Consider the following 57671-nt stretch of genomic DNA (forward strand, 5'->3'; position numbering starts at 1 on the left):
CAAACGCTTCAAACGCGTTTATGCGTCTTTCGATTACATCGTGACAGGCTCAGATCACATGCGTGAGATTTTCAAGACCTCGTTTGGGGTCAAAGATGAACGCTTTTTACCAACTGGTGTACCAATGACGGATGTGTACTATGAACAGCACCAGCCTTCCTTGAAGCTGAATGATGTTCCAAAAGGGAAAAAGATCCTACTCTATGCACCGACCTATCGAGACTTTGCAATGGACGGTCTTGTGCTGCCTTTTTCAAAAGAGCAGCTGCAAACTGAGCTGAATGGCGATTACATTCTGCTCATCAAGCTTCATCCTGCGGTCAAACATTTAGCGAAAGCAGAAACAGACGGTGAATGGATATTTGATGTGTCCGATCAGCCGCTCTATCCATTGCTTTGTGCTTGTGATGTCTTGGTGACAGATTATTCGTCCATTGTGTTTGAGTATGCACTGCTCGAAAAGCCTGTCTTGTTCTTCACTTATGACTTAGACACTTATCGGGAGAAACGCGGCTTAGTCGACCGGTATGAAGACATCATTCCTGGTAAGGCTTGCGTCACTCAAGACATGCTCTTGCAGGAGCTTTTGCACCTAAACGCATTAAACAATAAAGAACGAATCAAAACCTTTGCTGAGGAATGGAACCAATATTCAAAGGGACAATCAAGTCAGCAGCTCCTCTCATTTATTGAACAGCAGCTGCTCCTACACAAAAAACGTCCGGCTTCTCATTAGGAAGCACGGACGTTTTTTTATTTGTTATACACCGGGATATCGTAATACAGCGTATAGTCATCAAGCAGGTTATACAAACTATACATGCGAGTGACTTGCTTAGAAGCCCAGCCAATATCTGTTGCATATTGATGAGTCGCTGCAGCCGACCAGCGCATTTTATAAATTGTATCTTGCTTGTATGTGGCATTATTGATATAGCTGTTGCCAATGAATTTTGCTCCGCCAATAATGGCAGCCTCTGGCGTGAACCATTGCTGTTCATACGCATACTTTGCACCAAGATAATTCGGATTGCTGTCATATGCGCCAATGCCATACATGTTATAAACTTTCTTTCCATTATACATTGTGCCATTCGCTAAAATGGAACTTCCGTTACCCGTTTCAAGCAACGCATGAGAAATAAGATAAATTTCGTTGATATGATACGTTTTTGCTGCTGTAATAAAGGCCTGTCCTTTACCCGCAAGAATCCCTTTTCCTGCTAAAATCTTTGAATTGACCTCTGCTGGATTGAGATTCGCAGCTTCAGAGAGTTTCAGAAATTGAAAATAAGATTGCGTGCCTTCTGCAATATTAGCTGGATCTACATATTTTTGCACCTCTGCTGCACTTGCATTTCTCCAGCCGAGGTTGATCCTGATCCAGTTCCCTTCTTTCCCAAGCTGTTTCACTTTTGCTCCTTTATTGAGCTGTGCCACAATGTTGCTTGCAGAGCTCGAATCAGGTGTAGAACGGACATTTAAGCCATCCGTATTCACTGTCGATGTTGCTTGGTCTACATATGCTGCATAGACATAGGCCGCACCATCTGTCTGTGGCGACACCTTCATTTGTTTGTTGACCATCTCATTGACAGTAAGGTTGTAGTTCGTTTGCATAACCATTGGGCCATTTTTAATTTTTACGGCTGTGGCGGTCCAGCCATATTGGCTTTTCACAAAAGCAATGGCTTCATTTACAGTTGGTAATCCTGTAAATTGCTGCGTAATGTTGATTTTGTAAGCTGGTTTCGTTGTGGTTGTATACGCAGCGGTTTCATTCCGTTTTTTGAAAAATGCCATACCTTGATCACGCAGTGCAGCGGTTGAGATGGCACCTGTTTTGATCTGATATTGAGCATAATCGGCTGCGCCTGTTTTTTGAGCAGCGGCCTTCATTTTTTGTTTCGTCAAATAGCTGAGTGCTTGATTCAGTTTTGTCTGATTCACTGTCGGCTCTGTCGTGATACGGTATTGATTGACCGCTTCTGTCAGCGTTTTTGTACTGCTGGCAACGCCATTTTTCTTGATAATCTCTTGAGCCTGCTTCACTTTACTTTGTTCATATACAGGTGTTGTCTTGAGACTATACGTTTTGCTGACAGCCTGTCCCTTACTTGTGGTTATGCTGCTTGTCAGCTGCTGCGTTTTTAAGTAGGCGGCCCCTTTATTCACTTTCGCTTGGTCCACTGCTTGATTGACGACGAGTCGATACGTGCTGTCTGATACCTTGCCAGTTTTTTTCGTTGTCGCAGATACTTTTTTCTTTTGGAAGAAAGCCGCTGCTTTTTTGACTTGGTCATCTCCTAAAAGGTTTCCCGTCACGACTTGATATGGCTGTGTAGAAGAAATCTTTTTGGACGTGTAGCGCCATTTCTTTTTCTTGAAAAAGGCTACCGTTTTGGCGTAAGCTGTATCGTTCAGTTGATTGAGCTTCACGATATAATTTTTTGTTTTTCCCACGCGCTGCACAGTACCTGCAGCACCGGTTTGTTTCTTAATCTGAGCTGCAGCTGAAGCTGCTTGTTTGTTGTCTTTAAAATAGCCTGATTCCAAGCTGTAGACATTTTTTAAAGCACCTGTCTTTTGAATCTTCCCGCTGATCTTTGCTTCCTTTTGCAGTTGACTAAGAAGCGTCTGTGCTTTCGACTGGTTCGCTTGTGCAGCGGATGTGACGATGTAATACGGCTTACCTGCTGTCACCGTTTGAAGCACTGCTGTTAAGCCGGATGCCTTTTGAAAGCCTTGCAGAATGGTATTCGCCTTACTTTGTCCAACAATACCGCTTGAAATCAGCTGATACACAGTGCCAGCTTTCGTTTCGGTTTGGTATGTACTGGTGACGCCTGCCTGCTTTTGCAGCTCGGTTTGAATATTTTTCACTTTCGTTTCAGAATCAATGGCTCCTGATATGACCTGATAAGAAGGTTTGCTTTGATTGATGACTTCATAGGAGCTATTGAGCCCTGATGTTTTCGTTAGTTCGAGTGAAAGCTTTTTCGCCTGACTTTCATCATTAACTGGATCAGATACGACCTTTTGTAAAGGAAGGCGGTCACCTACTGGAGACACCGTACCGCTCATGCCTACTTCTTTTTTTAATGCAGCTGCACTTGCATTCGCTGCTGCTTGCGAATCATATCCTGAAGCAGTGAGCTGATAGGTCGACGTATTTCCTGAGGTTTGATAAGTGGCTGTCCACTTTTTGTCTTTCTTCAGTGTTTCCACTGCTTTTTTCACTTCTGCTTCTGTTGTAAATACTTTTGAGGTGTTCATCGTATAAATGGATTGATCGACATAGGAGGCTGCTTGCGCTTCTTTACCCGTGTGTAATGTCATACCAAAGGCAGCTGCGAGTAACATAATCTTGATGGTTTTTTTCACGTTCCCTGTCCCTCTCTTAACTTTGCATAATAGTCTACTAATCTCTTTATCGACAAAAACAAGTACTCTTTCAAGTCATTTATGCAATAGAAAAATAGAGGACCCCCTCGAAGTCCTCTTTTCCTTATATATGCGACACAATCAGTTCACAAGATCCTTCAATTGAGAAGCTTCCTGTTTCAGCCGGCAGAATAAAATGAGCGCCCTTTGGCAGTGGATATGTGTGTCCGTCATGCTCTAAAGACCCTTCTCCATGAATCACACTGCATAGCAAAAACGGATAATCCTGCGAAAGCTCTACTTTTTGATCAATTTCCCATTTATACACAGAGAAATATTCTGCTTCGACAAATGTACGAATGGTCACTCCCCGGCGTGTTTCAACTGATTCATCTGCATACCCGTCTACATGAGGAACCGTTGTGACATCAATCGCTTGCGCAAAATGAAGTTCACGTTCATTGCCATCCTGATCTTTTCGTTCATAATCATATACGCGATAAGTTGTATCTGAGCTTTGCTGCGTTTCAAGGACAAGCGTTCCTTCGCAAAGCGCATGAATGGTACCGCTTGGCACATAATAAAAATCACCAGGCTTAATCTTCACCCGCCGCAAAAGACCTTCCCAATCTCCACTATTCATCATGGTGACAAGCTCAGTTCTTGTTCTTGCATTGTGCCCATAGATCATTTCTGCTCCTTCTTTGCAGTCAATGATATACCAGCACTCTGTTTTTCCAAGCTCGCCATTTTCATGTCTTTCCGCATAATCATCATCTGGATGTACTTGCACGGACAAGTCTTGGTTTGCATCTAAAATTTTGGTTAACAGCGGGAAGCGGTCGCCTTCTATCCCCCCGAACAATTCTCTATGATTGTCCCAGAGTTCGATCAGCGTTTTCCCTTTATATGGACCGTCTTGCACGACACTTGGCCCGTTTGGATGAGCAGAAATTGCCCAGCATTCTCCCGTTTGATCAGAAGGAATATCATAGCCAAATTGATCCCTTAAGGCTGTACCTCCCCATATTCTCTCCTTCAATTCAGGCAGTAAAAAAATTGGTGACTGCTTCATTCAGGATGACTCCTCCCTTTGCTACCCTTTGATAATCCTTACCTAGCTTGATGAAAACTAGTAAGTCTCAACTTTTATTATGACGCTATCTAAAGAGAAGTCAATCCTTTCAGTACACCCAATGAAAACGATAACACAAAAAATATTTTACCCTTTGACAGAGCCTGCGAGAAGCCCTTTGATAAAGTATTTTCCAAGAAGTATATAGACGAGCAGGGTCGGCAGCGCAGCCAATATCGCCCCTGCCATTTGGACGTTCCATTGCACAATTTGACTGCCTGATAGATTTTGCAAGGCAACCATCACCGGCTGATGCTCCGCAGTGGTCATCGTGACTGCAAATAAGAATTCATTCCACACATTTGTGAACTGCCAAATGGCCACCACAACAAATCCTGTGATCGAAAGCGGCAGAATCATATGTCTGAAAATCCCGATAAACCCTGCGCCATCCATTTTCGCCGATTCAATCATTTCATCTGGGATGCTCACATAGAAATTTCGGAACATGAGTGTTGTGATCGGAAGCCCATATACGACATGGACAAGCACAAGCCCTGGAATTGAATTATACAATCCGACTTCACGCAAAAATTGAATGAGCGGGATCAGAATACTTTGATATGGAATAAACATCCCAAACAGCATCAGCGTAAAGACGACTTCTGATCCTTTGAAACGCCATTTTGATAATACATAGCCATTCATTGCACCTAATACAGCTGACAATAAAGTAGCAGGAATGACAAGATAAAGAGAATTCATTAAATTGGGCGCCAGCTTTTCAAACGCGATTTGATAGCTTGAAAAATCAAAAGTAGATGGCAGCGACCACATTCGCTCAAGGGTGACTTCACCTAATGGCTTCAAGCTTGTGACGAGCATGACATAAACAGGCATCAGAAAAAAGAGACTGCACAAAATCAATAAAGCATAAAGAACTGGACGGACAAACCATCTGGCTGTCATGATGAAGCCCCCTTCCGGCTCGACAGGAGATATGGCACGATAAAGACCGCAACAGAGATCAGCATGACAACCGCAATGGCGGCACCGCCTGCATAATGGTTTCCTCTAAAGGTCATTTCAAACATATACACGCCCGGAACATCCGTGACAAAGTTCGCACCCGGCCCTGTCATCGAGTAAATCAAATCGAAGATCTTTAAAGAAATGTGAGCCATGATGATGACAACACTTGCAGTAATCGGTTTTAAAAGAGGGAAAATGATTTTCCAGTAAATCTGCCACTCCGTTGCACCATCCATTCTAGCAGCCTCTCTTACTTCCTCTGGAATTCCTCGCAGACCCGCCAAATACATCGCCAGAGAGAAGCCTGTCATTTGCCAAACAGCTGCAATCACAACAGCAATCATGGCCGCAGGTACACCAAACTCAATTTTCCCCCAGACAAATCCGGCCAATATATTCGTATCCGTATACCACTTAGGCTGGATACCAAGCGTTTTCAAAAATAAATTTACCCCAGTTGACGGGTTTAAAATCCATTGCCAGACGACTCCTGTGACAACGAAGGAAAGGGCCATCGGAAAGAAGAATAAATTCCGAAAAAGAGATTCCCCCTTGATCTTCTGATCTAGTAAAATCGCAAGTGCAAGACCAGAGATAATGACAGCCCCAATAAAAAATAAAGTGAAAAAGACCGTGTTTCGAAGATCTGATTGAAAGCGGAAATCTTGAAACAGCATGACATAGTTGCGAAGACCTGCGAAAGAGAAATCAGGAACAAGCGTGGTCCAGTTTGATAATGACACATATCCTGTCCAGCCGATAAAACCGTAAACAAAGATGAATAATAAAACTGCTGACGGGGCTAAAAAGAGCAGCGCCAGCAGCTGGTCTCCATTCCATTTTTTCCGCATACGTTTAACTTTGGGCACAGGTGTTTTTGTCATCGGCGATGTGTCTATGCTCATGAAACTACACTCCTTTTTAAAAAAGAGGCGGTGCCTAGCCGCCGCCTCCTTCGTCTTTATTTCATTGCCTCTTTTAAAGATGAAACAAACTGACTGCTGTCTTTTTGTGTCACGAAGATATTGACGGCTTGATTCGCTTTTGTCACAAACCCTTCTTCAGCAGCTGAGCCATGAGCAAGAGACGGCGCCAGTTTTGACTCTTTAAATGCCTTCATCGCCGATTTTCCGTATTCATCATATTTTGATACATCTGCATCCACACGTGCTGGAATCGATCCTTTTAACGGATTAAACGCATCCTGTCCTTCCACAGATCCTAAAACGGATAAGAATTTCTTCACGTTTTCTGGCTGTTTCACACCCTTTGGCAGTCCAAATGTATCGGTGATCACCATAAAGCTTCCTTCCGTTCCAGGAGTCGCCGCGTATCCAAAGTCTTGATTCACCTTCAAATCAAGATCATTCACAAAGTACCCCTTCGCCCAGTCGCCCATGACATTCATTGCCGCTTCTCCTTTTGCCACGAGCTGTGAGGCATCCTGCCAGTTACGTGAACTGTGATCGTCATTGACGTATTCGAGCATACGTCCAAAGATGTCTGCCGCTTCCTTCACTTTTGCGTCATCCATTTTCATATCGCCAGCCCAAAGTTTTTGATAATCATCTGCACCTAATACACCCAGCAAAACACTTTCAAACAAATGAGTCGCTGCCCAAGGCTCCTTATCTCCAAGTGCAAGTGGTGTGATTCCTTTTTTCTTTAATGCATCTGCTGTTTTGAAAAATTCATCAAATGTCGTTGGCGGCTCTAAGCCTGCATCATCAAATACTTTCTTGTTATACCAAAGCACATTGCCCCTGTGAATGTTCACTGGCACGGAATAGATTTTCCCATCTTTGCTGACAAGATCAATCAGTGATTCTGGAAATTTGTCTTTCCAGCCTTCTTTTTCATATAAATCATCCAGCGGCTCCATTTTGCCTGCCGCGACCCAGCTCTCATTCAGCTCCGCCCCGCCATGCACTTGAAACGTAGCAGGCGGATCATTTCCCTGCATCCGGCTAGTCAGGACAGCCTTTGCATTTGTACCAGCACCACCTGCGACGGCTGCATTTTCAATTGGAATGTCTTTATTCTCCTCTTCAAACAATTGAATGAGTGCCTTCAGCCCGTCTTCCTCACCTGCTCCTGTCCACCAAGAGAAAATTTCGAGCTTTTCCGCTCCGCCTTCTTTTTTTGCCTCTGAATTCGTCGATGAGCTGCAGGCAGTGACGATAAGCATACAGAGTGCCAGCAGTGTAAAGCCTAATTTGAACTTCATAATTGATCCCCCTATCCCCATTTTGTAAGCGTTATCAAAATAAGTATAATGGCAGATCCTTGCTTTTTTTCAGGCAAACTTCTTCACTTTTTTATGAAATTCTTCATTTTTTTACGGCCTGTTTTCGATATTCCTTCGGTGAACAGCCGACCATCTTCTTAAACACACGGCTGACGTAATTAGGATCTGTATATCCTGCCTGAAAGGTAATTTCTTTTAAGCTAAGCGTACTGTCTTTGAGGAGCTTTTTGATTTTATCCAGCCGGCAGGCTGTCACATACTCTTTAAATGTCAGACCCGTCTCGTCTTTAAATCGTTTTGTGAAATAGGTTGGACTTAAATCAACATAAGCGGCCGTTTGCTCAAGTGTGATTTGTTCACAATAATGCGTTTTGATGTAACGTTTTGCCCGCTCGATGTCATTGATGGTCTGTGTTCTCGCTTCATACACGTCAAATAGGTGTTCACAGCACTGGCGGCATTCAGCTGCGGTGCTGATTGTCAATATCGATAGATCTGTACGGAGGCGTGATTTGAAGAGAATCAGCAGTTCTTTTACCTGCGAAATCGCCGCCCCCTCTAATTCAAAGGCATCAAATAAAGCTAGCGCATCCTCTCTTCTCCCTTCCTCGAGCGCCTGCATCATGCTGTCTGCAAGCTCCGGCAGATGAATCAATGGGCGGGGCTTCACTTCTGTTTGGTAAAAGCCATAACGAACAACGCCGCCACTCTTTTTTCGCTGATAATAGGAAAGCTTCGCCTCTGCTGCACTTTTCTGAAGATGAAGCGGGTTTGAGACTGGATGCCCTATGCCAACGACAGGTGAAGGCTGACCGTTTGTCATGGCAGCTCGAATGGCTTGCAGCACCTCTGCCTTTAGCTGACCTGGTCCCTGCTGACTATAAATGAGACATGTAAACAGTTCTCCCCCCATCTGAATCGGCACCGTATGAAATCGTGCAGATTTCTGTAAATCGATCAACAGCTGATCTCCTTCTGTCCGCTGTACAGCAATGATAAGACCTGCTTCATATTCGGAAAATAGTTGTTGAAACTCCATTTCGGTATAAGATTGACCGTTCATGACATGCGCTTCAAGCCACTTTGACTGCTGATCGGCCGCTGCCTCCTGCCGCAGAGACGCCTCCTGCTGAATCTCTGCTGCTACAAATCGAATGGCTGCGATGGTTTCATCCTTGTCAGCTGGTTTGACGAGGTATTGTTTCACCCCTTCCTGCATCGCTTGCTTGGCGTAATCGAATGTATCGTAGGCTGTCAGCATAATGAATTTTGTATGAGGACTGCTTGCTTTGATCTGTTTGATCGCTGTCAGTCCATCCATGCCAGGCATCTGAATATCCATGAGCACAAGATGAATGGGCTCAGACTGCACGAATTCAACCGCCTTCTTTCCATTTTCCGCTTCTCCTGCTATATGACACTCTGGAAGCCATTCGGTTAAGAACTTCCGCATCGCTAGCCGTTCTATTTTTTCATCATCGACAATCAGCACGTTCAGCATGCCGGTCCCTCCTTTATCGGAATAGCCAATTGTATGGTGGTGCCTTCGTTTGGCTTTGAATCAATTTGAAGGGCATCTTGCACCCCGTAAAACAAGCGCAGTCTTGACATTACATTTCGAAGACCGATTCCTGTCGAGTGGCCTTTACTCAGTATGTTCGGATCTTCCTCTTCTTTTTCTGACAGCAATCTTCTTTTCTCCTGTTCATTGATGCCCATCCCATTGTCCTGAATCTGAATCATCACATAGCCGCCTTCTTGATAGATCGAGAGCTCAACAAGTCCCTCTTCCTCCTTTGGTTCAACGCCATGAATGAAGGCATTTTCGACAAGCGGCTGTAAGGTAAGACTTGGGATATGTACAGATAAACACGATTCATCGATGGACGTTTTGCACTTAATACGATCGGCAAATCTCGTTTCTTGTATATGAAAATATTCTTTCACCACTTTCACTTCTTGTTCCAATGTAACGGATGTACTGAGAGCAGACAGCGAATACCGCATCAGCGTGGAAACAGATTGAATCAACCTCGATGTGGCTTCTGCTGATTCTAAGTAAGCCATCCGTGAAACGATGTTTAATGTGTTAAATAAAAAATGCGGGTTCATTTGGTTTTGCAGCGTTTTTAGCTTCATGTCTTTGATTTTTTGATCTAATGCTGCCTTTTGTTTGATCTCTTCAATCATCATTTTCATCTCTTGCCGCATTCGCTGAAAGGCTTCATTTAAAACAGAGATTTCATCCTTTGTGGTAACATGCAAATTCGCTCCATCAAAATTTCCTTCTGATACTTCTTTTACACTTCGGGACAGATGAACGATGGGTCTTGAGATCCCGCCAGCAATCATATACGCCATCCATAAGGCGACCCCGATTGATAACGTAAACAGGCATAAGGTAAAGAGCGCATAGGTTTGATGCCTTTTTTGAAGAGATTGATAGAGTATCTGATACTCAGATAATTCATCATCAAGCAGGGTCATCGTCTGCTCTTGTATATAGGAGGAGACGGTTCTCACTTCCTTCACACTTGCAGCATATTCTTCGATTTTCCCTGCTTTCACATGTGTCATGGTCGCATCACTTTCATTGATGAGCGTCCGCATCATATATTGATATTTTTCAATAGAAGGAATTGCCGCATGAAGACCGGCATCCTTTCGCAGCGCTTGATCGTATGATTTCATTTTCTGTTTTGACGTAAGATATTCTTTGGCAAACTTCCGATCCTTTTCAATGGCATAGGCATTGACCTTTTCATACATCGTTTTCGCCTCTGTTGATATATCATTGAGCAAGAGAAAAGAACGGAAGCTCCGGCTATATTCTGATGTGATTTTTGAACTGCTCCAGTAGACAAAAAAAGCGGCTACGTTGCCAAGAAGCACAAGGATTAAAAATGCTAATAACAGCTTACTTCGAATCTTTCTCATGGCTGCATCCCCTGCTTTCTGTCTGTTTGCTGAAGAGGCAGATCCCCGCGCCGGATCACACTCGTTCCCGTGTACTGGAGCGGTTCTTCTTTTTCACCTTTCTGCAAACGAACAAGCGATTCAACCGCTTGATAGCCCATTTCATAAGGATGCTGCACGACGACGGCATCAATTGTCCCATCATCAAGCGCCTGAATCGTATCAGGCAATGTGTCAAATGCAAGCACATAAAAATCAGTGGATGATCGATACTGTGCAATTGCTTGGATGATGCCTGCACCATCTAATGCACTTGTGCCATAAAATGAGGTGAGCTTTGCATGATCGTTTAATAGTTTATAAGCGGCACCTGAGGCACCTGACTTCGTAATGGCTGATTCTTCTATTCCAGCAATATGAATGCGTTTTTCAGCAGAGACGGCATCTCGAAAGCCCTTGACGCGCAGCTTTTGATGAATGGCATCCAGCCTGCCTGTGACAATTCCTACATACTGTTCACCTTTTGTATCTGCGATGAGTGCCTGTCCTGCGATAAAACCTGAATAATAATTGTCCGTCCCTACATACACTTGACGCTTGCTCCCCTCTGCATCCGTATCGACGGTGACGACATCAATGCCTTTTTCCCTCGCCTTCTGAAAAAGCGGTTTGTATTTCTTAGCATCAAGTCCCTGCGTCATAATGCCATCAACATGCCCAGCGATCGCCATATCAATGGTTTTCAGATGATCGTCTACATCCGCCTGTTTTGGGCCCAAATATTCTAGATATACGTGATGAACGTCTGCCGCATCCGCAGCTCCCTTTTGTACAAGCTGCCAATATTCGTTATCAAGTTCCTCCGGTACAAGAACAAAATGGTATTGATACGTTGACGCCGTTTCATCGGAAGCGCTTTCAATTTTAAATAAATCTTGACCTAATAACGTTAAGAAGATGACAGATACCACACAAAATGTGAGAAATGCGCTCATTCCGATCCACTTAGATAATTTCACCGTGTCCTCCTCCTTCCCACTATTTCCGCATAAAAAAAAGAGCTGCTTATAAGCATACTCTCTCGACCTCTATAATTCCTTTGTCATAAATAAACTGTTTGGATCTTCTTGATATGTACCAAAAGGCGGACAATACTGAAATCCAGCGCTCTCATATAGTTTTCTTGCTGGTTCAAAGAAAGCCATTGCCCCTGTCTCTAAGCTGACACGTGTATACCCGCGCCGTTTTGCCTCTTGGAGAAGATGATTCAGCATATACCTCGCTACACCTTTTCGCATATGGAGGGCTGCGGTTCTCATCGATTTGATTTCCCCATGTTCACTTGACAGTTCCTTTAACGCTCCGCAGCCAAGAAGCTCCTCTCCATCCCGCACACTCCACACGGTGACATCCTGTTTTTTTAAATCAGTTAATGGAAGGGCATGAATGCTTTCTGGCGGCGAATGCTCCTTCATCTCTTCTATATGTGCGGTGATCAGCTGGTCAATTCGTCCATCTGTAAGTTCATCTTGTAGAATATACATTTTCAATCACTCCTTCACGAACATTGTACGTGAAGAGTTGAAATTTCATCTGCTGTTATGTCAGATAAACGAACAAACAACCGGCATCAACGAGCCAGTTGTTTGTTCGTTTGACAAGTATTTATGAAGAAAGAACTGCTTGTAATTCCTCTGCTGTACTGCTTTCAAGCTGACTTCCGACACCGACAGCCACCGCGCCTGCTTTGAGCCACTTTGGAACATCAGCTGGATGAATGCCGCCCGTAGGAATAAATTCAATCTCTGGAAATGGACCTTGCAGGTTTTTCATATAGGATAAACCGAAGGAGCCGCTTGGAAATAGCTTGAGCAAGCAGTAGCCATCTGCTTTCGCCTGCATGATTTCACTTGGGGTGAGGACACCTGGTACATAGAGTGTGTCGTAAAATGAGAGATGTTCACCAATCATAGGAAGATATCCTGGACTAACGATAAACTGTGAGCCTGCCTCAATGGCTGATTGTGCCTGCTCCAGCGTCGTAATTGTTCCCGCTCCTACAATGATGTCCTGCTCCTCTTGGAAGGATGCGATGATGCGTTCAGCATTTGGCGTGGTATACGTCACTTCAATGGCACGGACTCCTTTTTTCTTTAAACGCTCAATCATTTCAATACCTTCTGCTTCACTATCCGCTCTCACAACTGCGATCAATTTACAAGACGCTAGCTGCTTTTTAACGCTCAAACTTGCTGACTTTCCCATATCTCTCATCCCCTTTCATGTACTCCCGCCTTTGATATCGCTTGGCTTCTTTCATAAAAGCCTGAAGCTCCTCCCGGGTAGGCAGTCCATCCTTATCGCCCGGTGACATCACTGCAAGTGCCCCAACCGCATTGCCTCTTGTCACAGATTTTTCATCTGATAAGCCGTCAAGCAAGCCGCTGATGACCCCCACTGCAAATCCATCACCAGCTCCAACTGTGTCTACGACATCCTGCACATAAAAGCCATTCACAATTCCCTGACCGGCTGCACTTTTATAAAAGGCGCCTTCTGCCCCTAGCTTAATGACCACTAGCTTGACACCTTTTTGCAAATAAACATCTGCAATCTCTTCTGGCTCTTGATAACCCGTGAGCCTTTGCCCTTCTGCAAGCCCTGGAAAAAACCAATCCACTTGCGAAGCGATATGATTCACCGTATGAATCATATCTTCCTCCTCTTCCCACAGCTGAAGCCGAAGATTTGGATCAAATGAAATGGTTTTGCCCGCTTCTTTCATTTCTTGAAGGACACGAAAAGAAAACGCTCTCATTCCACTGGATAGGGCAGGTGGAATACCAGTCATATGAAGATGGCCTGCCTGTTTGAAATAGGCGGCGGGAAAGTCGCTTGGACTCATTGTGCTCGCAGCAGAGCCTTTTCGATAATACGTGACGTCAGGATCTCCATCCATCACTTTTGATTTAAGTAAGATTCCTGTTTGAGATCCATCATTTGAACGGAGCACTGCACTTGTATCGACCCCTTCTTTTTGAAGCTCTTCTAAAATGAATGTGCCAAGTGAATCTGCTCCGACTTTGCTCATCCATCCCACATGAAAGCCCAGCCTCGCCAAGCCGACAGCCACGTTACTCTCTGCACCAGCAAGCGCCTTTTGAAATGTATGCACTTGATGAAGCTCTCCAACTTCTTTTGCATAAAACATCGCCATTGATTCCCCAAATGTGACCGCATCCAACGCTTTCACTCATTTCTCCCCTTTCTTGGTACCGGTTTCAAATCAGTTGAAAAAGAGAGAGCATGCACGTATGTATACTCTTCTCTGCCTATCATTTATAAAGATTTCCTCATAATGATTTCTCCATCAAGCTGAATCGTTTGGGGCGCACTTTCATCCCCTTCTAGCCGTGTCTTGATTTTTTGCATGGCTGCTTTCCCCATTTCATGAGATGGCTGGGCAACCGTTGTGATTCCAGGTCCAATCAGCTTATACCATTCTGTATCATCAAACCCTGCAATGCCTATCTCTTTAGGAATCTTCACCCCAAGCTCTACAAGTTCACTAATCAGCTTCAGCATGAGTAATCCATTACCGGCTAAAATCGCTTTTTTCTGTTCGTTTGATTGTAAAAAACGGACAATCTCTTCGCGCATTTGTTCCTTTTGCTTTAAATCAATCTCTGCAATGATCGGCTTCTTCTGTTTACTCAAAGCTGTCTGTTCATATGCTTCCTTTCGTTCTTCACGAGGGCTGATTCCATCGACAGGCTCAGTAAAGAAAGCGATATGATCATAGCCTTTCTCATACATTTGTTGAAGCAGCCGGATGGTGATATCACGGTTATTCGTGGTCACTGTGTCGACTTTCAGTTCAGGCAGCTTCCGGTCCACAAGAACAATCGGCACACCATTTTTCTGAAAATCCTCCAGAATGTCATTGTTCTGTCCTGTCGTATTGATGATGAGCCCTTCAATATAATGTGCATTCAGCTTTAGGAGCATTTCCCGTTCTTTTTCTGGACGATTATCTGTGTTGCACACCATAATGCTGTATCCATATTCATCACAAATCTCTTCGACCCCGCGAAGTGTTGCCACAGAGAATGGATTCGTAATGTCGGCTACAATAAACCCAATGACCTTGCTTTTTCTGACTTTCAATCCTTGAGCAAGCTGACTCGGACGATAATGGAGTTCCTCAATGGCTTTCTTGATTTTTTTTACCTTTTCTGAAGAAATTTCATTTGTTCTGCCATTGATATATCTGGATACAGTTGATTTTGAGACCCCTGCATAAGCTGCAACTTCATTAATGGTGACTTTCGTTTGCTTTTTCTCTTTCATTCAAAAAAACTCCCACAATTGATCTTCTCATTTGGTTCGAAACCGATTTCAAATAAACTTAAAAAAAGCATATCATAATTGAATGCATTTCAGAAGATTTTTTTGCATGATGATGGCAAAAATTTGTCTAACCAGAGAAAAAGAAAGCGATTTCAAATTAACGGTTGACGGCGCTCTCTTTTTCCTCTAGAATTTTCCTTGAAACCGATACCAAATAAATATCAATATTTGTTTCAGATGGAAAGGGAGGCTTATCCAAATGGAAAATCGTTATGCTGTACATCCTGAGCAGGTCAAACGTTTTACAACAGAGGAACTTCGTCGTCATTTTCATATTCCTACGCTGTTTGTCAGTGGTGAATTAAAGCTCTATTACTCGCATGAGGACCGCGTGGTGATTGGCGGAGCCATGCCGGCAGCAGAGCCGATCACACTAGATGCCGGAGACTTTTTACGGACGGAGTATTTTCTTGAAAGACGAGAAATCGGGATTGTAAATGTCGGCGGACAAGGAACGGTCACTGTTGATGGTGAGGCCTTTGTGCTGGAGCATAAAGATTTCTTATATATTGGTCTTGGTCACGAAGATGTACAGTTCGCTAGTTCATCAGGCGAGCAGGCCAAGTTCTATTTAGTATCAGCCACGGCTCACAGGGCGTATCCTACGCAAAAAGCAGCCATCGCTGAATTAACACCAAACCACTTAGGGGAAGCAGCTGCTTCCAACGTTCGAAACCTGTATCAAGTCATCCATGCAGACGGCATCCAAAGCTGTCAGCTCATGATGGGCATCACTCAGCTTGAAACCAATAACACATGGAACACGATGCCCGCTCACATTCATGATCGCCGGATGGAAGTGTACTTATATCTTGATATCGAAGAGGATGCGCGGGTCTTTCATTTTATGGGGGAGCCATCTGAAACAAGACATCTTGTTGTGGGAAATGAGGAAGCAGTCATTTCACCTGCCTGGTCCATTCATTCAGGCTCAGGTACAGCGAATTACTCATTTATTTGGGCAATGGCGGGAGAAAACTATACATTCAAAGATATGGACTTTGTTCCAATGGATCAGCTGAGGTAACGAAAGTGATGACAACTTCATATGCAGCGTCCCTCTTTTCCCTTGAAGGAAAAACAGCCCTTGTGACAGGCCCTGGAACCGGTATTGGGCAAGGCATTGCCGTGGCGCTTGCCAAATCAGGAGCAGATATCATCGGCACATATCACCATACACCGCTTGAAGAAACAAAGGCACTTGTCGAACAGGCAGGCCGATCATTTCATGCGGTTCAGGTTGACTTTTCTAACCCTCAGTCTGCAAAGCAGGCTGTCGACGCCATATTAAAGAAGCATACGATTGATATTTTAATCAATAATGCTGGAACAATCAAAAGAGAGCAGGCGGCTCACTATTCAGAGGAAGATTGGCATACGGTCATGGATGTGAATATCAACAGTCTCTTTTTCCTCACACAAAAGATTGGACAGCAGATGCTGAAAAATGGGCAAGGGAAAATCGTCAATATCGCCTCCCTTCTATCGTTTCAAGGCGGCGTCTTTGTCCCTGCTTATACAGCAAGTAAGCATGCTGTCGCAGGGCTGACGAAAGCTTTTGCCAACGAATGGGCGAGCCAGCATATTCAAGTGAATGCGATTGCGCCTGGGTATATTGCGACCAATAACACACAAGCCATTCGTGACGACGAAAATCGAAATGAAGAGATTCTGAAACGAATTCCAGCCGGGCGCTGGGGAAAACCTGAGGATCTAGCCGGTGCGGCTGTTTTCCTTAGCTCACCAGCTTCTGATTATATGAACGGCCACATTTTAGCTGTTGATGGCGGCTGGCTTGCAAGATAAATATACGAGAGAATTCCTATTAGGGGATTCTCTTTTTTCTATTTGCATAATTCTCCACCTTCCGAGTCACTCTATAAAAAACATGTGATGAGGGTGAGGTATTATGAAAAGTCGTATTGAACAAGATATAGCGTCCGTCATTAAGCGTGTCAAAAGCTTTGCCGGAAGAAGTGATGATATCGTGTTCCACTCTTTTTCATTTGGTCCTTCCACTATTTCTGCATGTCTCGTGTACGTTGAAGGACTCACAGAATTTGAGATGCTTTCTAAGCAAATCATTTCACCTATGCAAAAGGAACTCGACATCACCGAGGTTGGTTCTGCTACACTTTCCTCCCTTTCAAAAACGTTCTTTGGCATTCAAAGTGATGTGCTGGATGATATGAACCTTGCCATCGAGCAGTTATATAGCGGCAGGGCTATTTTATTTGTAGATGGAGCGGCTCAAGCGCTTGCGCTCCATACGAATCTTTTTCAATTTAGAGAAGTAGAAGAGCCGCAATCTGAAGTTCTTGTAAGAGGACCGCGGATCGGATTTATTGAGAATCTTGAAAAAAACACGGCTTTACTCCGTGAGCGGGCAAACGATCCTCACCTTGTGATTCAAAAGGTGAGTATAGGTACTCGAAATAAAAAATCCGCTGCTCTTGTGTATGTTCGTGATATTGCTGATCCTAAACTAGTAGAAGATGTGCTATCACGCATGACCGAAATCAAAATGGATGATATCCCTGAAACCGGCTATATTGAACAGCTGATTGAGGACAGTCATATCTCCATTTTTCCACAGATACAAAACACAGAACGTCCAGACCGAGTGATTGCATCTGTACTTGAAGGCAAAGTCTCGATTTTGCTCGATGGAACTCCTTTTGCCCTCATTTTACCTATGACAATTACAGCTTTGATGCAATCTCCGGAGGATTATTATCAGAGGTGGACTAGCGCAACTCTTTTACGTTTACTCCGTTATATCGCTGTTTTGCTCACGATTTTTTTACCCGGGCTTTACATTGCACTTGTCTCTTATCACCCAGGCTTATTACCAACACGAATGGCACTCACCATCGCAGGCAGCCGGCAGAATGTTCCCTTCCCTCCTGTTGTGGAAGCCATTCTCATGTCTTTTACGATAGAGCTGCTGCGGGAAGCTGGACTACGGCTTCCAAGAGCCATCGGACAGACAATTGGGCTCATTGGCGGCGTTATTATTGGTCAGGCGGCTGTCCAAGCCAATATCGTCAGTGCCTTAATGGTGATTATTGTGTCACTGACTGCATTGGCTGACTTCACGGCACCGTCATATGACTTTAGTTTTCCACTGCGTATTTTGCGGTTTATGGCGATTTTTAGTTCAGCATTGTTTGGATTATACGGTTTAATCATGTGTTATTTATTTGTGCTTTGCCACCTGATGCAGTTAAAGACCTTTGGTTTTGACTATTTCACACCAGTGCTTTCTTCACCGTTTTCAGATTTAAAGGATACGTACGTTCGTTTACCAATCGGGCTATTTAAAACTAGACCGAAAACAGCAAAAATAAAAAATCTCAAAAGACAAGGAGATTAAACGATGTACAGACCTGAAAAGCTATCATTGTTACAAGTCACCATTCTGTGCAGCTCTACAATGATAGGCGCTGGAATTTTAACCATTCCACGCAGTTCCGCCCATTCAGGAGTCCCTGATGGCTGGATCATTGTATTAATACAGGGAGTCATCTTTGCTTTCGTTGCTTTTTTGTTGGGCTGGATTGCTGAAAAGAATGCACCAGACACCATTTTTGAGTCAAATACAAAAGGAGCAGGGGCATTCTTTGGCACAATCTTTAATTTAATGCTAATTGCTTATCTTCTAGGAATTGTCGGCTTTGAAGCGCGTGTCCTCGGGGAAGTGGTTCAATTTTTCCTGCTGCAATCGACTCCCATGACCGTGATTGTGATGATTTTTTTACTCGTAGCGATCTATCATTTGAAAAGCGGTATCTTTCCAGTTGTCAAAATGGTGACCTATATTTATCCAATCACCATGGTCATTTACATAGCGCTCATGCTGTTTTGTTTGAAAATATTTGATTTTGATTATTTGCGTCCTGTGATGGCGCATGGTTTTGAAGATTTTAGTAACCTGTTCTCTCAAACCTTTATTCAATTTACAGGCTTTGAAGTGATTTTGTTTGTCGTGCCGCTCATTTATAAAGACAAATGGTCGAAGGCAAAATGGGCAGCTGCCATCGGCGTTGGCATTACGTCTCTCGTGTACTCTCTCACACTCTTTATAGTGATTGGCTCCATGACCGTGGGTGAAACGAAATCTCTCACCTGGCCAACGGTTTCCCTCATTCAAGCGCTTGAACTTGAAGGGGTGTTTATCGAACGATTTGATATTTTCTTACTGACGATTTGGACCTGCCAGCAGTTCATTTGTATGCTGGGCTTTTTCCAATTTGCGATTAAAGGCTGCTTCACCGTTTTTAAAACGACCAATATAACGAGACTGCTCTGGCTGTTATTTTTAATTACATCAGCACTCTCACTTTTTCCAAGAAATATCAATGAAGTCTTTTACTACTCTACTTTACTTGGCTACTCATTGTTCGCGGTTTTAGCCATTCCTTTTATTACAGCTGTCCTGCTGATGATACGCAAAAAATGGGGAGGTCGTTCTGCATGAGAGGAAGACGTGTACTTTTATTCTTTTTGTCCTGCTTTCTTTTCCTTCTATCAGCAGGATGCTGGGACTTAAAGGATATTGAAAAACTATCGTTTGTACGCGGTGTTGGCATAGATGAGGAAGAAGAGAATAGAGTTAAGCTGACCTACCAAAACCTTGTACCGAAAACGGGCGGAACCCAAGAAGTCGATTCTCCCGGCTATGTGAATGTCGTCTCGAAGGGAAAAAATGTGCTGGAGGCTGTCAGTAATGTCGCCTTGAAGGACCCGCCGATCTATAGTGATCACCTGAAAATCTTCTTGTTCGGCAAAACCCAGGCGGAGCATCACGATATTCAAGGAACACTCAATCATTTTATTCGAGATGATGAGGTTCGGCGCAGCAGCTATCTCCTCGTGACACGAGGTGATGCGTCAAAAGTCATCAATCAAAAATTGAAATCACAGCAAAAGGTACCGGTTGAACATATCTTCGAAACATCCAAAAACCGAAGCTTTAACGGAAAGATTGCACTTCCAACACGTATTGGCCGGGCGTCTGATTACTTTCAGATGGGCGTTAGCTTTCTTGTGCAAAGTGTAGATGCGGTAGACGGTGAACTTATTTATGATGGGGCAGGTATCATTCACGGAAAAACAAGAAAGCTGATCGGTTTCATCTCTGCACAGGATGTACAATATTTAAACTGGGTGATGGACCGTATCGCAGGCGGCGTTGTACCTGCCACCTATAAAGGCTTTCCAATTACGTATGAAATTAAGAAAGCCAAAACCAAAATTGAACCCTACCTGAAAGACGGAAAGATTTCATTTAACGTTAGAGTACAAACAAATGGAAAATTGTCAGAGGATCAATATCCCCCTGAAAACTCATACGATGAACAGTACATTAAACGATTTGAGAAGATTTTTTCTCATAAAATTAAAGAGCGCATACAAAAAACGGTCAGTCATATGCAACATGAAGTAGGTGTTGATCCTATTTTTTTTAGCCGGCAGTTTCGTATTAAGTATCCTGAATATTGGGATCAGCATCGAGATGAATGGGACAAACTATTTCAAGAAGCAGACATAACGTATGACATAAAAGTGAGCATCTTGAATTTTGGTGCAGAAGGCGCAACGAAAAGCTTCAGATGGTAATGCAAAAAGGCGGTTATCCCAAAAGAGAGCCGCCTTTTTTACGTACGACAATGAGAAGCTGATACAAAGTCACTTGATCAGACAACGCTTTTGTTTGAAAGCCAAGTGATGCTCCTATTCTTGCCACCTCGTCAAAAAACAATTGGACGTTTTGATCAATCTGTACATTGATCCGCTGCTCGATCACGCGTTCAAATAATTGGTCTGGGAAAAGCGCACGCATGGTGTTTGGTGTGAAGAACCGTATATGGGTTCGGTCTAAGATTCCTACATCTTGATAAGTAAAATCACCTGTCATCAAAGGAAGAAGCACCTCTGCATGCATCATGTTAGGCAGGCAGCAAATGATGACGCCGCCTGGCTTTAAAGAGGCGTGCGCTTGCTCAATGATGTGCCAAGGATCTGACACATGCTCTAAAACATCCGAAAAAATGACCGCATCAAAAAAGGCCTCTTTTTCTGACCATGGGTATTCATCTGCATTTGCCTCGATGACTTCTTCATAATACGCCTTTGCGACCGCTGCTTTTAATGTATCTGCCTCTACCCCGTACATGTGTACAGACTGCCGATTCATCAGTTCAAGCCCAGTTGCGCCAGCTCCGCACCCAACATCCAGCACGTGTGCAGCGTCCTCAGGGAGTAATTCCGCAAAATACGGATGAGGAGTGATCAAATTTAGATCTATGCCCCACTTATCTAAAAATCGAAGTCTATTCTCAGTAAACAGTGTAGAGATGTTCGTATCTTGATTGGCATTGAAGGTAGCATGACCATGATGATGCACAAAGGAATCATGCACAATTTGCAGCTGATATCCTTTTAATAATGACCGCAAACATAGATCGTCATCCTCAAATGATCCATATACAAACCGCTCATCAAATAATCCCACATCCTCGATCAGCTTTCTTTTCACGAGCAAGCAAAACCCTACAAGCCGGTGCACATAAGTTCTCTGACCTTTTCTCTTAGACGTATACTCCTTAGCAAAGGCTGGGAGCTCCTTCACATCTGTATACGATGGCTGGACCATCTGAGGGCCGCTTACATAATTAGAGACGGGCCCCACCATCCCAATCTGTTCTGAAGCGAATAGCGCCTCTTTTAATGGAGGAAGCCAATTTTCCGTCACGATCGTGTCATTATTTAAAAAGAGAATGCTGTCTCCTGAAGCTTTTTTTGCCCCTTGATTACATCCCTTTGCAAAACCTTCATTCTCTTCATTATCAATGAAAATCACATCATCCAGCTCTCTTACATATTCCTTCGTGCCATCAGTTGACGCATTATCGACGACGATGAGTTCATATTGGCCGCTGTTCGTATGCTGTTTCATGCTCTCGATACATGTTTTCGTCAAATGCAGTTCATTGTACGTCAGCATGACAATGCTTGTTTTCCCTTTCATCTCATTTCCACCTTTCACCCGCCTGTTCCATATGTATGTGATAGGCAGCACGTTCAGAAGATGAGGGAATGTCCTTTCTTGATTAAACGTTTGTTTAACATAGAAAAACCAGCTGCACACGGCAGCTGGCCATCGTTCATACCGTTTTTCCTTCGCCACTTGTGACGGCACGATTTCTCTTTTTTAAATCTTCTTCAATTTCTTCAAGACTTTTCCCCTTCGTTTCGGTCACCAAGTATTTTACAAATAAGAAGGCGACTACGCCAATGACCGCATAAATGAGGAAGAGATTACTGATGCCAATCGCGCTTAATAAAGCTGGGAATGTCAGCGAGATGATTAAATTTCCTGTATGAAGAAGGAAGGTCGAGACACCTGTACCGATTCCCCTGACATGTACTGGGAACAGCTCTGGAAGCATCACCCAAACGACAGGACCCCAGCTGACAGCAAAGATGACGATAAAGAGACCCAAACAAATAACGGTTGTCCATCCTGCTGCTGTTGATCCTTCAAAAAATCGGTTGACCACTGACAGGACAATTAAACTAAGGACCATTCCTGCATTCCCAAATAGGAGCAGCGCTTTACGCCCTACACGGTCAATGATTTTAATGGCAACAAACGTCATGATGACATTCACTGCACCAATTCCGACAGTTCCTAAAATCGCTGCTGAATTCCCAAAGCCAACACTTGTGAATGTTTTTGGTGCATAGTAAATGATCGTATTTGTACCGATAAACTGCTGCAGAAAGGCAAGGCCGACACCAGCAATCAATGCTGGGCGTACCCATGGCTCAAATAATTCCTTAAAACCGCCTTTCTCTTCACTTTCCGCCTTTTGAATATCTGAAATTTCTTCTGCCACTTCTTGCTTACTTTTTCTGAGTTTAGATAATATCTCCTTCGCACGGTCAGCCTGTCCGTGGACAAACAGCCAGCGGGGACTTTCCGGCATAAACAAAATCCCGAATAATAAAAGAACAGAAGGAACAACCGCAATTCCAAGCATCAAGCGCCATGCCTCTGCATCCGCTAAAGCGTAGTTCACAATATAGGCAAGAAGAATACCAAATGTGATCATGAGCTGGTTTAAAGAGGACAGTGCCCCTCGTGATTCCTTTGGCGCAAGTTCAGATAAATATAATGGAACAATCGTTGTCGAGCACCCGACAGCGAGCCCTAGTACAATTCGGAATAAGATCATCACTTCCGTATTCGGGGCGAGAGCTGTACCAAATCCACCGATAATAAACAAAATAGCTGCGGCGATGATGGCTTTTTTCCGCCCAAATTGGTCTGTCAGCTTTCCAGAAAGAGAGGAACCAAGCATCGCCCCGATTAAAATCGAGCTGACGACAAGCCCCTCTGTAAACGCATTTAAACCTAAATCTTCTTTCATAAATAAGATGGCGCCAGAGATGACACCTGTATCATAGCCATATAAGGCACCGCCAAGGGCGCCGAAGAAATAAAGCCATCCATTCCGATTTTTCATATACATAACCCCACTTTTGTCTCTGTACTCTATGAAAAGTCATTTTCCTCACTTCCTGTCATTTCAAACATTTCGATGTTTTATGACAAATATATTTCATTTGTGTATCTTTGAAACTTTTTACGAGAAGGAAACGTCAATTAAGCGTTAGTGAAAAAAATGTCGCACTATATCCCGTTTTAAGGTATATTTGTTTTAGTTTGTAAGCAGAAAGAAGGACATCTTTACTATAAAATCATAGCGAGGGTTTAAAATATATGGATCAATCACGAAGTAAACGCAAAGGAAAAAAGCGTTTAAAACCATGGGTGAAAGTCACTCTTTTTATCATTAGTATTCTTTTACTGACAACGGCTTCAGTCACAGGCTATGCCTACTATAAAATAACCAATGCTGCTAAAAAGGCTCAAGTATCTCTTGATCGCGGCGCACAATCTGTGAAACGAATTGAAGCATTCGATCCAGGAAAAGACAGTTTTTCTGTCTTGCTGCTTGGAATTGACAGCAGACCGGGCGAAACAGTGAAACAAGCACGAAGTGACGCAATGGTGTTGGCAACCATTAACCGCACAAATAAAACCGTTAAATTATTAAGCATTCCTAGGGACTCATACGTTAATATTCCAGGCCACGGTTTTGATAAAATTACTCACGCACACGCATTTGGCGGTGCAGATTTAACAGTGAGCACAGTTGAAGATTTACTAGATATTCCGGTCGATTTTGTCATCCAAAGTAATTTCGTAGCGTTTAAAGAAATCGTCAACGAATTAAACGGTGTTCCTATTAACATCAAGGATGAGTATCTTGTGAAACAGATTAAAAAGGATACAAAAGGCAAGGTTGTGCTTCAAACTGGAACTCATACACTAGATGGTGATCAAGCGCTCGCATATGTGAGAACGAGAAAAGCAGATAGTGACTTAATGCGTGGACAGCGACAAATGGAAGTATTAAAAGCCATTTTTGATAAATCAAAATCATTAACATCTATTCCGTCATACGACAATATCATTGATACACTCGGTGATAATGTGTCAACCACCCTTTCTATGAAGGAGTTAGTCGGTCTTTTCCCGCTTCTGACTTCATTGAAATCGGTTGATACCATTCAGCTTAAAGGATCGGATTACCAGCCAAACGGCGTTTATTATTTCCAATTGGATCAAAACCAGCTGAACGAAGTAAAAACAGAATTGAAGAAGCAGCTTGAATTATCATAAATAAAAGCGTCCCTTTGGGGCGCTTTTAGATTGTTGACAAAGGGCTAAAATGATCTTGATTTTAGCCCTTTGTCTTATTTCCTTGATCATTCACTCATTTTTGTTTAGCCTTGATAGAGAGGAATCAACCTTCCTTTTTTATGAGAATGAAGAAAATCGTACATACTTTGAAGAGGCTATTGCATGAATGAAGGAGGATTTGACAGCGATGAAAAAAATGATTGCAATTGATTTAGACGGTACACTCTTAAATACAAAAAGTGAAATATCCGCTCAAAACCGTGAGGCATTGATTCGTGCAAAGGAAGCTGGATATATTGTGACCATCTGTACAGGGCGGGCAACTTTTGATGTAAAGGAGCTGCTTGGCGATTTGGACATCCCCATTATTGCGGCAAACGGCGGGACTGTCCATACAGAAGGATACGAGCTCTTCAGCCGTATCACATTGGACCAAGAAGCGGGCAATCGGGCTGCAAAGGCATTAGTGGAACGAAACATTTACTTTGAAGTCTATACAGATGATGCTCTTCTCTCTCCTTTTGATGGAAAAGAGAAGCTGAAAGCAGAATTTGATCTGATCAAAAGCGCAAACCCAAATGAGGATCTCGCTGATCTATGGGAAGGAGCCATGACGCAATTTAAACAATTTGGCATCAAACCAGTAGATGATATCCGTGAGATTTTTGAGTCGAACGAACCGACCTATAAATTACTCTGCTTCTCTTTTGATATGAACAAACTGAACGAAGCACGAAATCTTCTGGCAGACATGCCCGAGCTTTCATTGACCTCGTCTGGAAAGCATATTATTGAGGTGCTGCCAAAAGAGTCTGGAAAAGGACATGCCCTGAAAAAGCTCGCAGCCCATTATGGTGTAGAGCGCTCACATATTTATGCAATTGGTGACAGCCCAAACGACCTTTCTATGTTTGAAGAAGCAGGCCACCGCATTGCAATGGGGAATGCTGTTGATGTCATTAAAGAAAAGAGCACCTTCATCACAAAAGGAAATCATGAAGACGGTGTCGCTTATTTTATTGATCTTCTTTTACAAAATCAATTCCATGAAAAAAAGACGCTTGTCTGATCAGCGCCTAGAGAGAAGTCCAGAAGTCCGATACAAGTATTGATCGGGCTTTTTCTTTATTTTTTGATTCTAACAGCCGTTTCATATTTGTCCTTCCAGTACGTACTTGTTTTCATATTGGTTAAGACAACACCGTTTGAGACAGTCACATGAATGACTTGATTGGATCCTGCATATATCGCCGGCATCAATGATGTTCCGCTGAAGAAGACAAGATCTCCCGGCTGAAGCTCAGAACGTTTCACAGGTGTACCTGCTTTGACTTGACCTGATGCATAGCGGGGCAGCTCAATGCCAAGCACTTCTTGATACACGTACTGCGTGAACCCTGCTGTATCAAATCCTTCCTTTGGGTTCGTACCGCCTTTGACATAAGGGACTTCACCAATATAGGTAGCGGCTTTTGATACGATAGGGTCCTCTTTCGCAAGCTCCAGATCTGTTAACCGTTTCGCACCTGTCCATTTCTCGCGCCAATACGATTCAGACAAATAAGAAATTGTCACACTTTCAGAACGGCTCGCATGAATAAAGCGGTCGCCTCCAATATACATACCTACATGAGAAATTCCGGGCTTATATGTGTTGCTAAAAAAGACAAAATCCCCAGGGCGGATATCGTCTAATGCCACTGTTTCTCCAACGATCCACTGCTGTTCAGCACTTCGAGGTAAATAGATTCCAAGTGATTTTTCAAATAAATACTGTAAAAATCCTGAGCAGTCGAATCCAGTCTTTGGATCTGCTCCTCCAAATTCATAAGGAATTCCTAAATAGGTCAGCGCATCTTTCACAAGAGGATCATCAGAAATTTCTTGCGTGCCGGGCAGGCGTTTGACCGCATAAAATCGGTCTGTCCAATATTTGCTTTTGCTGACATCCGTTTTCACCACACCTTGACTAAGCGTGATGTGGATGACCTGATTGTTCCCCGCGTACAACGCCACATGTGTTGGGATATCCTTTGTTTCTTCAAGGCTTCGGAAATACACAAGGTCACCGGGCTGCGCTTTATCCCATGATACCTTTTTTCCAATCTGATATTGGTCGATTACCTTCCGCGGCAAATCAAATGTTTCGGATGTCTTGTACACATATTGAATAAACCCAGATGCATCAAAGCCCGTTTTTGGATCGGTTCCTCCTTTATGATAAGGTGTTCCAATCAGCTTTTCCGCTTGCTCCAAAAGAGATGGTGTTTGAGCAGATACCGCTGATTGAGACATGAACATCAGCCCTACAAGCGCACACCCTCCTATCAATATTCCTTTCCATTTCATGATCCTTTCCCTCCAATCTTCTATAGTTTCGACATGACACCTTTCATTTTACACCGTATTTCGACAAAAAAAGAGCACGCGATGTGCGTGCCCTTTATCCTTTTTAGGTTATTTACCTGCTTCCGCTTTTGACTGCTTTTGCTGTTCAATTTTCTGCATTTCAACCGAAATCTTTTGTTTTTCGTGATCTGTCAGACTGTCACTAAATTTAAAAGCAGACATAAAGACAAAGACTAAAATTAACGCAACAAACGGCCAGCTTGCTTTTAGGAATTTCATTTCTTCTCTTTCCCTCCGTTTTCTTTTAAGTTTTTAACTTTATCAGCGTGATCTACTTCAAAGAAAATGTGTCCGTCTTTTTCTTTCCAATCCGCATTCGTTCCATTGGTCAGCATACGGATAATGGCTTTTGATTCTAGAGATCCTGCTTTTACTGGAGCAGGTGTTGCTTCTTTGATGTACATTGGGACAACTTCAAATGTCGCTTTTCCATCTTCATTCAGATGATACTGAACAAGTGCAGAATCACGTGTTCTTGACCAGCCTTGGTCAAAAATAAAGTTGCCTAGGCTATAGAAAATCGCTGTTCCGTTATAGACTTCCATTGGTTCAAGGACGTGCGGATGAGCACCGATAATGATATCAGCTCCGGCCTTAGACATCGCTCTTGCCAATTCTCTTTGTCTGTCGTTTACTTCATTGTTGTACTCCTGTCCCCAGTGAGCATGAACAACGACGAGATCTGCCTTTTCAGCAGCCTGCGAAATCATCGGAATAAAGATAGATGGATCGGCTGGCAGAATACCCGCCTGGCGATTCGTTGCTTTGAAATCTTTCCCATACACATCTGTAAAACCAAGTGTAGCAATTTTGACACCATTTACTTCTTTGTACGAAATGTTCTGCTTCGCATCTTGGAGGTTACGACCTGCACCTGTATAATCCATGCCATTTTGTTCAAAGGCATTGATCGTGTTGTTCAGCCCTTTTTCACCATAGTCTGCCGCATGGTTATTCGCAAAGTTTAAGACAGAGAAATTTAAATCCTTCAACGCTTGGACAGAATCTTCATCTGTTTTTAAATGAATATTCTTTTGGGCTGCCTGTTCCTTATCTGATGCAACAGGATGCTCAAAGTTACCTGTCACATAATCTGACACATCAAAATATGGCTTGGCATAACGAAAGAGATGCTCTTTTCCATAGCGTTCTGTTACTTTCTCTACGTTTCTTCCAAACATAATGTCACCGACAAACGAAGCGGTCAGGATGTTTTCTGGATTTTTTTGTACAGTTGGCACTTGTGCTTTCCCGATAAACGTAAATAGAAATGTACAAGCAATGACGATCGGTAAAGCAATGAGTACGTGTTTATTCGTCTTTTTCTTTTGATTCTTTGTGATTTTCAGCAGCTTTTCCTGAAAGCTCAATTTTTTATTCATCATTGGACACACCTTATCTTAAAATAGATAGTAAACATACATGATGGCAAATGTTGCACCACTTAGAAGTAACGTGCTTCCAAGGGTAATCGTAAGTCCTTGCTTTTGAATTGTATTTGCAATCAATCCAGGGACGATGATTCCAATTCCGCGGAATTCTGCTATTTCAAATGGGACCACTGGATAGAAGAAATCAAATATCAGCTTTAAGGCAATCCCTGTAATCAGCATCGCAGCAAACTTTCTGCGTCCGTATAAAATCATGAATTTTGATAAGCCAAAGCGAACGATCACATACGTAAGCAAGCTGACAGATAAGACGATTAAAATGAAGACTGGCTGGTTAAATACGAGCGCCAGATAACCCGGGACAACAAGTCCAGCCGGTACGATTCCTGTTTTTTCTGCAAAGATTAAACTAAGTAGAACACCTAAAATTAACGAGATATAAAGATCTGATCCGAACATTTTCTATATTTCCTCCTAGCTGACAAGCTGCTTAATTTTGTATTCTTGAATTTTTTCGATTAACGGTTCAGCGGCACCATGGATATTGCCGACTCCATAAACCACTCGATTATGAAGCTTTTTCTCAAGCATATTCATAATTTCTTCTGTAGATTGATATTCAAGGTTGTGTAAGTGGTCAGCCGGAATTTTCCCTTCCTCATATGCCTTCACAATTGGATCAGTTGTTTCACCAATTAAGACAAGGTCACTTGCTTCAATATATGGAAGTACATCCTCCGCAAACTGGATCGTTCTATCTACCCGATCCGCACGGCAGTTCATAATAATAATCGGTTCATCTGTTGGATATCCAATTTCTTTCACACGCTTCCAAATGTTCAATGTAGATGCTGCGTCATTTGCCGCAAATCCATTTACAAAGTGTCCAGGTGTTTTCGCGTCCATTAATGGGAGAATTCTCATCGCTCCTGGATCAGGCGGCGCATTTAACATTCCTCTGAATGCCGTATCTTCATCAATCCCTAATGCTTGGGCAACACCAAGTGCAAGTGAAGCATTATCTGGGAAAACCATGTACTCAAATTTCCGCAAAAACTCATCGGAAATCTTGGAATTATCCGCAACAATGACTTCTGTGTTGCGTTTTTTCGCAATCTCTTTAAAGAAATCTGTATATTCACTATCCGTAATAACCAAGTGTCCATTGTAAGGAATTGTCGCTGTAAAGGCTTCTGCTATTTCATCAAGTGTCGGCCCCATAACGTCCATATGGTCTTCAAGAACGTTTACGATCACGCCAATATTTGCTTGAAGCAGCTCTTCCTGAAAGATAATTTGGTAATCTGGATTGACCGCCATACATTCACTGACGATGGCATTTGCTCCTCTTTCAACTGTTTCTCTCATAACTTCTTTCTGCTCTCCGATATTCGGTCCTTGCGGTTTCCTTTTAATCGGTTTCTCCTCTGGCGTATCCCAATAAATCATTCTTGCATCCGTTCCCGTTGTTTTACCGACAGTTTTATAACCTGCCTCCATTAAGATACCGGTTGTCAATCTTGTGACGGTAGACTTTCCGCGAATACCATTAATATTGACGCGCACCGGCAGGGCATCGATATTTTTCTGATGACGCTTCTTTTCAATAAAGCCAATCCCTAACATGATGACACAGGCTATAACGATTAACCACATCGCTATCTACATCTCCTTTTTTTATGAGTGTGATATGTAAATTCAATCAACAGTATATCTGTTCAGCATAAAATCACAATCGGTATTATGTAACATAATCTTTCACTTCCTCGTATGCCAAATTCCTCTAATCAGAAGGCTTTTTTGCCTACCCATCCTTTAAATGAAAAGGCCAAAAGGCGGACAAAAATCAATCTGAATTTCTGCTGAATTCATGAGAAAGCGTTACCATCAATGATCCGAAAATCTTTTGTCCTTTTCTCCCTAAATTTTTTGACAATTATTAAGATGTATTTTGAATCAATGTTTTAAAGCCCGCTCTTCTCTATAACATCAGTCATATCAGCGCTTTAAATGAATAGCGCATGTTTTGGAATGTTTTATACATTTAAATGAACAGGTTAGAAAGTCATCCTCATTAGTCAGAATGCTGTGTGTTGACCTATGACAAAGGTCACCTCTCAAAAAATCAAGTTATCTGCTTATTTTCAGGTCACAAAAAATTGGGATAAGATGTAAAAATTTAATCATTTCGTTATGGTTTCTCTTTACGAGATTCGCTCCTTATGACCTAAACAATGAAACATTATTCATTTCTTTTTATCAAGATTCATCATTTCTTAACATTTTTAACAAGATTTTAGTTGAAAGGTGTTCAAAATTGTCGGATCATGTCATGCTTTCCCCAAAAATGACGAATAAAATTCGCTTCTCGGCTTACACTATGCTTAAAAATCTGTGAGAGGAGGCTAAAGATGCCAAACACCAATGAGCAAACACGCCTGCATTTTTTATCAGGCAGCTTCGAGGAAAAAATCCGTATCCTGAAAAAAACATTTCAGCAAAGCGGCGATTTTGAGTACCGAGAATTAATGGTGAATGAAACGAAATCTGCACTGTTTTTTATTAAAACAAGAATAGATGAAGGAAAACTAAATGATTTCATTATCGGCAACTTGTTGGGCCCTCCCGGAAAGCAGAACTATACAAAATCTCTTAGTACACTCGAAACAGGAGACTTAACGCTGATTGTCGACAGCATTATTGCAGGAAGTATTGCCTTCCTTGATGAGAAATCCTCCCAGATTAAATTATTTGCCGTTGGACAACCGCCGCTGCGTTCCATTTCTGAACCTTCTTCTGAGAGTATTATTGCGGGCGCACATGATGGGTTTGTTGAGAGTCTGGATACCAATATTTATTTGCTTCGTTCGCATTTAAATGACCGGAAGCTCGCCATTCAATATCATAAGGTCGGCACAAAATCTGAAACAAAGGTTGCGACAGTTTATATTTCTGATATTGCCAATCAAGAAAAGATAGACGAGGTCAATAAACGAATTTCTTCTATTAAAGTAGACACGCTGCTAAGCCCCGGTGCTATTGTAGAAGCGATTGAGGATGATTCGTATTCCATTTTCCCACAGATCATTGACACAGAAAGGCCTGACAAAGTGAGATCAGCGATTCTAGAAGGGAGAATTGTCGTGCTGATGGATGGCAGCCCAATGGCCATCATTCTGCCTATTACGTTCTTTAGCTTCTTTCAATCACCAGATGATTATAATAGCCGCTGGATTCCAGCTACATTTATCCGCATTCTCCGCTATCTTGCCTGTATCATCGCAGTCATTCTTCCATCTTTTTACATCGCCGTCATCGGCTTTCATTATGAAGTTGTCCCAGATGAATTAGCCATTACGATGAAAAATTCAATTATCGGGATACCCTTCCCTCCTTTGATAGAAGCGATGCTGATGGAGATTACCATCGAACTCATACGAGAAGCCGGAGTGCGTCTGCCAAAACCAATTGGTCAGACCATAGGGATCGTAGGTGGTTTGGTCATCGGGGACGCCGTTGTACAAGCAGGACTCATTTCGAATGTCCTTGTCATTGTGGTCGCAGTGACGGCTGTTGCTTCCTTTGTGCTCCCCTCCTTTGAAATGACAGCAACCATTCGAATGCTTCGTTTCCCGCTCATGTTCATGGCATCAATGTTTGGTTTTATCGGCATTTCTTTTGGTCTTTCTATCGTACTGATGAATTTATGCCGCCTAGAATCATTAGGCGTTCCATATTTATCACCTGTTGCTCCATTCAACTGGCAGGACTTAAAAGATACTGTGATTCGATTACCAATGTGGATGTACAAAAATCGCCCTGTTTATTTAAATCCGCAAAAGAAAGAGCAAATTGAAAATTTGAGAGGATGGAAAAATAAAGATGAAAAATAAAATATCCCCACCTCAAGCTGTCTTTTTTATCATTCAATCTCAAATTGGTGTCGGTATTTTAGCTCTCCCCCATTTGCTGATGAAAGATATGGGACACGACGGCTGGATGGCGATTATATTAGCCTGTTTTTTCATCCAAATCATCAACACTATTTTTTTATATATTATCCAAAAGTATCCAGAAACATCGTTTTTCCAAGCATTAATTGAGGTGTTTGGAAAATGGATCGGACGGACATTGGTGGCGCTCTATACAGTGTACTTCGCCTCGGTTTGCATCGTCGTGCTCGCCATTTTCACAAGAACCCTTGGTATTTGGGTGCTGCCACTTACACCCAACTGGATCATTAACCTTCTAATGATGATATCCATTATCTATATTGCAAAAGAAAAAATTGCAGCGATTGTCAGGTATAACTTTATTTTGACTCCCTTTTTACTCATGCTGTCTCTCTTAATGTTCTATTCGTTAAAAGGGACCAATATCGACTATCTCATGCCTTTTTTCCAAACGAACCTTTCACAAGTTTCCCTTGGATTAAAAGACGTCGTTCTATCGATGAATGGATTTGAGATGATCCTCATTATCTCACCATTTATGAAAGGGGGCATCAAAGTAAGGTACAAGGTGATGACCATTTCAAATATATGCACGACGCTTTACTACCTATTTATTACATTGATTTGTTTTATGTTTTTTAGTCCGATTGAGCTGAATGTGATTCCAAGTCCTGTTCTTTATTTATTAAAAACCATTTCATTCGGTGTGATTGAGCGGACAGACTTGATTTTTCTCAGTTTCTGGGTATTTGTCATTCTTGCCACACTCAGCAACTATCTTTACTTCTGTGCAAACGGTGTGTCCAGCCTTTTCAAAAAAAAAGAGCACAAAAAATTCGTTTATTATTTTGCCATTTTGATCTATGCCGTTAGCTGCTTTTTAGCAAATGATAACTTTAGAATTCAGCGATTTAATGAATTTACCACCATAGCTCAATATTCATTTATTTACACACTCCCAATCTTTATGGCCATTATCATCTTTATCAAACATCGCAAAGGGAAGGTGAAATCACATGCGTCATAAATACATGCTGACGCTGCTTACATGTGTTTCTCTCATATTCATGCCTGGCTGCTGGGATCAAAATTTATTAAAAAATATCTCTCTTATTTTAACCTCCACTGTTGATCAAGGAGAGAATGACAATGCGAAATTCTCGATTACTTATCGAAAGGTGCAGCAGTCTCAGAGTATGGCGCAAGGAAATACAGGCAGTTATTTAACCACTCTTCTCACCACTGAAGCACCTACTTTAAGAAAAGCAAGAACCAACTTCAGCCGGATTGTGGATCAAAAAATAGACATGTCAAAAATGCGTGTCATGCTGATTGGTGATGAATTTGCCCAAAATCGCCTTCTGCCTTACTTAGACATGTTCTATCGTGATCCGAAAAGCCCCCTTCTTGCAAATCTTGCCGTCGTCCAAGGGGGGACCTGTGTTGAATTAATCAACCAGCTGCTCAAGGAAAAACTCATTGTGAGTGACTATTTAAACAACTTAATCACGACTGCATCTCGTTCCTCCCAAGTAGCACCTAAAAACATTCAAAGTGTCCGATCCAAAATGCTGCAAACCGGTGAAGATTTCACACTGCCGTTACTCCACTTTGATCAGTCGAAAAAGTTAATCAATGTGAAGGGGGTAGCCCTTTTTGATAATGAGAAAAAGAAAGGCGAGCTATATGGGCAAGATGCCATTCTGCTCACCGTTATGGATGGAAAAATAGGCAAGTATGCGAACTTCACTAAAAAAGTCAGAAGTGACATGAAATCAAAAGAAAACAATTACATCACCATTCAAGTCACTGATTCAAAGAGGGATATCAATATTGTGAATCCTGACCATCGAAACTTAACTTTCTCACTCGAATATGAATTCACAACCTCTGTCCTCGAATACCCAAAAGATAATCTAGATACTGACAAAAAAATTAAAATGCTAAACAAAAGGCTTTCAGTCATTTTGACAAAAGAAGCAGAAAAAATTGTCGCTGCCCTGCAAGATGCGAATTCTGACGTGTTAAGCCTCGGCAGAAAATATAGGGTTAAACATTATGATGAGTATATGAAAATGAATTGGATCACCGATTATCCAAAAGTAAAAATCATTCCAAAAATCAAAGTGAATATTACACAAACAGGCATTATTAGTTAAGAAAAGGAAGAAGTTATCTTTCTTTTCTTTTTTATTTTTTTAAGATTGTCTTTTCGATGCTTTCGTGATAATCTATTTGCGTAAACGGTTACACACCGACGAAGGGAGGCACTCCATTGACTACAATTAAAGATGTTGCAAAAGCTGCTCAAGTGTCAGTTGCGACTGTTTCACGCGTGCTCAATGATACTGGATACGTCCATATTGATACGAAAACCCGTGTGACGCAAGCGATGCAGGAGTTGAACTACTTTCCCAATGAAGTGGCTAGATCCCTTTTCAAAAGAGAATCACGCTTAATCGGCTTAATCTTGCCTGATATCACAAACCCCTTCTTTCCTCAGCTTGCTAGAGGCGTTGAGGATGAGATTCATGCGCACGGTTTTCGGTTATTATTCGGAAACAGTGATGAAGATCGAGAGAAAGAAATGGCGTACTTGCAAACCTTTAAACAAAATCAAGTGGTCGGTGTCATCGCGGTCACAAATGAACCTGAATCAGATATATACAATGATGATGATCTGCCTGTTGTGTTTTTAGATCGAACGGTTCCACATGCACCTTCTGTTTTTGCAGATGCTGCAGCTGGCGGGAAAATGGCGGCAATGGAATTAATCAGACGCGGCAGCCGGCAGATCACACTGTTAAAAGGACCTGCCCATCTGCAAACAGCGCGGCAGCGATTCAAAGGCGCACTCGATGTTCTCACGGAAACAGGTGTCGACTTTCATGTGATGTCTAATGCTTCCTTTTCCTTTCAAGAAGCCCGAAAAAGCGCCAAGGCCCTTTTCCAGCTGTACCCTGAAACTGATGGGATCATTGCCAGCAACGATATCGTCGCAACAGCGGTCATCCATGAAGCGCTTCGAATCGGAAAAGCGATTCCAGGAGACGTTCAAATCATTGGATTTGATGATATTCCGCAAAGTGAACTGCTCTTCCCTTCCCTATCGACCATAAGGCAGCCGGCCTATGAGATGGGAAAAGAAGCGGCACAGCTGTTAATCAAAGCGATTCAGAAACAACCGATAGATCAACCAGTTATTCAAATGCCCGTCTCTTTTATTGAACGAGAGACCACAAGAAAGGTGGATTCACAATGAGTCATATTGTTGTAGTAGGAAGCTGTTCAATGGATTTAGTCGTCACTTCAGATAAACGGCCAAATGCCGGTGAAACGGTTTTAGGCGAATCGTTTAAAACGGTCCCAGGCGGGAAAGGTGCCAATCAGGCAGTCGCAAGCGCCAGACTCGGTGCAGATGTATATATCGTCGGCCGAGTTGGTGATGATGCTTATGGCCATGATATTCTCAGCAATTTACAAGCACAAGGTGTCCGTACCTCCTATATGAAACCGGTTACCGAAATGGAAAGCGGCACAGCTCATATCATTTTAGCAGAAGGTGATAACAGCATTGTTGTGGTCAAAGGGGCAAATGACGAGGTCACTCCTGACTATGTAAGTGATGCTCTTTCTACAATTGATGATATTGGGATGGTTCTCATCCAGCAGGAAATACCTGAAGAAACGGTCGAAGCGGTCTGCGCCATTTGCAGTGAAAAAGAAATCCCTGTCATTTTAAACCCTGCACCAGCCCGTAAAGTATCGAAGCAGGTTTTAGATCAGGCTGCTTACATTACACCGAATGAACATGAAGCTGTTCTGATGTTTGATGGTCTGCCAATTGAAGATGCCTTGCGTCAATACCCTAACAAATTATTAATCACAGAAGGAAAAAATGGGGTTCGATATTTTGATGGAACGAAAGACGTGTTGGTTCCAGGCGTTCCTGTCGAAGCAGTCGATACAACAGGGGCTGGCGATACCTTTAACGGAGCCTTGGCTGTCGCTCTAACAGAAGGCAAAACCCTCTATGACGCACTTGCCTTTGCCAACCTTGCAGCATCAATGTCCGTCACAAAGTTTGGCGCACAAGGCGGCATGCCAACAAGAGAAGAATTGGAGAAAAAGAAATGAAAAAAAACGGCATCCTAAACAGCCATATCGCCAAGGTGCTTGCTGACCTTGGCCACACAGATACAATCGTCATCGCAGACTGTGGTCTCCCTATCCCAGAAGGTCCAGTCAAAATCGACCTGGCATTATCAATCGGCACACCATCCTTTCAGGAGGTCACCTCCCTCCTTCTTCAGGAAATGGCCGTTGAAAACATCACTGTAGCTAGTGAAATCAAAGAAGCCAATGAACGAGATCATTTATTTCTTAAGAAAGCGCTCTCAAAACCGTTACATGAAGTAGACCACGAGACGTTCAAAGACATGACCAAACAGGCAAAAGCAGTCATTCGAACGGGTGAAGCCACCCCATACGCAAACTGCATTCTTCATGCCGGTGTCATCTTTTAAAAGGAGGAGCCAGATATGAACATAGAGATGCATAACATCCATAAAGCTTTTGGAAAAAACACCGTTCTCTCCGGGGTCTCCTTTGACCTCGTCACAGGCGAAGTCCACGCACTCATGGGTGAAAATGGTGCGGGAAAATCAACTTTAATGAATCTGCTTACAGGTCTTTATTCTTTAGATCAAGGAACGATACAAATCGACGGAAAAGAAACCGCTTTCAAAAATCCAAAGGAAGCGGAGGAGCATGGCATCGCCTTCATTCATCAGGAGCTCAACATATGGCCGGATATGACCGTCTTGGAGAACCTATTCATCGGGAAAGAAATCTATACGAAACTCGGACTGCTAGATACTAAGAAAATGAAGACCCTCGCCCAAACGCAGCTGGACCGTTTGTCTGTGAATCTCTCACTTGAACAAGAGGCAGGCAGCTGTTCTGTTGGACAAAAACAGATGATTGAGATTGCAAAAGCATTAATGACCGATGCAAAGGTCATCATCATGGATGAGCCGACAGCAGCTCTTACGGAACGGGAAATCGAGAAGCTCTTCCAGGTCATTGAATCTCTCAAAAAAGAAGGCGTTTCCATAGTCTATATTTCTCACCGTATGGAGGAAATCTTTGCAATCTGTGACCGTATTACGATCATGCGTGATGGGAAAACGGTCGATACGAAAGCCATACCTGAAACGAATTTCCATGAGGTCGTCAAAAAAATGGTCGGCCGTGAATTGACAGATCGATATCCTGAGCGAACGCCTTCTACAGGAGACATTGTCCTTGAGGTGAAACAAGCAACGAGAAAAGGACAATTTCAAGATATCAGCTTCTCAGTTAAAGCTGGAGAAATCGTTGGTGTTGCAGGCTTAATGGGTGCTGGCCGGACCGAAATGATGCGGTCGCTCTTTGGTCTTGATCCTCTTGATCAAGGAGAAATATGGGTTCATGGAAAAAAGGCTGTTATTAAAAAACCAAGTGATGCCGTCAAGCTCGGCATCGGCTTTATCACAGAGGATCGCAAGGATGAAGGATTGATGCTTGATGCATCCATCCGGGAAAACATCGGTCTGCCAAACTTAAAAAGCTTCTCTCCAAAGGGACTGATTGATAAGAAAACTGAACAGGATTTTGTCGACCTTCTCATCAAACGACTGACGATTAAAACGGCTTCCTCTGACATCTCTGCCCGAAGCCTGTCTGGTGGAAATCAGCAGAAAGTCGTCATCGCCAAATGGATCGGCATACAGCCGAAGGTCTTGATTTTAGATGAACCGACACGAGGTGTCGACGTCGGAGCGAAACGAGAAATCTATCAGTTAATGAATGAGCTGACCGATCGAGGTGTTGCCATTTTAATGGTCTCCTCTGAGCTCCCAGAGATACTCGGGATGAGCGACCGGGTGCTCGTCATTCATGAAGGAACCATCAGCGGAGAATTAGACAAAGCAGAAGCAACGCAGGAACGAATTATGACACTAGCTACAGGAGGGAAGTAACATGAAACCACTTACTTCAAATGGACGATTTGATCACATCATGCAAAAGCTTGGGCCATTCTTAGGACTCATCATCCTTGTTGCCATTGTTTCTATTTTAAACCCGGCCTTTTTAGAGCCATTAAACATCTTAAACTTACTGAGACAAATCTCCATTAATGCCCTCATTGCCTTTGGCATGACGTTTGTTATTTTAACTGGAGGTATTGATTTATCAGTCGGTGCTATTCTTGCACTGTCCAGTGCCCTGACTGCCGGCTTTATCGTTTCTGGCATGGATCCGATTTTAGCCATTATCGTCGGCTGTATCATCGGTGCCGTTCTTGGGATGATCAACGGTCTTTTAATCACAAAAGGCAAGATGGCTCCATTTATCGCAACGCTTGCCACGATGACAATTTTCAGAGGTTTGACACTCGTGTATACAGACGGAAACCCGATTACTGGGCTTGGCTCTAACTATGCATTTCAGTTATTCGGCCGCGGATATTTCTTAGGCATTCCTGTTCCAGCGATCACGATGCTTCTCACCTTTATCGTACTTTGGGTACTGCTTCATAAAACACCTTTCGGCAGAAGAACATATGCCATCGGCGGGAATGAAAAGGCGGCTCTCATCTCAGGAATCAAAGTACCACGCGTGAAAATTATGATCTATTCATTAGCAGGCTTCATGTCTGCCTTAGCAGGTGCAATCTTAACATCTCGCCTAAATTCAGCGCAGCCAACAGCTGGTACGTCCTATGAGCTTGATGCCATTGCTGCCGTCGTACTTGGCGGGACAAGCCTGTCCGGCGGAAGAGGACGAATGGTCGGCACACTCATCGGGGTGCTCATTATCGGTGTCCTGAACAATGGTATGAACTTACTTGGCGTTTCATCATTCTATCAATCTGTTGTGAAAGGGATTGTCATCTTGATTGCAGTCCTATTAGACAGAAAGAAATCTGCTTAAGGAGGCAGCCGCTATGAAAAAATATCTTATTCTCATCCTGACTCTCTCATTGTTCATGCTTTCTGCCTGCTCACTTGAACCGCCGGAGTGGGCCAAGTCATCAAAGGATGGCAAGAAAAAGGACATCAAAATTGGGCTGTCGATCTCGACGTTAAATAACCCATTCTTCGTTTCTCTGAAAAACGGTGTGACAAAAGAAGCGAAAAAGCTAGGCATTGAAGTCGTGATTGCAGATGCACAAAATGATTCAGCTAAACAAACAAGTGATGTTGAAGACCTTATTCAGCAAGGCGTCGACGCATTGCTTATCAACCCAGCGGATTCATCTGCCATATCAACCGCTGTCGAATCAGCAAACGCTTCTGATATACCTGTCATCACATTAGACCGTTCAGCCGAAAGTGGAAAGGTAGAAGCACTTGTCGCCTCAGATAACGTCAAAGGCGGTGAAATGGCAGCTAACTTTATCATCGACAAGGTTGGCAAAGGAGCAAAAGTCGCTGAATTAGAAGGCGTACCAGGCGCTTCCGCTACACGTGAGCGTGGAAAAGGATTCCATCAAATAGCGGATAAAGATCTAAAAGTGACAGCAAAACAAGCTGCCGACTTCGACCGGACAAAAGGACTGAATGTCATGGAAAACCTCCTTCAAGGAAACCCTGACATCAAAGCCGTTTTTGCCCATAATGATGAAATGGCTCTTGGCGCACTAGAAGCGATTCAAAGTTCTGGGAAAGACATTCTTGTCGTTGGCTTTGATGGAAACGAAGATGCACTCAGCTCAATCAAAGCAGGAAAGCTCTCTGCAACAGTCGCGCAGCAGCCTGAGCTGATCGGTCAACTGGCAGTCGGTGCTGCAAACGACGTATTAAAAGGGAAAAAGGTACAAAAGAACATCGCAGCTCCACTCAAACTAGAACAGAAGAAATAAACAGAAAACCCCCGATTTCCCTCGGGGGTTTTCCTATTACTGTGGTCTTTTCAGCACAAATGACGTGCCTAAATGGGCATAATCATTACCTGCTAGGCGAGCAACTGGTTTCAGTTCATTAGTAGAAACATAGCCTTTTTCTGCATCATAAACACCCTCATCTAAATGTGCACATACAACCCGGCCAATGATATGATCAACTGTGATCTCCCCTTCATCATTTTGAAAGGTCAGATGTTTTTCCAGCTGACATTCAAAACGAATGCGCGCTTCCTTGATTCCCGGCACTGAAATGACATGACTCTCTACTTGATGAAGTCCGGTGCGATCCAGCTCACTCTCTTCCCGAGGCAATGTAGCAGCTGTTTCATTAATATCTTCTATCATGTCTTCATCACTCACATGGACGACAAACTCTTCCCTGTCAATGATATGCTGCGCAGTATCTTTCATCTGACCATCACGTCGTCCGATAGAAACCGCAATGAGCGGCGGGTGTCCGCTGATGACATTAAAGAAACTAAATGGTGCGGCATTGACGACATTTTCTTTAGACAGACTTGTAATAAACGCAATCGGTCTTGGAACGATAGATCCAGATAATAATTTATATGCCTCTTTTCGTGACAGCTGATCCATTTGCAATGTAATCAATTCAGGTACGCCTCCTTTTAATGTAACGACATCATACCATAACCCGTTCCCTATACCTCTTATTCCAGCTCGGTGCGATGCAGGATATGGTGGACCAGATGAAATAAAGCAGGATTATGATTTTCACGTCTATAGGAAATCGTCCATTCCGCCAGAAGCTGTTCATCCTCAATGGCCCGATATACAACATCCAGATTAAATAAACGCCGGGCTGATTTTGGAATCACTGCAATACCGATCCCTGCTGTGACGAGGCCAATGATCATTTGATATTCCGCCGCTTCCTGCACGATATTTGGAGAAAACCCGTACTTTTCACATAGCAGGACAAAGTGCTGATAAAGAGACGGCCATGATTCCTGTGATAAAGAAATAATCGGTTCATGCCGGATATCTTCAATCGCGACCGTCTCTTTATTAGCCAAACGATGATTTTTTGGAATCGCAAAAATACATTCACTTTGCTTCATCAAACGACTCACTAATTCTTCATGCGGCGGTGTAGGATGTAAAAAACCGATATCAATCTCACCATTTAAAAGTGCCTCTAGCTGCTGCGGAACAGAAAGCTGCTGCAATTCAATACTGACAGAGGGATACAGCTCCCTGAATTCACGTACAACGGGCGGCAGAATATCATACGTCGCCGTTCCAACAAAACCTATGATGATTTTCCCCAGCTCTCCTCTTGCTGTATGACGGGCATGATCAACGGCTTTATCAAGATGCTGCAGCACTCCCCGAACCTCATGTAAAAAGACCTTTCCAGCTGCTGTTAGCTCCACCACCCGCTTCGACCGGTGAAATAAAGGAAAACCCAATTCTTCCTCAAACTGCTTAATTTGCTGACTAAGTGGAGGCTGTGTCATATTCAACCGCGCGGCTGCTCTGCCAAAATGCAGCTCCTCCGCTACTGTGACAAAATACTGCAAATGTCTCAGTTCCATCCTTTCACTCCTCACACACTTATTCGTGAAACATATCAAAACCACGTTAAACATATATTGGAAAATTTATTTTATGAAATGTATAGTAAATCATATCATGAAAATATATTTTCATAAAAAATTTTACTTGCCGAAAGGAGTGCGGGGTAAATGAAATCTCAAGCACAACCCCTAACAAGACGAGGAGCAGAGTTGATTGTCGATACGCTGATTGCTCAAGGTGTGACCCATGTTTTTGCGATTCCAGGTGCAAAAATTGACGCTGTATTTGATGTATTAAAAGACAGAGGTCCAGAGCTTGTCCTATGCAGACACGAACAAAATGCAGCCTTTATGGCAGCCGCTGTCGGACGTTTAACTGGCAAACCAGGTGTTTGTCTCGTCACATCAGGTCCTGGTGCATCTAATTTAGCAACAGGTCTATTAACAGCCAATACAGAAGGTGATCCTGTTGTCGCAATCGCTGGAAACGTCATTCGTGCAGATCGTCTGAAACGAACACATCAATCACTCGACAATGCGGCATTATTCAAACCAGTCACAAAATATAGCGTTGAAGTACAAGACGTAAACAATATACCAGAAGCATTAACAAATGCTTTTCGCGCGGCACAAAAAGGGCAGGCTGGAGCAGCATTTATCAGCTTTCCACAAGATGTCGTGACAGAACACACCACACAAACACCAGTGTCTGCTCACCCTTCTCCAGAATTAGGTCCTGCACCAGATGCTCTCATCAGTTCGGCTATCGCCAAAATTCAAAATGCACACTTACCTATTGCGATTGTGGGAATGAAAGCTAGTCGTCCATCTGCTGCACATGCCACAAGAGCATTATTAAAAACACTTGGTATCCCATTTGTTGAAACGTATCAAGGAGCCGGCGTTCTCTCAAGAGAGCTCGAGTCTCAATATGTAGGCAGAATCGGCTTATTCCGTAATCAGCCGGGTGATTTTCTCATTGAACATGCAGATGTCCTTTTGACCATTGGCTTTGATCCAATTGAATATGATCCGAAGCATTGGAATCTTCAGCCGCAGCAGCGTCAGATCATCCATGTTGATGACATGCAGGCAGATATTGACCATTTTTATGAGCCAGCGCTTGAGCTTGTAGGCAATATTTCTGAAACCGTCAAACATCTCGCGCATGACAGTGTTCCCCTTTCTTTAAGCAAAGAGAACATAGAATTAGTCACTGAATTACAGGAGCTATTAAGCGACATCGAAAAGACACCAGAAAGAGAAAGTCATCGATCTCATCCACTGGATGTCATTCATACATTGAGACGTCTGATTCCTGATGACACGAAGGTCACGTGTGATATCGGATCTCACGCGATTTGGATGTCCCGTCACTTCCGCGTCTATGAACCGAACTCATTCCTGGTGAGTAACGGCATGCAAACATTAGGCGTCGCATTACCATGGGCAATTGCGGCTTCTATCATGAATCCAGATGAAAAGATTATCTCGGTCTCAGGTGATGGCGGTTTTCTCTTCTCCGCAATGGAGTTAGAAACAGCAGTCCGGAAGAAAACAAACCTCGTTCACCTTGTTTGGAACGACAGCACATACGACATGGTCGCGTTCCAGCAGGAAATGAAATATGACCGTACATCCTGCGTTGAATTCGGGCAAATCGATTTAGTGAAATATGCGGAAAGCTTTGGAGCGACTGGACTAAGGGTCAACTCACCCGAGGAGCTTTCAACCGTCCTTCAAAAGGGTATAAACATAGAAGGACCCGTGATTATTGATATTCCGATTGACTATCAAGACAACCCTGACCTCGCCAGTCAAAAATGGCCAGAAGTCTTTCGCAAAAAACATGCAATGAACGTCAGATAAGACTTCGATACATTACATTAAAGGAGTGAACGGTTATGGGTATGATGCACCCAATGAATCAACAGAATGACACAAGACAGCATGACAAACAGCAAGAGGTCTATCAAGTATCGACAATGACCTCCCTGCTGGAAGCCGTATATGATGGAGATTTCTCCCTCGCACATATTCCTGAACACGGTGATTTTGGCATCGGTACATTCAATCAATTAGATGGAGAACTGATCGGCTTTGACGGCGCATTCTACCGGCTGCGCTCGGATGGAACAGCGACACCGGTCACTGCTCAAGATTATTCACCATTCTGCTCTCTAGCATTCTTTGAAACAGATATCGTTCATCGAATTGATGCACCTATGACGTCCAAAGAACTTGAAGAAGAAATCGACCGCATTTTACCAAGTAAGAATATCTTTTATGCGGTCCGCATTGATGGATCATTCAAAAAGGTTCAAACACGTACGGTTGAAAAACAGGAAAAACCTTACGTTCCGATGGTAGAAGCAGTCAAGTCTCAGCCTATTTTCGACTTTGAGGATATTCAAGGTACGATCGCAGGCTTCCGTACACCGCAGTACGCACACGGCATTGCGGTGAGTGGATATCATCTTCATTTTATTGATGAAGATCGAAGTGTTGGCGGACACGTATTTGATTACACCGTTGATCAAGTCACCATCCGCATTTCTCAAAAACGCCATATGAATTTACACCTGCCAAATACGCAGGAATTCTTCCAAGCAGACATTGATCGAGCTGATCTTGCACAGCAAATTGCCAGTGCAGAAAGCAGCCCAGATCAATAAATGAAGACACCCCGTTGATTCCGGGGTGTTTTTTTATGCACAAAGATGATTTCTTGCACGTGATGTTTTCGTTTCGATAGCAAAATAGAAATTATCCAGTCTATTCGTAATGAAATATGATAGAATATCAACAGAAGAAAGGTGGTTATACGGTGTCAAAAGACTATAGCATTCCAAACCTAACATTAGACGAAAGAGATAAACAAATTTTATCCCTATTACACGAGGACGGGCGTATGTCTTATACAGATCTCGGCAAACAGGTTGGTCTGTCACGTGTTGCCGTGCAAGCCCGCATTCAGCAGCTCATTGAAGCAGGGGTCATTGAACGATTCACCGCTGTAATTAACCCCGTGAAGGTTGGCATTCATGTCTCTGTCTTCTTTAATGTAGAGGTAGAGCCAAAATTTTTAGAAGCGGTTGCCCTTCAGCTTGAAAAGGAAACGGCTGTCACAAGTCTTTATCACATGACAGGACCAAGCAAGCTGCATATGCATGGCATTTTTCAACATGAACAGGAAATGGAGACTTTCCTGACAAAAAAGCTATACCCCTTAGAAGGCGTCGTCAGTGTGGACTGCCAAATGCTCATTAAACGATACAAAAGCCGCATGGGCATGAAATTGTAGACAGGAGTTGAACCACTTGCAATCATATATCGAACTCATTATCGCTATGGTGCGAACCGGTATTCTCGGTTTTGGCGGAGGCCCTTCCGTCATACCGCTTATTCGCCATGAAGCGGTGGTGAAATACCAATGGATCAACGATGACGAATTCGGAGAAACACTCGCCATCGCCAATGCCTTACCAGGCCCGATCGCAACAAAAATGTCAGCATACCTCGGCTATCGATTAAAGGGTGTATCTGGCGCAATTGTTGCCACAGCTGCTCATATTTTACCTACTTGTCTCGCCATGGTAGCCCTTGTCACACTTGTCAGCGTCTTAAGCTCCTCACAAATCATTCAAAATATGATTGGCGCTGTGACCCCTGTCATTGCCGTTCTGTTAGGCATCATGGCATATGAATTTGGACAAAAAACGCTGAAAGGATTCGGCATGATCTTCGGGATCGCTCTATTCCTTCTTGCCTTTATTGGACTGCAAGTGCTGTCCATTCATCCAGGAATCATCGTGATGATCTTTTTATTTTATGGCGCTTTTCATTTTAAACTGAAAAATCATTGGAATCGGCCAAATAAAGAGAAAGGAGTGTCTTCATGATCCTGATTCTCTTTTTATTCTGGGCATTCTTTTTATCTAATCTATTAGGATATGGCGGTGGTCCTGCATCAATCCCGCTCAATTATGAAGAAATTGTCAATCATTTTCATTGGATGACGAACGAAGGATTCTCCAATATGCTGGCTTTAGCCAATGCACTGCCGGGGCCAATCGCTACGAAGATTGCAGCATATGTCGGTTATGACGTCATGGGCTGGCCAGGCTTTATCGTGGCACTGCTTGCCACTGTACTGCCGTCTGCTGTTGGGCTAATTTTATTGCTCAAGCTGATTGACCGTTTTCGTCAATCTCCCGTCGTAAAAGGCATGACCTTATCCGTTCAGCCCGTCATTGCGATGATGATGCTTTTATTAACATGGGAAATCGGCGGAGATGCAGTGAAAGCCATCGGCTGGACGCAATCGCTCGCCATTGCCGCGATCTCCTTTTTCTTCATGACCAAATTCAAGCTGCACCCTGCCTTTCTGATTGTGGCTGCTTTCTTATATGGCGGATTCATTCTGCCGCATTCATAAAAACCGATAACATTCACTGTTATCGGTTTTCTTTCACATATAAATTGGAGAAACTGATCTGCGCCCAATCGAATGATACTCGACCCCAGCTTGTTCTGCCGCTTCAAGTGTATGACAGTTTCGTCCATCGAAAATAAGCGGCCGCTTCATCCATTTCTTATAGGAAGCAAGTGGAAACGACTGAATATCCGCCCACTCTGTTAATAGACAGACCGCATCAGCATCCTTGATCGCTTCTTCAATCGTTTGAGCAAATAAGACTTGATCCGGCAGCTCGCGAGCTGCATGCCTGGCAGCAACAGGATCATATGCCACAAGCTCCGCACCTAATTGATGGAGCTCATGAGCGATCGAAATAGATGGTGCCTCCCTCATATCGTCTGTATTCGGTTTAAAGGACAGACCAAGAAGCGCAATTCGCTTTCCTTCAAGAGCGGCACCCAGCCGATCCTGAATATTTCGGATAAAACCTGCCCGCTGCTCATTATTTACTTTGATGACAGCCTTTAGCAGCTCAAAATCATGGGACACATGCCCTGCAATTTGGACAAGTGCATTTGTATCCTTTGGAAAACAAGAACCACCGTAGCCAATGCCCGCTCTGAGAAAGGACGAACCGATCCGCTGATCAAGCCCCATTCCCTGCGCCACCCATTCAACATCAGCACCTGTTTTTTCACAAATGGAGGCAATCTCATTCATAAAGCTGATTTTTGTCGCAAGAAATGCATTTGATGCATACTTGATCATTTCAGCACTTTTACGGTCTGTTTTGACCATTGGAAGGTGGAAATCAGCATACATCTCCTCCAGCTGATCTAATACGACTTTTGTTTCAGCTCCAATCACAAGCCGGTCCGCCCTCAATGTATCTGAAATGGCAGAGCCTTCCCGTAAAAATTCTGGGTTAGATGCAATCGCTAGCGGCTCCTTCCGTCCTAATTCTTGATGGATCAACTGATCGATTTGATCACCCGTTCCAACAGGCACCGTACTTTTCACCACAAGGATCGCCCCTGACTTTGCTTTTATCCCCATCTCTTTTGCAGCCTGAAACACATACTGTAAATCAGCTTGGCCATCTGCCTGCTGCGGGGTGCCGACTGCAATCATTAACACATCTGCCCGCGGGTAGACTTCCGCTCCATTTATGTGAAAATGAATTCGTCCCTGCTCAAGATTGCGTTTCAATAGCTCTTTTAACCCTGGCTCATACATTGGGGGATTTCCTTGTTTCAGCTGCATGACCTTTCGGCGGTCAATATCAATACACGTGACATCATGTCCTGCCTCCGCTAAACACACACCTGTCACAAGCCCCACATACCCACAGCCTGCAATCGCAATATTCATGACACCATCAGCTCCCCATACTCCTTATGCTTGTAATGACATCGTATGCCGGGAGCTTTCATTCCATTCTTAAAAGCATACAAAAACCCCCTGCCATCACTAGCAGGGGGTCACTTTTATGAAACAAGACCATTTCGAATATGAGCAATCAGATTTTCAAGCATTTCTTTTGTTGTGACATCATTTGAATTTTCACCAATATCATGAGCGTACATCAAAATCTTTAAAAATTCTTCTTGATTTAAACCCTTATTATCCATGTCTGTATCCTTTCGATTCCACTAATTTCATTATTATATGCTGTAAGGTTGGTTTATGCAATACTCTATTACATCATTCGACAGCTTTTGAAATTTATGACCATTTTCATGAAAAACTTTTTTATGAATCCCCATTGAGCTATAATAAAAGAATTGGAATCTTTTACTTGGTTAGGAGCGGATCAAATGCTTCAGCACAACTTCAACGAAGAAGAAATCAAACAAACTGCCGAACAGATCAAAGAACTTCTTCCTGCAACAGATGAGAACAAACAACTCATCAAAAAAGCATTGATTACTTATAGACAGGACAGCGTATATCGGCTCAAGCAAGAGTCTGATACCGAATGGTCAGCTTATGTACATGACGTCGTGGCAGCAAAGGTCCACCTTCATGTGCTGTTTCCTGTGAGAAGCAGCTGCTCATGTCCAGCAGATGGACTTTGCAAACACATTCTTGCTGTCTTCTTTTCGCTATACGCTCAAGTAGAGAGTGTGACCGGATTTACAGAAAATTGGTCAGAAAAAGATGAATTACAGCGCAGCAAAGAACTGATTCGCCAGCACTTCCAAGTGAAGCGCCCAGACGAACAATCACTCCAAAGCTGGCTGACTTTTTTCCAAGAGGAATTTAACCTCTGGCTGAAACGGACACCGAAGCATCAGCAAACACCGCAGCATTTGTATTACGGCTATTTATCGATCCTAAAAAAACACGCACCTGCTTCACCTGAATTCAAGAGCTTGTATGCGATTCATACGTCGATCGATGTATGGCTGAGGCTTCATGAACTCATCGACCTCGGCCGGCTTGATGCCGAAAAGGACTTTTATTCCATGAATCCATATGTAGAACAGCTCATGAACACCATTTTCGATTCAGTGGATCATTTGAAGACATACGCCCTTTCCTTTTCCCTCGATCCGTTTCTTGAAAACACACCAACTGCCGTTCGCACACTTCTTCAAATCAATGGACCTTTCCAGCATGAACGAGTAGCGGTCTTTATGGAGATTTGGGGCACCATATTAAATAGAGGGAAATGGGTCAAAAAAGAAACAGAATTACTAAAGAACGCCCAGAAGAAAGAACAAACGGTTGAACGTACCATCGGCCTGATGCACATGGATTATTTACTGAAAGAAGACGAAAGCCTCTTTCAGCAATTACAGCTGCTCAATGCGGATATGCTGCCAAATGTGCTTAATTGGCTGAAGGATCTCACAAACCGAAAGGACTGGAAGCGCCTCAAGCTCTGGTATCATGAAATCACCTATATATTAGAGGAATATTGCCAGCTCGACCTTTCCTATAGAGAACTGCGGGGAGCCGTCAGTGATTTCTTCTTTTATTTAGATGCATACTTTAAGCAGACGAAGGACCATCATTTATATGAACGCTACCTACAAATCTGTATGCCCTATGCGTTTACAGAATACAGTCAGCTCTTGTATGCACAGCAGCGTTATGCGGAATGGATTGAGATTCACAGCCTTGTTGGTTTCTCCATTAGTGAACTGGAGAAGGATTTGATCAAACAGATTGCAAAAGAGGAGCCGGAAGCCCTCATTCCATCGTACCACCGTGAAATCTCACTGCTCCTCGATCAAAAGAATCGAAGTGCTTATCGAGAGTCTGTGAAAATGCTGAAGAAACTGCGCACGCTTTATCATAAAACGAAAAAAACCGCGATCTGGGAAAGGTATGTAAAGCAGCTGCAAGATTCAACAAAACGGCTGCGTGCGTTCCAAGAGGAAATGAAGAAAGGAAAATTGATTGATGACACGCCATAAACAAATTGTCATTCATGCAGAACAAACTGAAGATTTCTCTTTCACCATTTCAGCGCAAGCAGAGGACGGACACCCTGTTCCGCTTAATGAAATGAAGAGGCAGCTTTTCCAATGGCACGAATCTTCTTTCTACGGAACATTCTTAGAAGATGTCAGCTTTATTGGCACACCTGCCTTTCTGTTAAGCCCTTGGATGACCGTTGAATTGCTAGGAAAAAATTCATTTAATACGTTTAGTCATGTGACATTAACGGATGAAACGGAACCACTGATGAAGACTGCCTCCACCATTTACGAATTCATTGAGGACGAAGATTTCGTTCCCGATTATGAGGCGTGGACAAAAGGCGAACTTCGGTTTAAAGATAAAGAAGGCCTATTAGATGGCTATACGGCTGATTGGTTCTCCCTTGCTGTACAGGATTACATTCAATATGATGATGCCTTGCAGCACAAATGGAACCGCATGACCGCACAATCGCCTGCGCTCTCATCCTTCCAAGGACATTTTCTAGATGAGCAGGATTTCTTGGAGACGATTGGCTGGATTGATGACGAAACGCCGTTCACTGTCGGCTTGCGCTTAAATGAACCGGATTTTGACGGAGATGATTGGAAAATCGAATTGTTTTTGCGGGACAAGAAAAACAGTGACCTTCACTTTTTTGAAGGCATTCGTTCATTGAAAAAGTCTTGGCATCCATATCAAGATAAAATTTCAAGAGAGATGGAACGATTCAGTCAAATCGTCCCTTGGCTTTCTTTCACATCTGGCACCACACTCATGTCAGAAGAAGAAGCGTGGCTCTTCCTATCTGAAGCAAGTGAAACACTTGTCAATATGGGCATTGAGATTCTGCTCCCATCATGGTGGCAAATTGTCAAAGACAGCACGATGATGTTAAAAGCAAGGATTTCTTCTACCCCTCGAGGCGAATCACATGTCGGAATGGACGCATTAATGGACTTTAATTGGCGCTTTGCTACAAACGGCATTGAACTGACAGAAGATGAGTTCAACGAGCTTGTCCAAAGCAAACGACGCCTTGTCAACATTCGAGGACAATGGATCAAAATAGACCCGACCTTCATTCAGCAAATGAAAAAGTGGATGGAGCGTGCCGAAAATGAAGGACTTCACATGTCTGATATTTTGTCACGCGAACTGGCAGATCAAGAAGCTTCCTCTGAATCGATTCCAGAGCTACTAGACAGTTCAGCATTTGCCCATATTCAATTTGAACTTTCATCGCAATTAAGAGGGCTTGTCCACCAATTAAATGATTCGCACGAGCTGCCTTCTTACGAAATGAGTGAGTCCTTTAAAGGCACACTGCGTCCGTATCAGCAGCATGGCGTGAATTGGCTTTTATTTTTAAGATCTCATGGATTTGGGGCTTGTTTAGCAGATGATATGGGACTTGGAAAAACGATTCAAATGATCGCGTATTTCACGTATTTGAAGGAGCAGGAGCAAAATGCCGCTCCATCTCTCATCATTGCGCCGACCTCTGTTTTAGGAAACTGGCAGCGAGAGCTTGAAACATTCGCACCACATTTGAAGGTTGCCCTGCATTATGGGCCATCGCGTCCACAGGGAGAGGACTTCACAAAAGCATACGAGTCAACAGATATTGTTCTGACGTCCTATGGACTCTCACATTCTGATCGTGATGAATTAACGGCAGCAAAGTGGAATACCATTTGCTTAGACGAAGCCCAAAACATCAAGAACGCCCATACGAAACAATCGAGAGCGATTAGACAGCTCAAAGGACAGCATCACATTGCCCTCAGCGGGACACCAATGGAAAACCGTTTGACAGAGCTTTGGTCCATATTCGACTTCGTCAACAAAGGATATCTCGGCAGCCTGACCAGCTTCCATAAAAAGTTCGTCCTTCCGATTGAAAAAGACCGTGAAGAAAAAAGAATTGAACAGCTGCAGCAGCTGATTAAACCATTTTTATTAAGACGAACAAAACAAGATGAAGAGGTTGCCCTGAACTTGCCTGAGAAACTCGAAGAAAAAGAATTCATTCCGCTCTCCGCTGAGCAGGCGTCTTTATATGAACAGCTCGTGAAGGATACATTTGAACACATGGCATCATTAACAGGGATGCAGCGAAAAGCCATTATTTTAAGTATGCTTGGCAGACTCAAACAGATTTGTGATCACCCTGCTCTCTATTTAAAAGAGCGGGGAACAGATGTGAAACTGCTGAAACGTTCGTTAAAAATGGATAAACTCGCAGAGCTGTTAAAAACAATACATGAGCAAGGAGAAAGCTGCCTCATCTTTACGCAGTATATTGAAATGGGCAACATGATCAAGCAGCTGGCAGAAAAGATGTTTGGAGAACCAGTCCAATTTTTAAATGGCAGTCTCTCAAAACAGGAGCGGGACAAAATGGTGGACCGCTTTCAGAAGAAAGAATTCAATATCTTAATTCTCTCTTTAAAGGCAGGAGGAACAGGACTCAACCTAACCGCCGCAAACCATGTCATTCACTACGATAGATGGTGGAATCCTGCTGTGGAAAACCAAGCGACAGACCGAGCTTATCGGATTGGACAAAAACGATTTGTTCACGTCCATAAGATGATCACAACGGGCACAATCGAGGAAAAAATCGATCAAATGCTCGAAACAAAACAAACATTAAATGATCAAATTATCCAAAGCGAGAGCTGGATTACAGAGCTATCGACAAACGAACTAGAAGACTTATTTACCTTAAGTGCCGCCGCTCAATCATCTTAATCACAGCAAAAAAGAGGACTTTTCTCAAGCCTAATGAAAAGTCCTCTTTTTTATTTCATATAAACGTGTGCTAAATGTTCAGTTTTTTCAATGCAGATTTCACATTCATATACGTATTTAATTCACGGAAGTCCTCTCTCATTTCTCCCATCTTCATTGCAAGATTCGGTTTAATTCCTGTCACAATGAGTTCAGTACCTGTCATTAAAATCAAATCGTTCAGCTTAAAGATCGCATCTGCCACAAATGAATCCACTTCTAATAATCCGGACAGATCGACAATAAAATAATCATCCTTGGATTGAGAGATATAGGTGGAGACCGTTGAAATGATCTTATCAAATCTAGGCGCTGTTAACGTACCAATGATCGGTAACACAGAGATACCATCTTTCACCGGAACGATTGGGACAGAAATATTCAGCACTTCATCAATTGATTGCTCAAGAAGCTCCTGCTGTTCCTTCTCTTTCGTGACATCCTTTTGCAGACCAACGAAATAAAGACGTTTTCCTTCCTTTTCGTCAATCCAAAGAGGAGCGACACTTAACTCGTTCCAAAACACTTGTCCAGATTTTTTATAATTTTTCAGCTGAACCGTGACAGCCTCTTTGTTCTCAATGGATGTTCTAATTTGTTTGAGAGTGATTTGCTCAGTTTCATCTCCCTGAAGGAAACGACAATTCCTTCCCAATACTTCGGTTTCTTGATAGCCTGTCATATCTAAAAAGCCCTTGTTCACATATATTAAAGGATTATCAGGTAAAGACGGGTCCGTCACCGTCAGGCCAACCTGAGTATAGTCCAAGGCTTCCTTGATTAAATGCAGATTTTCGGACTTATAAGATTCCAGCGCCATTCGTTTACTCTCCTTATTTTCCTTACAAGCGGGTTATATTCATAATTAAATTATATGATGTTCCACATCATGTGTAAATAGAAGTGGTTCTGAATTCCTCTTTTGTAGAATGCGCTTCATCCTATGTGATTTATACCAAGACATCTGATTCATCTATTTCAAAAGGTGCCGGATCATATGCGCGACTCCGTGTTCATCATTTGATAACGTCACGTGATCAGCGATTTCTTTTATATCCTGTCTCGCATTCCCCATTGCAACCCCAACACCAGCAGCTCGAAGCATTGATTCATCATTTAAACTGTCTCCTACAGCCGCTGCCCTACTTAAAGGAATACCTAGTCTTTCTGCTAGCCTTGTTAATGCCTGCCCTTTAGACGCGTCCTTTGAACCAATTTCAAAGTTATGATCAGCCGAACTGACCAATGTTACATCTGAATCATCACCAAACATATCCCATCCAGCTTTCAATCTGTCCTGAAAGAAAGAAAAACCTAAGATATTGTAAAATGAAAGCTTTCGATCCTCACGAAACAATTCTTTATATGTATCAATATAAGAAAAACCCGACTGGCTGTATTGAACTTCTGCCGCTTGTTTTAAGACATTTTGATCCGTTTCTGGATTTGCACTTTTTAAACGGTCCATTTCAATCGCAAGAAGCTCTCTTCCGCGATTTGGTGTGAAAATGGCTTCGTTTGTAAAGACTTCATAATAATAATCACGTTCTTCAAGCCATGACAATATATGTTTAGCTTTTTCTTCTTGTAAAGCAGCTGAATGGTACACTTGTCCAGTTGGATCATGAATCACAGCTCCATTGGCACTAATTACCCATGTATTCATACCAAGCTGGTCAAAAATAGACCTCACATCAAAATACGCTCTCCCTGTTGACACGACAACCTCAATTCCATTCGCAGCTGCTTCCTTTAATGCCTGCTCGTTTTCCTGACTCACTTTGTGTTCACTGTTCAATAAAGTTCCATCTAAATCCGTTGCGATTAATTGAATGTTTGTCATCGTTCTCTCCTTTTTGTCTTTATTTTCAACCGACATACCGTTAACAAAATCCATCATCATTATGAAATGAGTATCCACTATTTGCAAGAGCTGATCGGTTAAACAGTGAATAAAAGGGTATCCGGCCACGCAAATATGACCGGATACACACAAAGGGGATTCACAAGGGGACACATGACCTATACAAAGAAGCATTGGTTCTATATTACGCAGTGTTCATATGAACAAGGCAGCATCTATCAGCTTTAGCTAGAGGGGGGGCTGTCAGATGATAGACATTACCTTTTGATTCGGGACTTGCCTCCTTTCCTTTCAGCTACCCCTAGTCTACGGAGAAAGGCCGTATGTGACAAAACAGGAAAATAGCAAAATAGGCCTTCAAATTCTCTATATCCTCATTAATTTCTGTTTTTTACCGCTTGCGTATAAAACATCATCTTGTTTTGTTTGATAAAATACTTATTTTTCATAAATTGATAAAAAATATCTGAATGAATCCAATTACTAGAAGGCATGTGAATATAATCAGATCCATCCCACGCAAACCAATAAAAACAAAGCCGGCCATCATGAACCGACAGCTGAAACTCAAAACAGTCCATTTGATCCTCGGTGACATATTGAAACGTGAGTGACTCTCCTTCTTCCATATACACATCACAAAATGAAAGAATATCTCCCCACGAATAAACACGTATATCACTCTTTGTCTTGTCGTCGCCAATATGAATGTTTCTCAATTGATAGGACTCCATAAAACATCTCCTTTCACTCATGTGCAGCTAGTTCTAAGCAGGCAGCGGTTTCATTTATACAGATGTTGTATGCTATAATAATACTTACGAATAATGAACGCTTGTGAGGTGATAAATATGAAAACCTTTAGGCTGATTGATTTAAAAATTGAACTTGATCCACAGCAAGATAAAATGTCCAGCATTCCCCTTCGTGACGGTTTAATCATTAATAAAGAAGACGGTGAAAATCACTGGATGATCGAGGCACTCATTCCAAAGAAACATAGACAGGTGTTTGAGGTACTCTTTCAGCAGCACACAGAAGTGAAGATTCTTGTAACGATCACTAAAGAAAACAACCGCCCTGTTCATCTATCTGTCCAAGTCAAAAACATCGTTGCCTTAGAAGAAAACATTTCTGTGTTACTCGATGGTAAAATGATTACAAATCGTTACAGAACAGAAACTGAAGAAGTATTAAAAGACCTCGTCAAAGAGGGGCTGTCAGGAGAAAAACTACTGGATGCTTTTAAACAAAACACATAAAAAAGAGCGGGATCAGCCGCTCTTTTTCTATTGCACATCTTTAGACTGGCTTTGATTTTTCAATAGATCTCTAATTTCAGTTAGCAAAACTTCCGTTTGATCCGGCGTTTCCACAACCTCTTCTTCCTCAACCTTTTTCCGTTTTAACTTATTCAAATAACGAATAAAGATAAAAATGGAAAACGAGATAATTAAGAAATCAACCACTGTTTGAATAAAGTTCCCATATAAAATTTGAGCGGCTCCGATTTTAATGGATAAACCGCTAAAATCATGCCCTCCAATAATAATACCGACAAGCGGCATGATTAAATCATTCACAAGAGAAGTGACAATTTTGCCAAATGCTCCCCCAATGATGACACCTACTGCCAAGTCAATGACATTGCCCTTGACTGCAAACTCTCTAAATTCTTTCAGCATCCTTTATCACCTTCATCTTTTTTTGTCTAATATGACGTTTTTTTGTCAAAATTGCAAGTCCTTATCCGTTCTAACTGAACGTTTCTAAATAAAAAAGCGATTCATGCTTGATGAACCGCCAGAAAAATCATGATACTTTAGGACCAATAGAAAATGTCAGTTCTGCTTCACATGCAACCTCGCCATCTACCGTCGCTACTGCTTTTCCTTTTGCAACCGGCCCGCGGAGGCGCGTCACTTCAACCTCTAAACGAAGCTGGTCTCCAGGCTTGACCTGTCTTTTGAAGCGGCATCCGTCAATTCCTGCAAACAAACCGATTTTTCCTTTGTTTTCTTCCTTGCCTAACATAATCACACCAAAAACCTGTGCGAGTGCTTCTACTATAAGCACACCCGGCATGACTGGGTAACCAGGGAAATGGCCATTAAAAAATTCTTCATTCACTGTGACATTTTTAATTCCAACCGCTCTTTTTTCTCCCTCGACCTCTAAAATACGGTCGACCAATAAGAATGGATAACGGTGTGGAATAATGTCTTGAATTTGCTGAGCATCAAGCATATCTTGATCTCTCCTTCTTTTCTATATCGCTGATCTTCATTTGATTCCTATAGAAGTATATTATGAATGCTGGCATTTTTCAATATTCGCCTTATGCATATGGTAAAAAATAGAATCTACCATTACCAATTGTCATCAAATATAATCCACACTACACTCAATGTTTTTTCACAAATATGGTAATATATATTACATCATTGATTGAATAAGAGGGTAAAAATGAATTTTATGAGCGATAAATCCGTAAAAAAACTTCTCCATTCCTGGTATACAATGCTAAAGCATCGACATTTTTCGAAGGCTGAAGAAATCAAAAAAACACTGCTAAAATATAAACGGAAATTATCAAAAAAACAAGAACTCTATTTCCATTATCAGTTGATGCTTTTCCGTCACCAGCTCTGGATGAATCAGACAGAGGACTTAGAAAAACTCAAACATGAACTGCTGCCCCACAAAGAGGAAATGAACGAAGAACTGCAATATTATTTTTATTTCTTTCTCGGATTATATGAATCTTTAAAAAGTGATCAAAATGATGCGATTCATTATCTCGAAAAGGCTGAGGAACGACTGCCATTACTTAACGATGAGCTGGAGGAAGCAGAGTTCCATTTCCGTACAAGCGGTGTTTATTATAACAACCGTTACTCGTTGTTATCGATTCGTCATGTTCAAAAAGCCATGGATATTTTTGCAAAGCACGGTGATATCCATAGCATCTATCGGTGTAAAATTGTGCTCGCTCTCAACTATAGCGACCAGAAAAAATATAAGGAAGCGGAAGATATTTTCATTGAAATTATTGATTACGTGAAAAAGAT

At 42.7% G+C, this 57671-nt stretch carries 54 protein-coding genes (2 of these 54 cut by a window edge); 26 read left to right on the forward strand and 28 right to left on the reverse strand.

Annotated elements, in window-relative coordinates:
* Nucleotides 1-736, forward strand: the 3' portion of a protein-coding gene (locus MHB66_RS16695) for a CDP-glycerol glycerophosphotransferase family protein (RefSeq protein WP_080943485.1). 455 nt of this gene lie to the left of the window's left edge; 736 of the gene's 1191 nt are visible here — the last part of the coding sequence; its start codon lies beyond the left edge, outside the window; the stop codon is at nt 734-736.
* Between the two features lie 17 nt (nt 737-753).
* Here MHB66_RS16695 and MHB66_RS16700 read toward each other — a convergent pair whose 3' ends face one another.
* From MHB66_RS16700 to MHB66_RS16755, 12 genes are all read right to left on the reverse strand, one after another.
* Nucleotides 754-3384, reverse strand: coding sequence for a glucosaminidase domain-containing protein (locus MHB66_RS16700; protein WP_342490563.1), 2631 nt, complete (start codon nt 3382-3384; stop codon nt 754-756).
* A gap of 124 nt (nt 3385-3508) precedes the next feature.
* Nucleotides 3509-4459: a mannose-6-phosphate isomerase, class I gene (gene manA / locus MHB66_RS16705; protein ID WP_024426280.1), complete on the reverse strand. Its 951-nt coding sequence runs from the start codon at nt 4457-4459 to the stop codon at nt 3509-3511.
* A 147-nt stretch (nt 4460-4606) separates the two neighbouring features.
* Nucleotides 4607-5428, reverse strand: a complete 822-nt coding sequence (locus MHB66_RS16710; protein ID WP_046313044.1) for a carbohydrate ABC transporter permease — start codon at nt 5426-5428, stop codon at nt 4607-4609.
* Nucleotides 5425-6396 (reverse strand): sugar ABC transporter permease, encoded by a 972-nt coding sequence (locus MHB66_RS16715; protein ID WP_046313043.1) that lies wholly within the window; start codon nt 6394-6396, stop codon nt 5425-5427. The genes MHB66_RS16710 and MHB66_RS16715 overlap by 4 nt, the downstream gene beginning before the upstream one ends.
* A 56-nt stretch (nt 6397-6452) precedes the next feature.
* A complete protein-coding gene (locus MHB66_RS16720; RefSeq protein ID WP_046313041.1) occupies nt 6453-7718 on the reverse strand; it encodes an ABC transporter substrate-binding protein in 1266 nt (421 codons plus the stop codon).
* Between the two features lie 103 nt (nt 7719-7821).
* A complete protein-coding gene (locus MHB66_RS16725; protein ID WP_041115557.1) occupies nt 7822-9240 on the reverse strand; it encodes a response regulator in 1419 nt (472 codons plus the stop codon).
* Entirely contained in the window at nt 9234-10676 is a 1443-nt protein-coding gene (locus MHB66_RS16730) for a sensor histidine kinase (protein ID WP_041115556.1), read from the reverse strand. Before MHB66_RS16730 ends, MHB66_RS16725 begins: the two co-directional genes overlap by 7 nt.
* Nucleotides 10673-11674, reverse strand: a complete 1002-nt coding sequence (locus tag MHB66_RS16735) for a sugar-binding protein (protein ID WP_034281148.1) — start codon at nt 11672-11674, stop codon at nt 10673-10675. The genes MHB66_RS16730 and MHB66_RS16735 overlap by 4 nt, the downstream gene beginning before the upstream one ends.
* A gap of 69 nt (nt 11675-11743) precedes the next feature.
* Nucleotides 11744-12199, reverse strand: a complete 456-nt coding sequence (locus MHB66_RS16740; RefSeq protein WP_024423655.1) for a GNAT family N-acetyltransferase — start codon at nt 12197-12199, stop codon at nt 11744-11746.
* A 121-nt stretch (nt 12200-12320) separates the two neighbouring features.
* Entirely contained in the window at nt 12321-12920 is a 600-nt protein-coding gene (locus tag MHB66_RS16745; protein ID WP_041115555.1) for a bifunctional 4-hydroxy-2-oxoglutarate aldolase/2-dehydro-3-deoxy-phosphogluconate aldolase, read from the reverse strand.
* The gene (locus MHB66_RS16750; RefSeq protein WP_080943484.1) at nt 12892-13908 is read right to left on the reverse strand and encodes a sugar kinase; all 1017 of its coding nucleotides are present in this window, start codon (nt 13906-13908) and stop codon (nt 12892-12894) included. The genes MHB66_RS16745 and MHB66_RS16750 overlap by 29 nt, the downstream gene beginning before the upstream one ends.
* Before the next feature lie 86 nt (nt 13909-13994).
* Nucleotides 13995-15005 (reverse strand): LacI family DNA-binding transcriptional regulator, encoded by a 1011-nt coding sequence (locus MHB66_RS16755; RefSeq protein ID WP_046313034.1) that lies wholly within the window; start codon nt 15003-15005, stop codon nt 13995-13997.
* A gap of 259 nt (nt 15006-15264) precedes the next feature.
* On the opposite strand from MHB66_RS16755, the gene kduI reads away from it, so the two are divergent.
* The 5 genes from kduI to MHB66_RS16780 all read left to right on the forward strand — a co-directional run bounded on the left by kduI (nt 15265) and on the right by MHB66_RS16780 (nt 20687).
* Nucleotides 15265-16092, forward strand: a complete 828-nt coding sequence (gene kduI / locus MHB66_RS16760; protein ID WP_046313033.1) for a 5-dehydro-4-deoxy-D-glucuronate isomerase — start codon at nt 15265-15267, stop codon at nt 16090-16092.
* Nucleotides 16093-16100: 8 nt separating this feature from the next.
* Nucleotides 16101-16871: a 2-dehydro-3-deoxy-D-gluconate 5-dehydrogenase KduD gene (kduD, locus tag MHB66_RS16765; RefSeq protein ID WP_046313029.1), complete on the forward strand. Its 771-nt coding sequence runs from the start codon at nt 16101-16103 to the stop codon at nt 16869-16871.
* Nucleotides 16872-16974: 103 nt separating this feature from the next.
* On the forward strand, nt 16975-18441 hold the full coding sequence (locus MHB66_RS16770; protein WP_041115551.1) for a spore germination protein: 1467 nt from the start codon (nt 16975-16977) through the stop codon (nt 18439-18441).
* A gap of 3 nt (nt 18442-18444) precedes the next feature.
* Nucleotides 18445-19545, forward strand: a complete 1101-nt coding sequence (locus tag MHB66_RS16775) for a GerAB/ArcD/ProY family transporter (RefSeq protein WP_041115550.1) — start codon at nt 18445-18447, stop codon at nt 19543-19545.
* Nucleotides 19542-20687 (forward strand): Ger(x)C family spore germination protein, encoded by a 1146-nt coding sequence (locus MHB66_RS16780; RefSeq protein WP_041115549.1) that lies wholly within the window; start codon nt 19542-19544, stop codon nt 20685-20687. The genes MHB66_RS16775 and MHB66_RS16780 overlap by 4 nt, the downstream gene beginning before the upstream one ends.
* A gap of 13 nt (nt 20688-20700) precedes the next feature.
* Here MHB66_RS16780 and MHB66_RS16785 read toward each other — a convergent pair whose 3' ends face one another.
* Both MHB66_RS16785 and MHB66_RS16790 read right to left on the reverse strand, forming a co-directional pair.
* On the reverse strand, nt 20701-22098 hold the full coding sequence (locus tag MHB66_RS16785; protein WP_041115548.1) for a bifunctional glycosyltransferase family 2 protein/class I SAM-dependent methyltransferase: 1398 nt from the start codon (nt 22096-22098) through the stop codon (nt 20701-20703).
* 136 nt (nt 22099-22234) lie between these two features.
* Nucleotides 22235-23599: a sugar porter family MFS transporter gene (locus MHB66_RS16790; RefSeq protein ID WP_117603441.1), complete on the reverse strand. Its 1365-nt coding sequence runs from the start codon at nt 23597-23599 to the stop codon at nt 22235-22237.
* Between the two features lie 257 nt (nt 23600-23856).
* On the opposite strand from MHB66_RS16790, the gene MHB66_RS16795 reads away from it, so the two are divergent.
* Together MHB66_RS16795 and MHB66_RS16800 are read left to right on the forward strand one after the other, a co-directional pair.
* Nucleotides 23857-24822 carry an LCP family protein gene (locus tag MHB66_RS16795; protein ID WP_025093927.1) on the forward strand — a complete coding sequence of 322 codons (966 nt, stop codon included), beginning with the start codon at nt 23857-23859 and terminating at the stop codon, nt 24820-24822.
* Nucleotides 24823-25030: 208 nt separating this feature from the next.
* Nucleotides 25031-25912 carry a Cof-type HAD-IIB family hydrolase gene (locus MHB66_RS16800; RefSeq protein ID WP_200896496.1) on the forward strand — a complete coding sequence of 294 codons (882 nt, stop codon included), beginning with the start codon at nt 25031-25033 and terminating at the stop codon, nt 25910-25912.
* Nucleotides 25913-25968: 56 nt separating this feature from the next.
* Here MHB66_RS16800 and MHB66_RS16805 read toward each other — a convergent pair whose 3' ends face one another.
* The 5 genes from MHB66_RS16805 to pgsB all read right to left on the reverse strand — a co-directional run bounded on the left by MHB66_RS16805 (nt 25969) and on the right by pgsB (nt 30299).
* The gene (locus MHB66_RS16805; protein WP_046313026.1) at nt 25969-27192 is read right to left on the reverse strand and encodes a C40 family peptidase; all 1224 of its coding nucleotides are present in this window, start codon (nt 27190-27192) and stop codon (nt 25969-25971) included.
* Between the two features lie 108 nt (nt 27193-27300).
* Nucleotides 27301-27471, reverse strand: coding sequence for a hypothetical protein (locus tag MHB66_RS16810; protein ID WP_087976066.1), 171 nt, complete (start codon nt 27469-27471; stop codon nt 27301-27303).
* Nucleotides 27468-28634, reverse strand: coding sequence for a CapA family protein (locus MHB66_RS16815; RefSeq protein WP_024426300.1), 1167 nt, complete (start codon nt 28632-28634; stop codon nt 27468-27470). The genes MHB66_RS16810 and MHB66_RS16815 overlap by 4 nt, the downstream gene beginning before the upstream one ends.
* A gap of 18 nt (nt 28635-28652) precedes the next feature.
* Nucleotides 28653-29102 (reverse strand): poly-gamma-glutamate biosynthesis protein PgsC, encoded by a 450-nt coding sequence (gene pgsC / locus MHB66_RS16820; protein WP_024426301.1) that lies wholly within the window; start codon nt 29100-29102, stop codon nt 28653-28655.
* Between the two features lie 15 nt (nt 29103-29117).
* Nucleotides 29118-30299, reverse strand: a complete 1182-nt coding sequence (gene pgsB / locus MHB66_RS16825; RefSeq protein ID WP_024423670.1) for a poly-gamma-glutamate synthase PgsB — start codon at nt 30297-30299, stop codon at nt 29118-29120.
* A 755-nt stretch (nt 30300-31054) separates the two neighbouring features.
* Between pgsB and MHB66_RS16830 the strand changes: the two genes are divergently transcribed.
* The 9 genes from MHB66_RS16830 to rbsB all read left to right on the forward strand — a co-directional run bounded on the left by MHB66_RS16830 (nt 31055) and on the right by rbsB (nt 40505).
* Complete coding sequence (locus MHB66_RS16830) at nt 31055-32536, forward strand: spore germination protein (protein WP_046313024.1); 1482 nt, start codon at nt 31055-31057, stop codon at nt 32534-32536.
* Nucleotides 32526-33623, forward strand: coding sequence for an endospore germination permease (locus MHB66_RS16835; RefSeq protein ID WP_046313023.1), 1098 nt, complete (start codon nt 32526-32528; stop codon nt 33621-33623). Before MHB66_RS16830 ends, MHB66_RS16835 begins: the two co-directional genes overlap by 11 nt.
* Nucleotides 33613-34755 (forward strand): Ger(x)C family spore germination protein, encoded by a 1143-nt coding sequence (locus MHB66_RS16840; protein WP_046313021.1) that lies wholly within the window; start codon nt 33613-33615, stop codon nt 34753-34755. Before MHB66_RS16835 ends, MHB66_RS16840 begins: the two co-directional genes overlap by 11 nt.
* 116 nt (nt 34756-34871) lie before the next feature.
* On the forward strand, nt 34872-35858 hold the full coding sequence (locus MHB66_RS16845) for a LacI family DNA-binding transcriptional regulator (protein ID WP_046313019.1): 987 nt from the start codon (nt 34872-34874) through the stop codon (nt 35856-35858).
* Entirely contained in the window at nt 35855-36733 is an 879-nt protein-coding gene (rbsK, locus tag MHB66_RS16850; protein ID WP_041115541.1) for a ribokinase, read from the forward strand. The genes MHB66_RS16845 and rbsK overlap by 4 nt, the downstream gene beginning before the upstream one ends.
* Nucleotides 36730-37122 (forward strand): D-ribose pyranase, encoded by a 393-nt coding sequence (gene rbsD / locus MHB66_RS16855; RefSeq protein WP_025093920.1) that lies wholly within the window; start codon nt 36730-36732, stop codon nt 37120-37122. Before rbsK ends, rbsD begins: the two co-directional genes overlap by 4 nt.
* A 15-nt stretch (nt 37123-37137) precedes the next feature.
* Nucleotides 37138-38619 (forward strand): sugar ABC transporter ATP-binding protein, encoded by a 1482-nt coding sequence (locus MHB66_RS16860; RefSeq protein ID WP_041115540.1) that lies wholly within the window; start codon nt 37138-37140, stop codon nt 38617-38619.
* Nucleotide 38620: 1 nt separating this feature from the next.
* Nucleotides 38621-39574, forward strand: coding sequence for a ribose ABC transporter permease RbsC (gene rbsC / locus MHB66_RS16865; RefSeq protein ID WP_041115539.1), 954 nt, complete (start codon nt 38621-38623; stop codon nt 39572-39574).
* A 13-nt stretch (nt 39575-39587) separates the two neighbouring features.
* Entirely contained in the window at nt 39588-40505 is a 918-nt protein-coding gene (gene rbsB / locus MHB66_RS16870) for a ribose ABC transporter substrate-binding protein RbsB (RefSeq protein WP_041108103.1), read from the forward strand.
* Nucleotides 40506-40541: 36 nt separating this feature from the next.
* Here the strand turns inward: rbsB and MHB66_RS16875 are convergent, their stop codons facing one another.
* A complete protein-coding gene (locus tag MHB66_RS16875) occupies nt 40542-41159 on the reverse strand; it encodes a flavin reductase family protein (RefSeq protein ID WP_041115538.1) in 618 nt (205 codons plus the stop codon).
* A 59-nt stretch (nt 41160-41218) separates the two neighbouring features.
* Nucleotides 41219-42106 (reverse strand): acetoin biosynthesis transcriptional regulator AlsR, encoded by an 888-nt coding sequence (gene alsR, locus MHB66_RS16880; protein WP_041115537.1) that lies wholly within the window; start codon nt 42104-42106, stop codon nt 41219-41221.
* A 150-nt stretch (nt 42107-42256) separates the two neighbouring features.
* Between alsR and alsS the strand changes: the two genes are divergently transcribed.
* From alsS to MHB66_RS16905, 5 genes are all read left to right on the forward strand, one after another.
* Nucleotides 42257-43957 (forward strand): acetolactate synthase AlsS, encoded by a 1701-nt coding sequence (gene alsS / locus MHB66_RS16885; protein WP_034281184.1) that lies wholly within the window; start codon nt 42257-42259, stop codon nt 43955-43957.
* Nucleotides 43958-43992: 35 nt separating this feature from the next.
* A complete protein-coding gene (gene budA, locus MHB66_RS16890; RefSeq protein ID WP_046313017.1) occupies nt 43993-44763 on the forward strand; it encodes an acetolactate decarboxylase in 771 nt (256 codons plus the stop codon).
* Nucleotides 44764-44915: 152 nt separating this feature from the next.
* Entirely contained in the window at nt 44916-45392 is a 477-nt protein-coding gene (locus MHB66_RS16895) for an Lrp/AsnC family transcriptional regulator (protein WP_046313016.1), read from the forward strand.
* A gap of 16 nt (nt 45393-45408) precedes the next feature.
* Nucleotides 45409-45990: a chromate transporter gene (locus MHB66_RS16900; RefSeq protein ID WP_080943482.1), complete on the forward strand. Its 582-nt coding sequence runs from the start codon at nt 45409-45411 to the stop codon at nt 45988-45990.
* Complete coding sequence (locus MHB66_RS16905; protein ID WP_046313475.1) at nt 45990-46526, forward strand: chromate transporter; 537 nt, start codon at nt 45990-45992, stop codon at nt 46524-46526. Before MHB66_RS16900 ends, MHB66_RS16905 begins: the two co-directional genes overlap by 1 nt.
* Nucleotides 46527-46559: 33 nt before the next feature.
* Here the strand turns inward: MHB66_RS16905 and MHB66_RS16910 are convergent, their stop codons facing one another.
* Together MHB66_RS16910 and MHB66_RS16915 are read right to left on the reverse strand one after the other, a co-directional pair.
* Complete coding sequence (locus tag MHB66_RS16910) at nt 46560-47879, reverse strand: UDP-glucose/GDP-mannose dehydrogenase family protein (protein ID WP_046313015.1); 1320 nt, start codon at nt 47877-47879, stop codon at nt 46560-46562.
* A gap of 116 nt (nt 47880-47995) precedes the next feature.
* Nucleotides 47996-48139: a hypothetical protein gene (locus tag MHB66_RS16915; protein ID WP_003214884.1), complete on the reverse strand. Its 144-nt coding sequence runs from the start codon at nt 48137-48139 to the stop codon at nt 47996-47998.
* 186 nt (nt 48140-48325) lie between these two features.
* Here MHB66_RS16915 and MHB66_RS16920 point away from each other — a divergent pair, with 186 nt between their 5' ends.
* Together MHB66_RS16920 and MHB66_RS16925 are read left to right on the forward strand one after the other, a co-directional pair.
* Entirely contained in the window at nt 48326-49933 is a 1608-nt protein-coding gene (locus MHB66_RS16920) for an SWIM zinc finger family protein (RefSeq protein WP_046313013.1), read from the forward strand.
* Complete coding sequence (locus MHB66_RS16925; protein WP_046313011.1) at nt 49920-52697, forward strand: DEAD/DEAH box helicase; 2778 nt, start codon at nt 49920-49922, stop codon at nt 52695-52697. The genes MHB66_RS16920 and MHB66_RS16925 overlap by 14 nt, the downstream gene beginning before the upstream one ends.
* Before the next feature lie 70 nt (nt 52698-52767).
* Here the strand turns inward: MHB66_RS16925 and MHB66_RS16930 are convergent, their stop codons facing one another.
* From MHB66_RS16930 to MHB66_RS16940, 3 genes are all read right to left on the reverse strand, one after another.
* Nucleotides 52768-53556, reverse strand: a complete 789-nt coding sequence (locus MHB66_RS16930; protein ID WP_046313009.1) for an STAS domain-containing protein — start codon at nt 53554-53556, stop codon at nt 52768-52770.
* 153 nt (nt 53557-53709) lie between these two features.
* Nucleotides 53710-54570, reverse strand: a complete 861-nt coding sequence (locus MHB66_RS16935; RefSeq protein ID WP_211043783.1) for a Cof-type HAD-IIB family hydrolase — start codon at nt 54568-54570, stop codon at nt 53710-53712.
* A 407-nt stretch (nt 54571-54977) separates the two neighbouring features.
* Entirely contained in the window at nt 54978-55334 is a 357-nt protein-coding gene (locus MHB66_RS16940) for a hypothetical protein (protein ID WP_046313005.1), read from the reverse strand.
* 117 nt (nt 55335-55451) lie between these two features.
* Here MHB66_RS16940 and MHB66_RS16945 point away from each other — a divergent pair, with 117 nt between their 5' ends.
* Nucleotides 55452-55862: a YwpF-like family protein gene (locus MHB66_RS16945; RefSeq protein ID WP_024423692.1), complete on the forward strand. Its 411-nt coding sequence runs from the start codon at nt 55452-55454 to the stop codon at nt 55860-55862.
* A 27-nt stretch (nt 55863-55889) separates the two neighbouring features.
* On the opposite strand, the gene mscL is transcribed toward MHB66_RS16945, so the two are convergent.
* On the reverse strand, nt 55890-56285 hold the full coding sequence (gene mscL, locus MHB66_RS16950) for a large conductance mechanosensitive channel protein MscL (RefSeq protein WP_024423693.1): 396 nt from the start codon (nt 56283-56285) through the stop codon (nt 55890-55892).
* A gap of 127 nt (nt 56286-56412) precedes the next feature.
* Nucleotides 56413-56847 carry a 3-hydroxyacyl-ACP dehydratase FabZ gene (fabZ, locus tag MHB66_RS16955; protein ID WP_012011512.1) on the reverse strand — a complete coding sequence of 145 codons (435 nt, stop codon included), beginning with the start codon at nt 56845-56847 and terminating at the stop codon, nt 56413-56415.
* Nucleotides 56848-57066: 219 nt separating this feature from the next.
* Between fabZ and MHB66_RS16960 the strand changes: the two genes are divergently transcribed.
* Nucleotides 57067-57671 carry the 5' portion of a tetratricopeptide repeat protein gene (locus tag MHB66_RS16960; RefSeq protein ID WP_046313003.1) on the forward strand. The gene runs 451 nt beyond the window's last position, so the window shows 605 of its 1056 coding nt (coding positions 1-605); the start codon lies at nt 57067-57069; its stop codon lies beyond the right edge, outside the window.

The organism is Bacillus sp. FSL L8-0167 (assembly GCF_038630295.1).
GTDB classification, from domain to species: domain Bacteria; phylum Bacillota; class Bacilli; order Bacillales; family Bacillaceae; genus Bacillus; species Bacillus safensis.

Coding starts and splice junctions, on each gene's coding strand:
- manA (WP_024426280.1), bottom strand. CDS start 4,459: ATGAAGCAGTCACCAATTTTTTTACTGCCTGAATTGAAGGAGAGAATA.
- MHB66_RS16710 (WP_046313044.1), bottom strand. CDS start 5,428: ATGACAGCCAGATGGTTTGTCCGTCCAGTTCTTTATGCTTTATTGATT.
- MHB66_RS16715 (WP_046313043.1), bottom strand. CDS start 6,396: ATGAGCATAGACACATCGCCGATGACAAAAACACCTGTGCCCAAAGTT.
- MHB66_RS16720 (WP_046313041.1), bottom strand. CDS start 7,718: ATGAAGTTCAAATTAGGCTTTACACTGCTGGCACTCTGTATGCTTATC.
- MHB66_RS16725 (WP_041115557.1), bottom strand. CDS start 9,240: ATGCTGAACGTGCTGATTGTCGATGATGAAAAAATAGAACGGCTAGCG.
- MHB66_RS16730 (WP_041115556.1), bottom strand. CDS start 10,676: ATGAGAAAGATTCGAAGTAAGCTGTTATTAGCATTTTTAATCCTTGTG.
- MHB66_RS16740 (WP_024423655.1), bottom strand. CDS start 12,199: ATGTATATTCTACAAGATGAACTTACAGATGGACGAATTGACCAGCTG.
- MHB66_RS16745 (WP_041115555.1), bottom strand. CDS start 12,920: ATGGGAAAGTCAGCAAGTTTGAGCGTTAAAAAGCAGCTAGCGTCTTGT.
- MHB66_RS16755 (WP_046313034.1), bottom strand. CDS start 15,005: ATGAAAGAGAAAAAGCAAACGAAAGTCACCATTAATGAAGTTGCAGCT.
- kduI (WP_046313033.1), top strand. CDS start 15,265: ATGGAAAATCGTTATGCTGTACATCCTGAGCAGGTCAAACGTTTTACA.
- kduD (WP_046313029.1), top strand. CDS start 16,101: ATGACAACTTCATATGCAGCGTCCCTCTTTTCCCTTGAAGGAAAAACA.
- MHB66_RS16770 (WP_041115551.1), top strand. CDS start 16,975: ATGAAAAGTCGTATTGAACAAGATATAGCGTCCGTCATTAAGCGTGTC.
- MHB66_RS16775 (WP_041115550.1), top strand. CDS start 18,445: ATGTACAGACCTGAAAAGCTATCATTGTTACAAGTCACCATTCTGTGC.
- MHB66_RS16780 (WP_041115549.1), top strand. CDS start 19,542: ATGAGAGGAAGACGTGTACTTTTATTCTTTTTGTCCTGCTTTCTTTTC.
- MHB66_RS16785 (WP_041115548.1), bottom strand. CDS start 22,098: ATGAAAGGGAAAACAAGCATTGTCATGCTGACGTACAATGAACTGCAT.
- MHB66_RS16790 (WP_117603441.1), bottom strand. CDS start 23,599: ATGAAAAATCGGAATGGATGGCTTTATTTCTTCGGCGCCCTTGGCGGT.
- MHB66_RS16795 (WP_025093927.1), top strand. CDS start 23,857: ATGGATCAATCACGAAGTAAACGCAAAGGAAAAAAGCGTTTAAAACCA.
- MHB66_RS16800 (WP_200896496.1), top strand. CDS start 25,031: ATGAAAAAAATGATTGCAATTGATTTAGACGGTACACTCTTAAATACA.
- MHB66_RS16805 (WP_046313026.1), bottom strand. CDS start 27,192: ATGAAATGGAAAGGAATATTGATAGGAGGGTGTGCGCTTGTAGGGCTG.
- MHB66_RS16810 (WP_087976066.1), bottom strand. CDS start 27,471: ATGAAATTCCTAAAAGCAAGCTGGCCGTTTGTTGCGTTAATTTTAGTC.
- MHB66_RS16815 (WP_024426300.1), bottom strand. CDS start 28,634: ATGAATAAAAAATTGAGCTTTCAGGAAAAGCTGCTGAAAATCACAAAG.
- pgsC (WP_024426301.1), bottom strand. CDS start 29,102: ATGTTCGGATCAGATCTTTATATCTCGTTAATTTTAGGTGTTCTACTT.
- pgsB (WP_024423670.1), bottom strand. CDS start 30,299: ATGTGGTTAATCGTTATAGCCTGTGTCATCATGTTAGGGATTGGCTTT.
- MHB66_RS16830 (WP_046313024.1), top strand. CDS start 31,055: ATGCCAAACACCAATGAGCAAACACGCCTGCATTTTTTATCAGGCAGC.
- MHB66_RS16835 (WP_046313023.1), top strand. CDS start 32,526: ATGAAAAATAAAATATCCCCACCTCAAGCTGTCTTTTTTATCATTCAA.
- MHB66_RS16840 (WP_046313021.1), top strand. CDS start 33,613: ATGCGTCATAAATACATGCTGACGCTGCTTACATGTGTTTCTCTCATA.
- rbsK (WP_041115541.1), top strand. CDS start 35,855: ATGAGTCATATTGTTGTAGTAGGAAGCTGTTCAATGGATTTAGTCGTC.
- rbsD (WP_025093920.1), top strand. CDS start 36,730: ATGAAAAAAAACGGCATCCTAAACAGCCATATCGCCAAGGTGCTTGCT.
- MHB66_RS16860 (WP_041115540.1), top strand. CDS start 37,138: ATGAACATAGAGATGCATAACATCCATAAAGCTTTTGGAAAAAACACC.
- rbsC (WP_041115539.1), top strand. CDS start 38,621: ATGAAACCACTTACTTCAAATGGACGATTTGATCACATCATGCAAAAG.
- rbsB (WP_041108103.1), top strand. CDS start 39,588: ATGAAAAAATATCTTATTCTCATCCTGACTCTCTCATTGTTCATGCTT.
- alsR (WP_041115537.1), bottom strand. CDS start 42,106: ATGGAACTGAGACATTTGCAGTATTTTGTCACAGTAGCGGAGGAGCTG.
- alsS (WP_034281184.1), top strand. CDS start 42,257: ATGAAATCTCAAGCACAACCCCTAACAAGACGAGGAGCAGAGTTGATT.
- budA (WP_046313017.1), top strand. CDS start 43,993: ATGGGTATGATGCACCCAATGAATCAACAGAATGACACAAGACAGCAT.
- MHB66_RS16910 (WP_046313015.1), bottom strand. CDS start 47,879: ATGAATATTGCGATTGCAGGCTGTGGGTATGTGGGGCTTGTGACAGGT.
- MHB66_RS16915 (WP_003214884.1), bottom strand. CDS start 48,139: ATGGATAATAAGGGTTTAAATCAAGAAGAATTTTTAAAGATTTTGATG.
- MHB66_RS16920 (WP_046313013.1), top strand. CDS start 48,326: ATGCTTCAGCACAACTTCAACGAAGAAGAAATCAAACAAACTGCCGAA.
- MHB66_RS16925 (WP_046313011.1), top strand. CDS start 49,920: ATGACACGCCATAAACAAATTGTCATTCATGCAGAACAAACTGAAGAT.
- MHB66_RS16930 (WP_046313009.1), bottom strand. CDS start 53,556: ATGGCGCTGGAATCTTATAAGTCCGAAAATCTGCATTTAATCAAGGAA.
- MHB66_RS16940 (WP_046313005.1), bottom strand. CDS start 55,334: ATGGAGTCCTATCAATTGAGAAACATTCATATTGGCGACGACAAGACA.
- MHB66_RS16945 (WP_024423692.1), top strand. CDS start 55,452: ATGAAAACCTTTAGGCTGATTGATTTAAAAATTGAACTTGATCCACAG.
- mscL (WP_024423693.1), bottom strand. CDS start 56,285: ATGCTGAAAGAATTTAGAGAGTTTGCAGTCAAGGGCAATGTCATTGAC.
- fabZ (WP_012011512.1), bottom strand. CDS start 56,847: ATGCTTGATGCTCAGCAAATTCAAGACATTATTCCACACCGTTATCCA.